Genomic DNA, 57,671 nt, shown 5'->3' with positions numbered 1-57,671 from the left:
GTGATCCAGCTTCTGCGATGCTTGAAGTACTTGATCCATCACAGAACAACAAGTTCAACGATCACTATCTTGATCTTGACCTTGACCTGTCAGAAGTGATGTTCATCTGTACTGCCAATAGCATGAATATTCCAGAGGCCCTGCTGGACCGTATGGAAGTGATCCGTCTGCCTGGTTATACCGAAGAAGAGAAAGTTAACATTGCTGACCGTTACCTTGTTCCTAAAGCAATCAAGAACAATGGTTTACGTACTAAAGAGTTGACTGTGCATGAAGAAGCGATTCGTGACATCGTGCGTCGTTATACGCGTGAAGCCGGTGTTCGTAACCTTGAACGTGAAGTATCTAAAATTGCACGTAAGGTAGTGAAAGAAGCGGTTAGCAAGAAAGCTAAGAATCTTCAGGTTGAAGTGAATGCGGGTAATCTTCCAGATTACTTGGGTCCACATAAATTTGACTACGGTATGGCGGAAGAAGAAGCTCAAATCGGCCGCGTAAACGGCTTGGCTTGGACTTCAGTGGGTGGCGAGTTACTGACTATTGAAGTTGCAGCAGTACCTGGCAAAGGGAAATTCATTACTACCGGTTCACTTGGTGATGTAATGAAAGAATCAATTACCGCTGCCATGACTGTCGTTCGTACCCGTGCGGCTGAATTAGGTATTGAAGCTTCCCGCTTTGAAGAAACTGATGTGCACGTGCATTTACCAGAAGGTGCGACTCCGAAAGATGGCCCATCTGCAGGTTTGGCCCTGACGACTGCTCTAGTATCTGCATTCACCGGTATTGCGATTCGCCCAGATATTGCGATGACAGGTGAAACCAGCTTGAGTGGCCGTGCAATGCGTATCGGTGGTCTGAAAGAGAAGCTGCTTGCTGCGCACCGTGGTGGCATTAAACTGGTATTCATTCCACAGGAAAACGTTCGCGACCTTGCGGAAATTCCTGAGAATGTAAAAGAAGGCCTAGAAATCAAAGCTGTGAAATCGATTGATGAGATTTTACCTCTGGCTTTGATCGATATGCCGAAAGCACTGGTCAAACCACCAATTGTGAAAGCGAGCGAAGAAGCTAAAGCTGCACGTCATTAAGACCTAAAGGCTTTGAAAAACACCCTGCTCTGGCAGGGTGTTTTTGTATCCAAACGAAGATAATTTTAAAGACGAATCACCATATCGACCAAACCATTCACGACCTGAGCCATCTTGGTCAGATCCAGTTTATCTAAGGTATCTTGCTCGGTATTGTAGTAAGGATTACGATAATGCGCTGTGTCTGTAATCAACATAGTTGAATAGTTAAACTTGGCATAATTCAAATAGCCAGAAAAATTCATGTCCTGAGCAAATGCCGGACTAATAAAACGCTGACAGTCCAGACGCTTGAAACGTTGCATGGACGTGCAGTAATCTCCTGTCAAACCGGCTGATGCCAAATGTCCAATCGCAGCAATGAAGTTACCATGCCGTGGATAGATCCATTTCAAACCTGTCGGATAGGTCTGCACCAGATTTTCATCATAATAGCCAATAGAATCCAGAATAATGACACCTTTCACTTTCTTTTTCTGGGCCTTTAATGCTTTGGCATGTAGATAGCTTCCCATATGTTCAGTCTTGAAATAGGGTGGCTCCTCTAGTGTATAAAAAGCGAACTCAATATTATGTTTGAGTTTTGACTTTTGTAAGGCCAGTAGTCGAGCTGTTTCCAGTACCCCTGCTACACCAGAAGCATTGTTATCTGCTCCATACAAGTCACTAAAGACATCATAATGCGCGCCAATAACCAGTTTGGTTTTGGCTTTGGCATTCAGTTGACACACCACATTTCTATAGCTTAGGCTATTTACAATATAGTTTTGAAATTGGCATGGAATACCCAGCAGACGCATCTGTTCTTTGAGCCATGCGGATACTCGATTCAATTCACTGGTATTTTTAAAATTCCGGTATTCATCAACACTAATAATCTGTTTGATAAACAGTCCCAGATGTTCTGGCTGAGCCTGTTTGGAGGAAAAATTTGCAGGCGCAGCAAAGCTCATGCCTGAACTGGTTAAACCGAGAATAATTAGTAGAAAAGTACAATATCTTTTAATAATGAGACTGGTCCGCATTTCTTATTATCCATTCCTTTATTATCAAGCGGATACTTGAATCATGGATATTAAAGCAACATTAAATTCATGATTTCAATTTCAATTTGTTTCCCTAGTTCAACTTCGTGTTGTTTGATCGTTATAATGAAGTATCTAATTATTGATCCAGTTCTATGAAAATCCGTATCTTGACCATTGGTCAGAAAATGCCGGCTTGGGTGCTAACAGGCTTTGAAGACTATTTCAAACGTATTCAGCCTTTTGTACAGACTCAGGTGATTGAATTGCCGATGGCGAAACGGGGAAAAAACGATTCTGAAGCCGATATTCTGAAATACCGGAATGTTGAAGGTGACAGTATTTTAAATGCCTTAAAACAGAATGAAGTCCTGATTGCACTAGAAGTCGGTGGCCGTGAGTTTAGTACAGAAAAATTGGCTGAAACTATGAAAGGCTGGATGTTGGAAGGTCATGATATTGCCTTGGCGATTGGTGGGCCAGATGGCCATTCTGAAGCAGTCCGAAAAGCAGCAGCCTGGCATTGGTCGCTGTCTAAACTCACCTTGCCACATCCGCTAGTCCGTGTAATGCTGATTGAACAACTGTATCGTGCCATGAGCATTAACCATAATCATCCTTATCACCGTGCAGGCTGATTTGTTGATGCGTTCTGATTATGCAACGTTTTGTTGAACAATCACCCCTGCCTTTACTTCCCTTTTTATTGCATGATTAAAACATTGAATTAATGTGGTTTGACTTATGAACTTACAGACTTTGCCCGGCTTATTTATTTCTCATGGTTCTCCCATGCTCGCGCTCAATCCTGAGCAGGTTGGCCCGGCATTGCACCGTTTAAGCCTGAATCTGCCACGTCCAACTGCCATTATTGTTATGTCGGCACATTGGGAAAGTGAAGCTCTGGAAGTCAATACAGGTATTCGTCCTGAAACCTGGCATGACTTCCGTGGCTTTCCACCTGAATTGTATGAGTTACGCTACCCAGCTCCCGGCAATCCAGAGCTTGCTGAGCAAGTCTTGGGCTTATTGGCCAATGCCGGTCTCTCTGCACATGCCAACAGCACCCGTCCGCGTGATCATGGCGTCTGGATGCCGCTCTTACATATGTATCCAGAAGCAGATATCCCAGTAGTTGAAATTTCTTTGCCGATGTCGATGAGTGCAGAAGAGATTTACAAGATTGGCCAGACTTTGTCGCCACTTCGTGAGCAGCAGGTTTTCCTGATCGGGTCAGGGAGCATTACCCATAATTTGCGTGAATTGTCCTGGCAGGGAAATAGCGATGAAGTTCCGGAATGGGCATCTACCTTCCGAAACTATGTGGCCAATAAATTAACCCATAGTGATTTTGATGCCGTTCTGGACTGGCAGTCTATTCCTCAGCTAAAACGTAATCACCCAACACTGGAACACTTTGCTCCACTGTTCTTTGCTATGGGTACCGGCAACCGTTTCAGCATCGTACACAGCAGTTTTACGATGGGCGCTTTGGGGATGGATATCTACCGTTTTGACTAACCGATAGCTCCGCTTATTTAAAATCTGACTTTTTAATTTGGATACATTTTGTTAGCAAAAGCTACGATTTGTATCCATATTTTTTGCTAATCTCTTGATTATAATCACGTTGAAACTTTAGCACATAGAATATAAACAAATGAAATTCAGTATTTTTGCGCTTGCCCTACTCCCTTTGGCTTTAACTGCATGTCAATCTTCTCATCTTCCTGTCACTTCAGGAGATCCGGCTATTTCTACTCTATCTACTACATTAAAAACGCCTACACAAATTTTGCCTGCTTATACTTGGGAACTTGATCGTGGGCTGCAACGCCCGATTGTTCTGAGCTTTGATCAGCAAGGCAGACTGAGTGTCGCTTCTGGCTGTAATGGCCTTGGCACGAGCTGGACTGTTAAAGATAATACCCTGAGTACGGGTGACATGATGGGCACCATGATGGCATGTGATGCACCATTAATGGAACAGGAACGTTTTATCAGCCAGCTTCTGCAAAAGCGTGATATTCCGTTTAGTCTGGATCTAAGTGGTGCCAATCAGCCGAAACTGAGTATTACTGCAGCTGATAGTCAAAAATATGTCTTTACCGGAAAAATGACACCGGAAACCAAATACCAAGGTCAGGCAGAAACCATTTTCCTAGAAGTTTCACCGCAGACTAAAGCCTGTACGGGTGTAGCTCAACAAACCTGCTTGCAAGTAAAAGAAATCAAATATGATGAAAAAGGCTTAAAGACTCAGGTCGATAAAGACTGGGCTTTATTCTATGATCAAATTGAAGGTTTTCAGCATACACCGAATGAGCTTCAGATTATTCGGGTCAAACGTTATGAAATTAAAAATCCGGCAGCTGACCAGTCTAAATATGCCTATGTATTCGACATGACCGTACAGCGTGAAGCAGTCAAAGGCACTCTATAACGATAAAATCGCAATATAAAAAAACCGAGGCATTCACCTCGGTTTTTTTTCAAGCTTAAACTCAGTCAGACTTAGAATACGCCTTGAGAAAGCATTGCATCAGCAACTTTTACGAAGCCAGCGATGTTTGCGCCGTCTACATAGTTCACGGTACCGTCTTCTTTCGTACCGAATTTTACGCAGTTGCGGTGAATTTCTTTCATGATTGCGTGTAAGCGCTCGTCAACTTCTTCGAAAGTCCAGCCTAAACGCAATGCGTTTTGAGACATTTCCAGACCAGAAGTTGCTACACCACCGGCGTTAGATGCTTTACCTGGAGCATAAAGGATTTTCGCTTCAACGAATTTCTCAACTGCTTCAAGTGTAGAAGGCATATTCGCGCCTTCAGCAACACAGATTACGCCGTTTGCAAGAAGAGCTGCTGCATCATTCGCATCAAGTTCGTTTTGAGTCGCACATGGAAGTGCGATATCACATTTGATACCCCAAGGACGTTGACCTTCAAGGTATTCAAAACCGTGTTTAGATGCAAATTCAGAGATACGGCCACGTTTAACGTTTTTCAGTTCCATCACTTCAGCAAGAAGCTCTTCAGTGAAACCGTCTTTAACGTGAACAGTACCCGCAGAGTCAGATAGAGAAACAACTTTAGCACCTAGGAACATTGCTTTTTCAGCTGCGTACTGCGCAACGTTACCAGAACCAGAGATTGTTACCACTTTATCTTTAAAGCTTTCGCCACGAGTTTTCAGCATTTCTTCAGCGAAATACACTGTACCATAACCCGTTGCTTCTGGACGAGCTAGAGAACCACCGAAAGTCAGGCCTTTACCAGTGAATACACATGAAGTGTCATTGCTGAGTTTTTTCATCATACCAGCCATGTAGCCAACTTCACGGCCACCCACACCGATATCACCCGCTGGGATATCTGTATTAGAACCAAGATGACGATAAAGCTCGATGATTAACGCTTGGCAGAAACGCATGATTTCGCCTTCTGATTTGCCTTTAGGGTCAAAATCAGAACCGCCTTTACCACCGCCCATAGGCAATGTAGTCAGGGCATTTTTGAAAGTTTGCTCGAAACCGAGGAATTTCAAAATAGAAAGGTTCACTGACGGGTGGAAACGCATACCACCTTTGAATGGACCAATCGCTGAGTTGTACTGTACGCGGAACGCACGGTTAACCTGTGTTTGACCTTGGTCATCTACCCAAGCAACACGGAACTGGATCGCACGCTCAGGTTCAACTAGACGTTCTAGTAAACCATGTGCTGCGTATTGTGGATTCTTTTCAATGAATGGCCACAAACTGGTCATCACTTCTTCTACAGCTTGAAGAAATTCGGGTTGATGTGCATCACGTGATTTTACGTAATCTAGGAACTCATTAAGTGTGTTGTATTTCAACGCTTAATCCTCAGCAGAAAATGGATCAAAATTGGTCAAATTTACAATCAATGTTAAATTTTGGCGCAAAATATTAAATATCTTTTGTAACTAATCTACAATACTTTTTTGAAAAATAGTTTAAATTTAATTTGATAACAATTATTTATATTGATTATGAATATTTTTTCTGTGTGCTTAAATACCAACTGAATCAATGCTTAATTGTTAATTTATGCCTGATAATAATGCACAAAGTGACCCTTAATCGTGCACAACTTAGTTCCTTAAAAACATGTTAAAATCATTAAATTGACATATTTTGTTTCATTCACTCTAAGGCTCAGCCCGAGCAGCCTAGGTTATTCATGAATTCGCAGATCTCTCTAGTCCAGTCTATTGATGCTTTATTGCCTCAAACCCAGTGCGGTTTATGTGGTCATCGTGATGGCTGCTTGCCCTATGCTCAGTCCATTGTTAAGGGCGAAGATGCCAATAAATGTGTACCGGGTGGACAGCCCGTCGCTGATGCTCTGGCAGCATTGTTAAATCGCTCTAAACTGCCCGCTGAAGAAAGCGTCTGGCCAATTCAGGCGGATGGTCGTCCTCAGCGCATGAAAGCCATCATCCGTGAAGATGAATGCATTGGCTGTACCAAATGCATCAGTGCTTGCCCGGTCGATGCGATCATTGGCTCAGGCAAATTGATGCATACTGTGCTCACTGACTTGTGTACCGGCTGTGAACTCTGCATTCCGCCCTGCCCGGTAGACTGTATTGATCTGGTCGAAGATCTTCAGCCTTTGCCAACTGAAGCTCAGCGTATTGCTGAACAGGATGATTTGCGTAAACGTTACTATGCGCATATTCAACGTGAAGAAAAACGCCGAATTGACCGTAAAGGTCCAGTGGTTCGTGCAGAAATTAATACAGCCCTATTTGCCCAGTTCTCTGCTCAGGTCGATCAGGTTCCTGTCATTGAAATCGTGAAAAAACCAGCAGATGAAGTGGTTACACTTGATGCCAAAACCACGATTGAGCTTGCTAAATTACGCACACAAATCAAAAAGTTAGAAAAACAGCTTTCTGTTCGTGAGGATGCACGCAAACGTCTGCAACTTGAAGAACTGACGCAGCAATTACAGGCTTTACAGGGATAAGACATGACAACAGTAACAGCTAAGCCTGTAAAAAACATGACTAAAAAACAGATTCAGACTTTCTTTGAGCGCCTGCGTGAGCAGCGTCCGAATCCAAAAACTGAATTGAATTATTCAAGTCCATTTGAATTACTGGTTGCAGTGAGCCTTTCTGCCCAGGCTACGGATGTGAGCGTGAATAAAGCCACTGATAAACTGTTTCCGGTCGCCAATACACCGGAAGCAATTTATGCACTTGGTGTAGATGGCCTCAAGGAATATATTAAAACGATTGGCCTGTATAACTCCAAAGCTGTGAACGTCATTAAAGCCTGTGAAATGTTAATCAAGAAGCATAACAGCGTGGTACCGGACAATCGTGCAGATCTAGAAGCTTTACCGGGTGTAGGGCGCAAAACAGCGAATGTTGTGCTGAATACTGCCTTTGGTCAGCCTACCATGGCTGTCGATACGCATATTTTCCGTCTCGGCAACCGAACGGGCTTGGCTGTGGGCAAGAATGTGCTGGAAGTAGAGCATCGACTGGTCAAAGTGATTCCCAAAGAATTCATTGTGGATGCGCATCACTGGCTGATTTTACATGGCCGCTATTGCTGCATCGCACGTAAACCAAAGTGTCATGAATGTGTGGTCACCGATGTCTGTAACTGGCCCGACCGTTTTGAATTTGGTGCAGGTCACGCAATTCCGGTGAAAAATATTGAAGCTGAACTTTAGGTTCAGCTTTTTTAATTTAAGTACTCGAAATTTTTTTATTTTTTATTTCGCTCAGCCTGTTCTTGCTTGCGCTTTTGCTCAAGCTCGGCCTGTAATTTAGGATGCAGCTGACGCTCAGGTACCTTACCGGCATTTTCGGCACGTTCTTCCTGACGTACTTTTTTCAGCATCTTGAAGCTGACATAGAACAGTGCAAACAGTACTGCCAGAAATACAATCATCAATCCCAATACAGCAAATTTCACAGCAGATCCTTTTGAACAACGCAATAAAAAGAGCCCTAATATGACTTAGGGCTCTTTGAAAGTCAAAATGATCGGAAACCGATTATTTTGCTTGATCCAGAATCGCGAAAAGATCTTTTTGAACTTCTTCGATTGGACGTAGACCATTTAACTTGTCATAAGTCGGTGCATTTTCGCCTGAAGCTGCACGGCCTTGGTAGAAGCCAACCAGCTGTTCAGTTTCAGTGTGGTATGAACCTAAACGGCGACGAATAGTTTCTTCCTGGTCATCTGGACGTTGTACCAGATCTTCACCAGTTTCATCATCTTTACCTTCCACTTTTGGTGGGTTGTAAACGATGTGATAAACGCGACCAGACGCCGGGTGTTGACGACGGCCAGATAGACGTTGAACGATTTCTTCATCCGGCACATCAATTTCAATCACATGATCAATTGCAATGCCTTCTTTTTCCAGCGCTTCAGCTTGAGGAATCGTACGTGGGAAACCATCAAAGATGCAGCCATTTGCACAGTCAGGTTGTGCAATACGCTCTTTGACCAGACCAATGATCAATTCATCAGAAACCAAACCGCCATTGTCCATGACGCTTTTAGCTTGTAGACCTAATTCAGTTCCTTCACGAATTGCAGCACGGAGCATATCACCGGTTGAAATTTGTGGGATATTGTAGCGCTTACAGATCAACTGAGCTTGTGTACCTTTACCTGCTCCAGGTGGTCCGAGTAAGATAATGCGCATATATAAACATCCTCATTTTTTAACTATGTATAAGATACCCAGCTTCACACGACCAAAACGTGTGCTGCTCTTTGGCATCTAATTATAAGAAAGCCACAAACAAATGGATTAAACCCGCAACAAAACCGGTAACTCCCCCCAGGACAATCAAGATCCATTCATCTTCCTGAAAGGCAGGACGTAATAGATTCTGAAACTCGTTAGGCGTCAAATCACGTATGCGGTCTCTAAACATTTGGTAGATCTTCTGTGCACGGCTCGCATTAAACGCAGGGTCGCTTACAGGCACCATCGTAATTTCAATCGAGCGATCGATCAAGTCTGTCTTGAGTTTTGCATACTCTTTTGGCCCTAAAGACAGCTGTAAAGAGGTCCGAACCAGCGGTGTTTCCATAATTTCGTTAATATGACGTTTGACAATACGGCGGGTTTTATCTTTTTTACCACCATACATCATTTCTGTCATGATCGATTTTAGCGTAATCAGATCTTCTGTGACCACACTTGCAAATACGTCAGAGACTTCCTCCTGACGTTTCATAAATGCGCCTTGTATGTTATAGGTACCAATTCTTGGAATCACCGGTTTGATCCAAGGGAATCTGTGATCAGCCGTACGCTTAAAGAATTGCGGGTATTTGATATAGTGCGGTTCTACCGGATTAAACACCATCCAGATCGCAATCCAGTTGGTCAGGAAGCCCCAGATAGCCGCCCAGAACGGTACGGTCCAGTGCCATGGCACCACAAACCAGACCACCATCTGGAACAGGCCAAAGAACATCCCGATCAGGGCACTGATATGCCAGATAAAGTTGATTTCTTTCTGCCCGACTTTCAGGAACATGCGCACCATTAAACGGCGATCGCCTTCCATTTGACTGACCACCATGTCGCGCATATCAACCAGTGACTCGACGTTCATGGTCAGTTCAGTCACTAATTCTTTTAATACCTGTGGCAGCTGTTTATGGGCTTGGGCATAAATACGGCGCTTGATTGAATAAGGCAAGTTTTCCCATAGCACCGCATTACGGTCCATCATGACTTCATCAATCAGATGTTCGAGTTCAAAACCGACCTGTTCCCCGATAATACGTGCCATATCATCCGGATCCATTGCCTGCAAGAACTCCTGGATGGAGCCCAATTTAGATAAGGTATTATCCGTGATAATTCCTGAGATTCTTCCAGCTTTACGCGGCACAATACCTTGCCAACCAACAGGAACAGGCCCGACATGAAAACCCCAAAAATTAATTGGATAAAACACCATTTTTAGCGCCATCCACACGTGAGCCCATGTTACGAATGCGGTCACCGGGATAATGCTGAGCACTGCCCAAAAATCTGGGCGATTCAAGAAGGCTTGCCACAATTCATTGACGTACTCAAGCATGCATAAATTCCATATTTAATTTTTTGTTCACAGAATACAGGTATTAATAAAGTTGAATATTTTGTCTATAAACCGATACTTAAAGTATAGGAGAATTGTAGTCTGGGTTCAGTTTCGGCTACAACACGACCATTACTGTCCTGTAGTTTCTCCCCCGCCCCAATACCGATACTAAAACTGCTGATCCGTTCTGAACTAAGCAAAACATACGCCAGATCAATGCCCCCACCTAAACGGCTTTCGTATTTGCCATCAACCTGTTTGCTATCGATATGACCGGCATAAGCCCCTATATAATAACCATTTTTGTCCTTGCCGGTGAGGTGTGCAGGATAACGAAAGCCAACTTGTGCTCCAACTGTACGATCATCGTTGAGAAAAGCACCACCTTTCACATAAGCAATCCCATAAGGATTCACCCATTCAGTGTTTAGATGGATAAGTTTCTGGGTAAAACCGACCCCAACATTAAATTCTTTAGGCTCACGATCCTCAGTTCTGTTTGTCGTATTATTCACTTGATCATGTGCATATCCCCCATTTGCAAAGAATGCAAATGCCAACAAAGGGTAAACTTTGTTCATTCCTTCACCATCTTCCTTAATTATAGTTTTTGGTAGAGTCCTATTTTTATTTAATTTTGACTTTATCAGAATTATTAAAATTCTTGTATACAGCACTTTACAATTTTCATGTCTGCAAAGTCAAAGTTTAAACACAGGAATTGCTACAGCCAGTTTTTCATTATCAAATCCCGTACAGTTGCGCTAGAATACTCCACTTTAATTCCTTTCCCTCTGGTCTTAAGTCGATCGCGTATGAAGCAGCACTTTCCTTTAAAAAATGCACAACAAGAAAAGCGCATCTATAACAGTCGGGTCTGGATCTCTGTCGGTATTGTGGTTTTCTTTATGCTGCTGCTGGTCAGCCGCTATGCCTATTTGCAAATTTTTAATTTTGAAACCTTCTCTACAGCTTCTGACCAGAACCGTATTCGTCTGCAGCCCTTAGCGCCAGCACGCGGTTATATTTATGATCGTAACGGTATTTTACTTGCCGATAATTATCCTGTTTTCACAGCTACCTTAAGCCGCGCCGATGTGCAAGATATTGATGATACGCTGAAACGTCTTACACCGATTCTGGAATTGACTGAAGAAGATATTGAACGTTTTCAGGCACGAGTCAAGACGGCGCGTAAAACTGAGCGGGTATCGATCAAGCTGAATCTGAATGAAAATGATATTGCCCGTTTTAGTGAGGTAAAATATCTATTTCCGGGCGTCAATATTGAAACCCAGATGACTCGTTACTATCCGCATGGTGAACTCTTTGCGCATGTGATTGGTTATGTCGGCCGCATTAATGACAAAGAACTTAAAGAAATTGATAAGGATCTCTATGCCGGGTCTAACCTAATCGGGAAAATTGGGGTAGAAAAATACTATGAAGATCTCTTACATGGTGTGCCAGGGAATGAGTCAGTCGAAGCTGATGCTTTCGGTAATGTCCTGCGTCATTTAGGCCGTAAAGAGCCGGTACGCGGTAATGATCTGTATTTGTCACTAGATTATGGTCTACAAACTATTGCCACAGAGCAACTGGCCGGTCGTCGTGGTGCTATTGTCGCGATTGACCCACGTACAGGTGAAATTCTGGCGCTGGTTTCCAGTCCAAGTTTTAACCCTAATTTATTTGTCACCGGGATTAGTAGCAAAGATTATTCAGGCCTTCGTGACAGTCTGGATCAGCCACTTTATAACCGTGCTGTTCAAGGGGCGTATCCTCCAGGTTCAACGATTAAACCGATGTTTGGTATGGGCGGTCTGCATTATGGACTGGTCGACTGGAGTACAGCGATTTCTGACCCGGGCTACTTTACCTTGCCGGGCGATAGTCACCGCTTCCGTGACCATAAGAAAACTGGTCATGGTGCTGTGAACCTGCATAAGGCGCAAGTGGTGTCCTGCGACACCTATTTCTATGTCATGTCCTACCGCATGGGCATTGAAAAAATGAATAGCTGGATGCGCCAGTTCGGCTTTGGCGAAAAAACCGGTGTAGATTTACCAAGTGAAAGCTCAGGTCTTTACCCAAGTCCTGAATGGAAAATGCGTACCCGTAAATCCAAATGGTCACGTGGTGAAACCATTTCGGTGAGTATTGGCCAAGGCGCATTTACCGCAACACCTTTACAGCTTGCTATGGCAACTGCTATTACAGCGAATCAAGGCTCACATGTTACGCCTCACGTACTGCGTGAAAGTAAGGGTGCCAAACCTTTTACAGTACATAATGCCCCTAATGGTAAAATCGACTTTGACGGTCAACCAGACGACTGGATTAAAATGCGTGATGCCATGATTGATGTGGTTCAGTCAGGTACAGGTCGCGGAATCCGCACACCAATGTATCAAATTGCAGGTAAAACTGGTACGGCACAGGTGAAAAGTATTGCCCAGGGTAAACGCTATAATGAAGCCCTGCTGACTGAACGCCAGCTGGATCATGGTCTGTTTGTTGGTTTTGCTCCTGCTGAAACCCCTGAAATTGCAGTAGTCGTTGTCTGGGAAAATGGTCGACATGGGGGTTCTGCTGCTCAACTGGCTAAACCGTTATTTGACTACTGGTTACTGTCTCGCGATAAAAATCCGATTCATCCTGCAGGCCATCAAATTAGTGGCGGTCTCATGACAGCAGGTATTAAACCGGGTGAATTGCCAAGTGGACCGAATATGTTAAGTGCAGATCCGAATGCGAGCCCAACCCAAGAAGGCAGTCAGGCGACCCATGCACAGTCAAACAATCCGCAACCTGCAACTTCTCGCTCTGCTCCTGCAGCCAATGACGATCAGGAATAATTCATGAAAAATCAACTTAGAATTATTGGTGGTGACTGGAAACGCCGTCAATTGGCTTTTGCCAGTATTGAAGGATTACGTCCTACACCTGACCGTGTGCGTGAAACTTTGTTTAACTGGCTGATGTGGGATGTCCAGAATGCTTGTGTTTTGGATCTGTGTACCGGTTCAGGCGCTTTATCCTTTGAAGCATTATCACGTGGTGCAGCTTCAGTGGTGATGATTGAGCCGGATCGTACTCAGGCACAATTCCTCACCCAAAATCTGGAATTACTCAAAGTCACCAAAGCACGTGCGCAACTTAAAATTGCGACAGCACAACAAGCCTTAACCAGCCTGAAACAGCAGTTTGATCTGGTCTTTCTAGACCCACCTTATAGTCTGGATTTATGGGAAACTCTGGCTACTCAGACTGATCCACTGATTAAAGAAGATGGTTTTATCTATGTAGAAGCCGATCGTGAACTGAGTACATTGAAGCTGCCAAGTTCATGGCATTTAATCAAAAATACCAAAGCCGGCACAGTACGCGCAGGGCTGTATCAGAAAAAAGCAGCTTAAGACTTACTTATATTAAATACTTAAATAAAAAAGGATTCCTTCCTTTAAGGAATCCTTTTTTATAAATAGAAGATAACGGTTAACGATTACGACGCCAGTCCCTATCGCCTCTATCACGTTTCCAGTCACGATGATCTCTATGTTTTTTCCAGTCCTTATCACCACGATCCCGATCATAATGTCCATTACGATCATGATGACCGCGATAACCTTCATCCCAAGGATCAACCACACAGCCTGTTAGCGTTACTGCCAATACGGATGACAGTAATATCATTTTTTTCATGTTCATCACCTCTATACCGCCCTCAGTTAGTATCAAGTGATTTCATGAAGAGTACGCGGAGCCATTGTTGCACTCTTGTATGATTTTGTTCATTTTCCATACTTAATTAAAGGATTTGTCTCGGATTTAATAAAAATCATTTATGCATATTTACACTTAGATTCGCATAAATACAGCTAAGGATCTGCTTGGTTTTTCTGACCATATTTTGAATACTACAAACTTTTCCAATACCCTGATTTTTATGACGACCTGGCTACTCTTTATTCTTGGTGCAATTATCGCAGGATTTGTACAGGGACTTACCGGTTTTGCTTTTGCATTAATTGCCATGTCATTCTGGGTATGGGGATTGAGTCCTCTACTTGCTGCGCCTTTAGTGGTTTTTGCCTCGGTGTGGAGTCACCTCATTTCATTATCTAATGAGCCTAAACTTCCTCATCTGCACCGAGCCTTATATCTACCTTATTTAATTGCAGGTCTGATCGGTGTCCCACTCGGTACCTGGTTACTGAATATCGTTGAAGCGGGCACTTTTCGTATTTTTCTTGGTATATTTCTCGTGATCTGGTGTCCACTAATGCTGCTGAATCCACAGATTAAATTGATTCAACATTCAGGCAAAACTGCGGATGCAGGGATTGGTTTGGTTGGTGGCATTTTAGGAGGTTTAGGGGGATTCTGTGGTTCTGTACCATCTGCCTGGTTAATGCTGAAACAGCTACCGAAAGAACAGCAGCGCTACATATTGCGTCATTTTAATTTTGCCATACAGGTGTTTACCTTAGCCGCCTATTTACTGCAAGGCAGCTTAAATCAGACTCACCTTCCCTATATGGTGGTACTCATTCTAGCTGTAAGTATTCCCGCTATTTTAGGCGCACGTCTGTTTCATCGAATATCAGAATTACGTTTTAAACAGATTGTCTTAGGCTTACTCTTCAGCTCGGGCTGCTTTCTCCTGATTAAGGAAGGTATTGACTCATTTGCGCGATAGAGCAGCTCTAAAACCTTACATCACTTTGCTTTCAGCCCTATTGCTGTTATGTTAGCCCGAATGATTCTCAGGCGGATATAAGCAATGCAAATTCGTGATCAAATTGCCCTTGTCACTGGTGGTGCACGTGGATTGGGTCTAGCCATTACCCAGCTCCTGATACAGGAAGGTGCACGTGTGGTAGTAAATTACCATAGCAGCAAAACCCAAGCTGAAGCTTTACAAAATCAGTATCCTGATCAGGTCTTTGCCTATCAGGCAGATGTAACACAAGCTGACCAGGTAAAAGCTTTATTTGCTGCCAGCAAGGCCCATTTCGGAGAAGCCGTCCATTCCGTTATTAATAATGCGCTGGTGCAGTTTGAGTTTAATGGTGATGAGCGACCTAAAGTTGAAGATCTGACCTGGGAAAGTATGTCCCGTCAGTTTAGTGGAGCAGTTCAGGCCTGTTTAAATACAACACAAGCTGCATTAGAAGATATGAAACAGGCAAATTTTGGTCGTATCGTGAATATTGGGACTAACCTGGTTCAAAACCCTGTCGTTCCTTATCATGATTATACGACTGCGAAAGCGGCGCTATTGGCCTTTACCCGAACTACTGCGCAAGATCTGGGTCAGTATGGGATTAACGTGAACATGCTTTCAGGCGGATTACTGCAAACCACGGATGCAAGTAAAGCAACACCTGACTTTGTCTTTGACCTGATTGCTCAGTCCACTCCTCTACGCCGCGTGATTACACCTGAGGAATTTGCGTCTGCTATTCTGATGTTCCTGTCACCTTATTCACGTGCAGTGACAGGTCAAAACCTGATTGTCGATGGCGGACTGGTTAAAGGTTAAAGATCGCCAAGGAAGAATGAGATTCTAAATTTTATTCTTCTATTTTTTGACCAGTTGTTGAATAAAACTACTTTTGCATAGCGCATTTACTTCTACAATAGTGCGCTCCCCATCAAAGTTCATCTTTTTCTATGAAACTCCTAACGGCATTGCTCAGTAGCATATTACTGGCAGGTTGTATGTCCAATGATCTTAAAAAGTCAGAACAGCTTCTGCAAAACTTCAATTGTGCCAAGATTGATACAGCGCAAATGCCACACAGTAGTATGACGGATTATTATCAACACATGCTGTACAGCAGCAAAACCAAGGTCGAGTCTTATATTGAGCAATATCATCAAGGTGAAGAGCCTTTTGACCTGCCTTTATATGAAGTGGTAGAACAGCAATACAATCTTTATAAAGATGCCTGCCAGAATCTGGGGGGAATTTTATCTGAAGAGAATCAAAATTAAATTCAGTATTTATATATCGTACAGAAAAGCAGAGTCCATCCCTCTGCTTTTATTTTTCCTGAAATTAAAAATAGCGTTGATCAATAGTGAATTTTTCAGGAAATTTAGGTTCAATATCGGCATAGAACGCCATGATCTCAGCCATATCCTGTTCATAATTTCCTGTTGGATAAATGATTTTACCTACGCCCGCTTCTTTTTTTCCATAATCCATATAAGCCAGCGCAATTGGCACCCCCGCATTGATCGCCACATGATAAAAACCGGTTTTCCATTGTTCCTGACGGGCACGTGTGCCTTCCGGTGTAACCAGCATCACTAGTTTAGGATGCTGTTTAAATAGATCTGTCATGACCTGAACCATGCTTGGACGTGGCTCACCCGGTTGTTTGGGACGACGGTCAATACCAATTCCACCCATTGCACGTACAAAAGGCCCAAATGGAAATTTCATATAGCTGTCTTTAATGGTCAGGCGCACATTCACTTTTAATGCCTTTAAGGCCAAACGTGCATATAGTGCATCCCAGTTACTGGTATGTGGCGCTGCAATCATCACACATTGATCAAGGTCTTCGGGCCATTGGTCATCGGTTTTCCAGCCCATTAAATTTAAAGTTTTCTCAGCTAAATTTTCAAACACAGCTACATCACAATCATTGTCAAAATTTCGCCACAGTCTAACAATGCAGCAGAATATAGATAGTGCATACTGATCAATAAATCACCAATTAATATATATTTGTATTTTTAAACTTTAGGAAGAATTTTCAATTTATTGTTATTTGAATCTTCCTTTTTTCACTTCCTATAGCAAGCTCATTCTTTTAAGCAAATAGTGAGTTCAATTTATTTTACTGATTTATATATTTTTCCATCCTAATTTTAGAATATGTTGATTTTAGCTTTCTTTCTATACTTCGCTGACATAATAAATTTTAGGAAGGTTTTCATGAAAAAGACTTTAATTTGTCTTGCCTTAGCGGGGTTACTTACAGCATGTGGCGGTTCAGATAATGATCGTACAGAGGGTTCATCACCTGTTCCACCTACAGCTCCGGTCGGGACCGAAACTGGTGTACTGACAGATGGAATTATCTCAGGGGTAACATATATCACCAGTAGTGGTGCTGAAGGGGTTACTAATGAAAAAGGTGAATTTAAATTTAATGACGGAGAAAAGGTTAAATTCCTGATTGGTGACGTACAACTAGGTCAAGAAATTGAAGCTAAAGAACGTGTTACGCCTTTAGATTTAGCACAAACTGAAATTGTACGTACCAATCTGATGGTGTTTTTACAGTCTTTAGATACAGACAGTAATCATGACAATGGGATTAGCATCAGTACTGAAGCTGCTAATGCCCTTCTTAATCAAAGTTTAGATTTTTCTAAGGTCCCTACAGCATTTGCTACAGATGTGGTATCAACAGGCGTAGTTACCACAGAAAAATTGATTACACCTGAAAAAGCTGCAGAAAACTTCCAGTCAACTTTCTATAAAGATATTGCCGGTACTTGGGAAATTGGCCGTAATGCAAACAGCGCTGTACTGATCCATATTTTAGAAGATGGCCGTTATGCCTTAGGTCAAGCAGAAGCTGCTGACGGTGATGGAGCGCCTGGCATTGAAACTGGAGAGTTAAACTGGAATGCAACTACAAGCGTGATTTCACCGCGCATTATTCAAGACAGTAATGGTGAATGGGGACTCTCACATCCTGTAAAAGGCAAACCTTACACCTTAAACTATGATGGAACGACCTTAATTCTGACAGAACCTGGGATCAATACCGAATACCGGTTAAGCCGCGTCAAACAGTCTGCTAATGGTCTGGTAGGTGCTTGGAGATTTAGTGACACCCATTTATTTGCCTTCTTTGACACAAACTATTATTTCTTCCTGGACACTGAAGGCGGAGATGATTGTGGCTGGCCTGGAATTGAATATGGCAAATTTACTCTTTCAGGTAATACACTCACAACCACTGAAGTTTTATTCGATACCAATGAATGTGACGGATTACAAGACAGTTCCGATGGCAGCAAGACCATTGCAAACATCAATGTATCGGCTGAAACTCTGATCTTGCATCCACAAGGTGAAGGTCCTGTACCATTACAGCGCGTTAGATAATGAGCACAGCCTACCTAAAGAATTATCTTTAGGTAGGTTTAATTAATATGTTCAAAATGAATCGTACATCCCATCAATAAGTGTATCAGTTCAATTTGTGAAGTGCAGTCAGTTTTTTCATAAATATTCTTAAAATAAGTGCGTACTGAACTTAAAGTGATCCCACATTTCGCCGCAATTTCTTCTAATTTATAGCCATTGATTAAAAGCTCACACAAATCAAATTCACGTTTTGACAGTTGATATGCTTGCTGTAAATAAGCTCTGGATAATGAATAATGCCGATTTTTGTCTGTCATAAATACAGCAATCTGATGCTGAGCTTCAGAAAATTGCTGCATCTTTTTTAATCTTTTAAAAGACACAACAGTGAGCATCAATTGTTGCATTTTAGAATCCTGCAGAGCCAAGACCCCGCCTATTTCACTCGGCATACTGGTCTCTTCCAGCAAAGCACTGGATAGCAATCTTTCCAGACGTTCCTGATCACCTACCGGTGTTTTCAGACGGTTATGTATATCCATTTCCAAACACGTTGAAGCTTCAATCATGCTTTGTGCCAGTGGATTCGAATAAGATAACTTGAGATCCTGATCCAGCAAAATAATACCGATTTTTAAACAGTCCAATACGGTATATAAGCTGATATTGTCTTGTTGTACCAAACTGATTTGCCGATGAATCTGTAAAGAGCGACGCAAATGTATGCCGATCCGTTTGAGAAAATTCAGTTCAGTCGCTTCAAAACCTTGAGTATGCGGAGCACGATGTAGTCCCATGACTGCCCAGCGATAATTTCCTCTGTCCAGCAATACTCCCGCCATATACCCTATCCCTGTAGGCTTAAGACATTTTTCATAAAAGATATACTGCTCTGTTCCAGGTTGATCTGCATAATGACGGCAGTCCTGATTAAGCGCCTCCCCCATATCAATTTCATTCCATAAAGGCATATGCAGCTTCATGTCAATGACCCGAATCCGTTCATCCTGATAAGCAGCCAGACTTTCTTCCGGGATATTGTAAGTATAAACAAAGTCATAAGCAGGATTGAATTGATCAAGGCCGGTAAAAATTGCACTATGACTCTGGGTATATTGCACAATATCCTGAATGACCTCCAGCCATAAAGCAGGCAATAAAGCAGCATCATAAATTTTCGCGATGATATTATTTTCCTGTTCTGCTTTCATGACCGCTCTTTTTAATAATTATTTCTATCAAATCATGACCTTAAGGTTTATAAAATAAAACTAAAGAAAACTAATCGCTTATTTTGTATTTTAATTATCTTAGTTTCTCATCTACATATATTTAATCCGTTTCACTTAACGAATCAATTTTTAACAAGATCTCTCTGTATATTGATAGCTCATACTTCTAATGTAAATCCTAGAACAGAAGAACAAGAGGATGATCTTCAATGAAAAAAATACTATGGTCTGCTTTATTGGTAGTAACGGTTACTAGTTTAAGTGCATGTTCTAAACAGAATGACCGCGATATGGCCAGTGCAGATACTCAATCTAATACCACAAATGCTCCTCTTACTACAGAGACTACAAATAGTCAAAGCAATATGAGTACTGAGATGACCAGTAAAGCTACTGTTAACTCCAACTGGGCAGGCGAATATGAAGGTGTTTTCCCGTGTGCTGACTGCGAAGGGATTAAAGTTGAACTAGATCTTAATCCTGACAAAACTTATGAATTGAGTGAGGAATATTTAGGTAAAACTGGAAATAATGAAACTGAAACCAAAGGTAGCTTCACTTTCGATCCTCAACAACCCTCTATTATCGTCCTAGATGGAAAAGCTGAAAACCGGAAGTTTTATGTAGGTGATAATTTCGTTGAAGCTCGTGATATAGAAACAGGTAAGGAAATACAGAGTAATCTGAATTATAAATTAGTTAAAAAATCACCTTAATCATTTTGTAACTTAATAAAAAATCCCCGCAAAAGCGGGGATTTTTTACATCATATGATCGAACGATGAATTACATCATACCGCCCATACCACCCATGCCGCCCATATCAGGCATAGCTGGTTTTTCTTCTGGAATTTCAGTAATCATACATTCTGTTGTTAACATCAAGCCAGCAACAGAAGCTGCATGCTCAAGTGCAGAACGAGTTACTTTAGCAGGGTCAAGAATACCCATTTCCAGCATGTCACCATATTCACCTGTCGCTGCGTTATAACCATAGTTACCTTCACCGTTCTTCACAGCATTGATCACTACAGATGGTTCATCACCAGCATTTGCTACGATTTGACGAAGAGGAGCTTCGATTGCACGACGAAGGATATTAATACCAACGTTTTGGTCATCGTTTGCACCAGTTAAACCATCAAGTGCAGATGCAGCACGTACCAGTGCAACACCACCACCTGCAACAACACCTTCTTCAACTGCAGCACGAGTTGCGTGAAGTGCGTCGTCTACACGGTCTTTCTTCTCTTTCATTTCAACTTCAGTTGCAGCACCAATTTTGATAACTGCTACACCACCTGCCAATTTAGCAACACGTTCTTGAAGTTTTTCTTTGTCGTATTCAGAAGTAGATTCTTCGATTTGTGCACGAATTTGCTGAACACGCTCAGAAATCTGATTTGCATCACCCGCACCATCAACAATCACTGTATTTTCTTTAGATACAGTTACTTTATGTGCAGTACCTAAGTGTTCAAGTGAAGTTTGATCTAACTGCATGCCGATTTCTTCAGAAATCACAGTACCGCCAGTCAGAATCGCGATATCTTGAAGCATAGCTTTACGACGGTCACCGAAGCCAGGTGCTTTAACCGCACATACTTTGATAATGCCGCGCATGTTGTTTACAACAAGAGTTGCTAGTGCTTCGCCTTCAACATCTTCAGCAATGATAAGAAGAGGCTTACCAGTTTTCGCAACAGCTTCCAAAACAGTGATCAATTCACGGATATTGCTAATTTTCTTGTCAACCAATAGGATGTATGGGTTTTCAAGTTCAGCAGTTAAAGTGTCTTGTTTGTTTGCGAAGTATGGAGAGATATAACCGCGGTCAAACTGCATACCTTCTACAACATCAAGCGAATCTTCAAAGCCTGAACCTTCTTCAACAGTGATTACGCCTTCTTTGCCCACTTTTTCCATTGCTTGTGCAATCAGAGAACCAACAGTGGTGTCAGAGTTTGCAGAGATCGAACCAACTTGCTCAATCGCTTTAGAATCAGAAGCTGGTTTTGCAGTTTGTTTAATATTTTCAACAACAGTTTTCACTGCAAGGTCGATACCGCGTTTCAGATCCATTGGGTTCATACCCGCTGTTACTGACTTGATCCCTTCGTTCAGGATTGCTTGAGCCAATACAGTTGCAGTGGTTGTACCGTCACCTGCGATATCATTGGTTTTTGAAGAAACTTCACGAACCAGTTGCGCACCCATGTTTTCGAATTTGTCTTTCAGGGTAATTTCTTTCGCAACAGATACACCATCTTTAGTGATGTGCGGTGCACCGAAAGAACGGTCGATTACAACGTTACGGCCTTTAGGACCTAAAGTCACTTTTACCGCATCTGCAAGGATGTTTACACCAGCGATCATTTTTGAACGAGCTGAATCACCAAATTTTACGTCTTTAGCTGACATATTTGACTCCGAATATTGTTGTATTTTTACAAAATCTGAATTGGAATGAGTAAAACGATCTGACGCAGATTAAGCTTCTAATACTGCTAGGATGTCAGACTCTTTCATGATTAAAAGTTCTTCGCCGTTTACTTTTACAGTTGTACCTGCATAAGTACCGAACAATACTTTGTCGCCAACTTTTACGTCTAACGCGCGTACGCCATTGTCAGTGATTTGACCATTACCAACTGCAATGATTTCACCTTGTGCAGGTTTTTCAGCAGCAGAACCTGGAAGTAAGATGCCCCCAGCTGTTTTTGTTTCTTCTTCAACACGACGAATAACAACGCGGTCATGTAATGGACGAATGTTGCTCATAAATAACTCCATCAGACTAAGTCTTTTTTAGATCACCGATGACGACTTATTTATTCCATTGGTCATCATCAAAATTTTTTGATGTCCTTTTTATGGAGATGGAATAAAATGCTTCAAGGGCAAAAATGAAAAAAAATTGGTTTTTTTTTAATTTTTTGATGGATTGCGTATTTTTTGTCTATTTATTTATGGGATCAGGCTGTGGAACAAAGGTTTTTAACTGTTCATCAAAACAATATTGCGTAATTTTTCCTGTTGCATCAATTGCATTAAAGCTATTCGGCTGATTCTTATGGAGCCGATGTGACGCAGAAGTCCCGGCATGTACATCATAAACCGGATGATCTCCTCCCAATTCGAATATATGGTTCAAATCATAGACTGCGGTATGATGCAAATGCCCATGCAATACAGCAAACAGACCATGTTGCGACCAAGACTCCAATGCAATTTTGGCCATCAGGGGAATATCCTTAAACCCCCGCCTATTCTGAGATTGCACATAAAAAGGTTGATGACTGACAATAATCTTAATTTTGGAAGCAGGTGCCTGCTGTAGTTTTAGGTCAATCCTTTGAATCTGCTCAAGTGATAAATGGCCTTTGGTATGATATCGACGTCTAATTGAATTTACCCCAATCAGATAAAAATGTTCAGTTTCTAAAACAGGCTCCAGTTCACCAAAAAATAATTGATACCGGGTAAATGGAGTAAATAACCGATTCCATAAATGATAAAGCGGAATGTCATGATTCCCCGGGATCACCAGATAAGGCGTATTCAACTGATCCAGAAACCGTTTACAGGCAAAAAATTGTCCCAAACGTGCTCGCTGGGTGAGATCGCCGCTGACTACCACCGCTTCCAACGGATGATCCCAACAAAATTGCTGGATGGCTTCCAAACATTCAGGCCTCTCTGTACCAAAATGCAGATCAGAGAGATGCAGAATCATGCGGCACCATTACACTTAAACTATTTTTTAAAACTGAAATATTTAACGGTGGTGTCATTTCTACCGTCTCCCCATCTATGGCAACCATTAATTTCTTACGTTTAGACTCAATTCGCACCTGATCAGCAGCAAAACTATAAACATCGGAGGCTTGATCAATCTTGCCCCGAATTAACTGATATACCAGCTTGAATAACGTCAGCTTGTCACTTTTGGAAACTACAACCCCAGCCACCTTGCCTTGCTCAGCAGCTTGGGCAATCCGCATTTTCATGTCTGCCAGTTGAAGTGGATTATTGCCAAAGAAAATCAGTGGAGTTTTGACCGGATATTTTTTCTGATCTACCCAGATTTCCAGTTTTAATTCTTTACGGTCACGAATCAAAACATCGAGTGCTGAGGTATAGGCATGCAAAGGGAAACGGCCAAATATGCGATTATAGTCTTCACGTTTTTTAATAAATAAGGGATATAAGCCCAGACTAGCATTGTTCAGGTAGATTTCCTGATTGATGAGTGCCACATGGATACGTTTGGTTTGACCCGTTGCAATGACTTGTGCGGCTTCAACCAAATCTAAGGGAATATCCAGCAATCTTGCCGCATAGTTAAAAGTACCTAAAGGCAATATTCCGACTGGAATATCAGTTTTAAGCAGGTGTTTGGCGACTGAATTGAGCGTTCCATCTCCTCCTGCTGCCACGACCACACCATGATCTGGCGATTGTTGATGCCGTTGCAATACTTCAGCAATCACTGTTTTGAACTGTTCTGGATCATTGATTTCAAAGGCTTTAGTCTCAAAATCATGCGCTGCAAAAATATCTAGTAATTGCTCATATTTTTCTTGCTGGTCAAATAGACGGAAACCAGAATTATGATTATAAATAATAGATAAGGGTTTAGATTGATTAGACATTTTTTACACAGATTGATGCACACCTATTGGCATTTTGTCCAATTCATAAACAATTAACAGTTGCTTTATGTAAAATTCGAATGGCGACCATTTATTTAATCAATAACAAATACAACTGAACAATTTTAATTAAATATTTGATTCAAATATAAATAATTAAAGTAAATACCACACATAAAGATAATAAATACATATTTAAGGTTTTGATTTTATTTATATCTTATTGTTTTATATAAATTTAAACAGAAAATAGCATAATATTCCAAATAAAATCCAGCACTTCTTTAGTCTTATTTTTTTGATGATTTTATGCTTTAATACAGCCACTTTTTTTTCATATTTCATCTGGCCAGTATTTTATTGACCAGATTGTACTTTGTACAAAATTTTGTACACATTTGAGATAGGCCTCACCATGACCCAAGTGAACGCACCAGAATTCGTTCGTCACCCTAAGCTTATTGCATGGGTGGAAGAAATTGCTAAATTAACAAAACCAGCAAAAATTGAATGGTGTGACGGTAGCGCAGAAGAATATCAACGTTATATCGACTTGATGATCGCTAACGGCACAATGCAAGCGCTTAACCAAGAGAAACATCCTGGTTCTTATCTTGCAAATTCTGATCCTTCTGACGTTGCTCGTGTTGAAGACCGTACTTTTATCTGTTCTGCAAATAAAGAAGATGCTGGCGCCACCAACAACTGGGAAGATCCAGCAGTTATGCGCGAAAAATTGAATGGTCTGTTTGATGGTTCAATGAAAGGTCGTACCCTATATGTGGTTCCATTCTCTATGGGTCCTTTGGGTTCACACATTGCGCACATCGGTATCGAATTAACTGACTCTCCTTATGTGGCAGTCAGCATGTCTAAAATGGCTCGTATGGGTAAAGCTGTTTATGACGTTCTAGGTACAGATGGTGAATTTGTTCCTTGCGTACACACTGTGGGTGCACCACTTGAAGAAGGTCAAAAAGATGTTGCTTGGCCTTGCAACAAAGAAAAATACATCGTGCACTACCCAGAAACTCGTGAAATCTGGTCATTTGGTTCTGGTTACGGCGGTAACGCATTGTTAGGTAAAAAATGCCTGGCTTTACGTATTGCATCTTATATGGGTCGTCAACAAGGCTGGTTAGCTGAACATATGCTAATCCTTGGCGTGACTAACCCTAAAGGCGAAAAACACTACATCGCAGCTGCATTCCCATCTGCTTGTGGTAAAACAAACTTCGCGATGCTGATTCCACCAGCAGGTTATGAAGGTTGGAAAATTGAAACTGTAGGTGACGATATTGCCTGGATCAAACCAGGTGAAGATGGTCGTTTATATGCAATCAACCCTGAAGCTGGTTTCTTCGGTGTAGCTCCTGGTACAAATACCAAAACGAATCCGAACTGTATGGCAACTCTTCATAAAGACGTAATCTATACAAACGTTGCTGTGGCTGACAACGGTGAAGTTTGGTGGGAAGATCTGACTAAAGAAGCACCTGCGAATCTGACTAACTGGAAAGGTCAACCACACACTGGCGAAGAAAAAGCGGCTCATCCGAACGCTCGTTTCACAGTTTCTGCTGGTCAATGCCCTTCTATCGATGCGGATTGGGAAAATCCAGCAGGTGTTCCAATTTCTGCGTTCATCTTCGGTGGTCGCCGTGCAGACACAGTGCCTCTAATTTCAGAAGCATTTGACTGGGTTGATGGTGTTTATAAAGCTGCCACCATGGGTTCTGAAACAACTGCTGCTGCTGTTGGTCAACAAGGTATCGTTCGTCGCGACCCATTTGCGATGCTTCCATTTGCTGGCTACAACATGGCTGACTACTTCACTCACTGGTTAGAAATGGGTGAGAAAGTTGGCGAGAAAGCTGCTGCTGCTGGTAACAAGCTTCCTGGTATCTACAACGTGAACTGGTTCCGTCGTGATGCTGAAGGCAACTTCGTATGGCCTGGTTTCGGTCAAAACATGCGTGTTCTTGAGTGGATCATCGATCGCTGTGAAGGTCGTGTTGATGCTGTTGAAACTCCAATCGGCCGTGTACCTACTTACGAACAGCTCAACTGGACTGGTTCTGATTTCACTAAAGAACAGTTTGACCTGGTAACTTCTCAAGACAAAGATCAATGGATCAAAGAACTTGAAAGCCATACTGAATTGTTCAACAAATTAGGTGATCGTCTGCCAGAAGCGTTGAAAAAACGCCAAGCTGAACTTCTTGAAGCGGTTAAATCTGCTTAATTGCTGATTTAATTTTAAAAAGGTCGCGTAAGCGGCCTTTTTTTATTATTTTAAGGCAAGGTTAAAGCAAATCTTTTAATTTGTTTTACATCTAAATAAAAACCACATTCACTGTTTATTAATCTCCTCAAAGAACATCATTTAACCAGTTAATCCAATATAAAAATCAAGCAATTACTCTAAACAAATGGTAAATCTATGTTTTATAAAAATATTTGAAAATTCCATTATTTATTAAGACTAAAGTCCTATAAAAACAGAAAACTTGGAGGCGTATAAGTATATGAAATCTCCTCACTTTCTCTCTCACTAAAACATAACTTTTTAGATTTTATAGCAATGAAAATTTAAAAAAGATGTGTTTTACAGCATTCCTTTGGAGCAATGTTGTGAATCAGCCACTTCCTGAAGCTGCTACACCGCAGCTTGACCGTAAAACACGGGTTAAATCTATTCTCGGTGGTTCTGCAGGTAATCTAGTCGAATGGTACGACTGGTATGTTTATGCAGCTTTTACCTTATATTTCGCTTCACAGTTCTTCCCTGATGGTGACAATACTGTCAAGCTCCTTCAGGCTGCTGCTGTATTCGCACTTGGTTTCTTGATGCGTCCGATTGGCGCATGGATTATGGGGATTTACGCTGACCGCAAAGGTCGTAAAGCCGGTTTAACACTTTCTGTATCTTTGATGTGTGTCGGTTCCCTGATTATCGCCTGTGCACCTACCTATGATTCAGTGGGTATGCTGGCCCCTGCGCTGTTGTTATTTGCACGATTGTTACAAGGTCTGAGTGTAGGTGGTGAATACGGTTCAAGTGCCACCTACTTAACTGAAATGGCAGGTAAAAATCATCGTGGTTTCTATTCAAGCTTCCAGTATGTGACCCTGATCTCAGGTCAACTATTGGCACTGTGTGTACTGATTTTCCTACAACGCGCTTTGACTGAAGCACAACTCACTGAATGGGGCTGGCGTATTCCCTTCCTGATTGGTGCATTCTTAGCGATTGTAGTGTTCTGGATCCGTCGCGGTCTGGTAGAAACACAATCTTCAAAACAGGCTGTTGAACAGGCGAAAAAAGGTGGTCCTAAATCCGGTGCCTTAGCTTTATTCACTAAATACCCTAAACAGGCGTTTACCGTAATCATGCTGACTGCAGGTGGTACTTTAGCTTTCAATACTTTCACTACTTATCTGCAAAAGTACCTAGTCAATACTTCTGGTTTTGAAAAGACTACAGCGACTGAAATCACAACCCTCGCCATCTTCGTATTCATGTTATTGCAACCAGTTGTGGGTGCGCTCTCTGACAAAATTGGCCGCAAGCCAATCATGATTGCCTTTGGCGTATTAGGTGTTCTCTTTACCATTCCTATCTTTAATGGCTTAGGCACAACTACCAACCCAACTACAGCATTCATGTTATGTATGAGTGGTATGGTGATTGTGACTGGTTACACAGCGATTAATGCCGTAGTAAAAGCTGAGCTATTCCCTGCCCACATCCGTGCCTTAGGCGTAGCTTTGCCTTATGCGATTGCCAACACCCTATTTGGGGGTACAGCAGAACTGGTGGCTTTAAGCTTTAAAAATGCCGGCCATGAAAACTACTTCTTCTATTACATTACTTTTATGATTGGCCTGTCACTGCTGACTTATGTCTTTATGAAAGACACTAAAAAGCACAGCATGATTACTGATGACTAAGTAGCTGTATTGCTCTAGGAGCTTTCCGGATGGAAACATTCGGAAAGCTTTTTTATTGGAATTTTATGTTTAGTGCCATTCCGCTATTTCGTTGCTATGGCATACTTGTCTGATAAAAATACGGGAAATCATCATGATGAAAAAAACAGTTTTTTTACTCGGCTTAACTATCGGCACTTTAGGCCTGACAGCATGTCAGACGGCACCTCAACAATTTAACGGTCAGACCGGATATGAAATCCTAGAACGTTCAGAAAATACTGCAACCTTAAGCTATACATTAGCAGGACGACCAAGTCAGGATGAAAACAGATTACAGGCTGCTTGCAGACAAGTTCTTGGAACCTCTAAAAACTATAATATCCAGATTATCAATAGTCAGGAAATAGTTAACCCAACTCCAGAACAGGTTCAGTATGGCCGTCAACTCGGGGATAGTCGTACCCAGATCAGCTTGAGTAATACACCTGATTTATATAACAGTGAAAATCCAGGTGCCCGAGAGGCATTAGATGCCCGCCCTACCACTGTACGTGTGATTCGTTATACCTGCTCATAAAAACAGAGCATAAAAAAAGGGCTTGATGCCCTTTTTTATTTTTTAACTCTTGTGTTTTATTTGGTTCGATAGAAGCTAACATTGCGAAATTCGGGTGATTCATCCAGATCTGGCCAGGTGGTTGCGCTGCGTTCATCCAGTTTGAGATATTGTGGATGATTAAAGTTTTTAACCCGACTGTCTGCAACCCAGACCTCGGGTGCAAATTTCAGGAATTCATCCAGAAAGAAGCGGTTACACTGATCATAAAGCACGTCAGCCGCTAGCAGTATATCCACCTGTTCTGTTTTATAGAGATCATCCAGATATTCCAGCTCAACATCATTTAGCTCAGCATTGGCACGACAGGCATTCAGACTGACCTGATCGATATCGCAACAGATCACCCGCTTGGCTCCTGCCATTTTCGCAGCAATCGCAACTACACCGGAACCCGCACCAAAATCCAGCACTACCTTGTCTTTGACATGATGCGGTTCAGCCAGCAGCCATTGTGCCATGGCCAGTCCAGATGCCCAGCAGAAGATCCAGTACGGCGTATCATTCCAGATCCGGCGAATCACTTCATCATCCAATTTGTCTGTCGGAAAAACTGGTGGAATCAGCCAGAGTGAAATCGGTGTTTCCGGCAGTTGTTGTGCCGTTAGCTCACAATTGGGAATGACTTTATGTAAGGCTTGAAGTAAATACTCAGGGGCTTTAGGAAATTGGAAGGTACAGCTCATGAAGAAAGCCTTGATGCGAAAATATCTTTATTGGAATTTATACATTAATCGGATACATGACCACGTCATTCGCAGCTGTTCGAGGCAGACTGAAATCTAATTCTTCCTGTTTTTGCGACACATCAACCACACAAGAGAAATATGACGAGTTCTGCGAATGACAAATGGTTTTGGTTACTTTTGCCGAAACAAAAGTAACAAATGAACTTCTTACATCTTAATAGTCACAACGATACGACTCCGCCGTAACTAATTAAATTTCAATTAACCCAAAGCCTTCTCAGCAGCTTCTACAGTTTGACGAATTAAAGTTGTAATCGTCATAGGACCTACACCACCCGGAACTGGGGTATAAGCAGAAGCGATTTCTTCGATACCGACTAATTGAATATCGCCTACACCGCCGCCATCACGTGGGTGGAAGCCAGCATCAACAACAACGGCACCCGGTTTGATCCAGTCTTTCTGGATCAGTTCTGCTTTACCTACTGCACCTACAATGATGTCAGCCTGTTTTACAAATTCAGGCAGGTTTTGAGTACGTGAATGACAAATGGTCACAGTAGCATTCGCTTCAAGTAACATTGCTGCCATCGGTTTACCTAAAATCGCAGAACGACCAACCACTACCGCATGTTTACCTGCGATTTCAATATTGTTTTCTTTCAGGATGGTCATGATACCTGCAGGCGTTGCAGAACCGTAAGCTGCTTCACCCATCGCCATACGACCATAACCTAGGCAAGTCACACCATCTACATCTTTTTCAAGCGAGATTGCATCGAAACAAGCACGTTCATCAATTTGTGCAGGTACTGGATGTTGTAAAAGAATGCCGTGAACATCCGGATTTACATTCAATTTTTCAATTTCAGCAAGCAATTCTTCAGTAGTTGTTTCTTTTGGAAGCTCAACTTTTAATGAATCCATACCAACACGGCGGCAAGCATTACCTTTCATACGCACATAAGTTGCAGATGCGCCATCGTCACCCACCAAAATAGTCGCAAGAATTGGAGTACGACCTGATTTTGCTTTTAGCGCTTCTACGCGAGTTAACAAGTCAGCTTCAATTTGCTTCGCCAATGCACGACCGTCTAGAACTAATGCCACGGCACTTCTCCCAAGTGTTGATATGAATCAATTTTGCACATTCTACATGATAATTCTGAATATTTTCCGCCATATGCTGTTTTTATGTGCATACAAATGAATATCCTATTGTTTTTTTTTCAGAGCTTGATAATATACGCATCAACAAGACGCGGCGGGGTGGCAGAGTGGTCATGCAGCGGACTGCAACTCCGTGGACGCCGGTTCGATTCCGACCTCCGCCTCCAATCTTGTTAAAGCCCGAGTGGTGAAATCGGTAGACACAGGGGATTTAAAATCCCCCGCCCACAAAGCGTGCCAGTTCGAGTCTGGCCTCGGGCACCATTCTTCTACTACTGAAGATGGTGTAAATAAAAAACCCAGCGAAAGCTGGTTTTTTTATGCCTGAAATTTGCTAAATCTAATTCTCAATAGAATTTTATTAGCATTCGCCAACCTGCTCTACTTTCAAAATATTATCCAGCAGAGCGTAAATAACCTTCCAGATCCTGTTCCAGTTTTTCCTGAAAATGAATCGGCTCAATGATCTTTACATGCGGTAGCCAGTAACGTACCAGTGGCAGCAACTGCATTTCATGACGAATCTGACAACTAATCAATAATTCTCCACACTCTGATTCCTGTTCGATCTGCTGTTCCGGAAATAAACGGCGCTCTTTAAAAAATACCGTGACTTCAGGTTGCACCTTCATCAAAACCTGCTGTTTCTGCTGGCCAAACCAGATGCTATCTTCATCTGCCAGCATTTTCAGAACTTCAGGATCATGCTCAAAGCTTTCATTTTCAAGAACCAGTTTGACTTCCTGCAACTGACTTAAACGATAGGTTTTGAGCTCAGCTTCAGTGACACCGGCCAGATACCAGATGCCATGATGATGAATCAACCGGTATGGCTGGATGATTCGTGCTTGATCGGAATATTGCAGCTCAATCTGCTGCCGTTTATAAATCGCCCCTGCAAGCAACTTGAAATGCTCGGCAAACTGTTTGGCATCTTCAAAATAATAGCCTTTTGCCGAAAATACCTGATTTGCCCGCTCATCCAACAATTCACGAATAAAAGACATATCCAGTGCCGGATACAGCTCACTGATTCCGGACAACTGTGCAAAATTCTGGATATCCTGTAACTTGAAACGCCCTAAATATGAAGGCTCAAGATAATAGCGTTTGGTATTTTCATCCTGTATGAGCGGCAAATACGCATTCAGACGAACAAAATCACGCTCAATGGTACGAGTGCTGACCTGAAATTCTCGTGCCAGCTCCTGTACACTCAACTGATGCCCTATATTAAGTTTGGTTAAAATATTTGCCAAACGGTCTGCGAGGCGCTCATGCGTTGACGCATTGTCCTTCATAAATACCCTCTTCATGCGTAAGCGTCCGCTGAATCCCATACCTATTTTTTAATTCGATTTAGGTTTCCAGCAGTGCGGCAGCAATTCTTCAATTTGGGTCACTTTGTGTGTCGGTAACCTTTTCAGCACATCACTTAAATAGGCATACGGATCCAAGCCATTCAGCTTTGCTGACTGGATTAAAGTCATGATGTTTGCCGCTCGCTGACCACTGCGCAGCGAACCTGCAAACAGCCAGTTCTTGCGTCCCAACGCCCAGGGACGCATCTGATTCTCTACCCAATTGTTGCATATCGGTAGATTGCCATCATCCAGATAGCGGCTTAAGGCTGGCCAACGCTTCAGAGTGTAATTGATAGCCTTGGCGGTGGGAGAACTCGATGGCACTGTCAGATGATGTTGGTTGAGCCATTCATATAGTTGTTGCATCACTGGTTGACTATGCTGTTGTCGGTATTCGCGGCGGTCTTCCGCTGTACCATCGGTCTTTTTCCTGAGTTCTGCTTCTATCGCATACAGTTTCTGAATCAGCACTAAGGCCTGTTCAGCAACCTGACTTTTCCCAGTTACATGCAGTTCATGGAATTTACGACGTGCATGGGCCATGCACCCCACCTCAATCACCTGGCCTGATTTAAAACGTGCTTTATAACCACTGTAATCATCACAGACTAGATAGCCCTGCCAGCCTTTCAAGAACTCTTCAGCATGCTGGCCTGAACGACTATCCTGAAAGTCATAGATCACCGCCTGAACTGGATTATACTGTGTGGTGGCATAGGCCCAGACATAACCTTTCTTCGGTTTTTTATTATTCTCACCCATCCGCATGATGGTGACCGGTGTTTCATCTGCATGCAGCACCCGCTGTTGCAGCACCACCTCTTTTAAGGCATTGGCCAGAGGTTCCAGTTCTACACCGCAGCGACCTATCCAGTCAGATAAAGTGGATCTGGACAGATCAATGCCAGCCCGCTGATAGATCAGGCGCTGACGGTACAGCGGCAAATGATCGGCATACTTCGATACCAGCACATGGCTGAGCAATTCAGGTGAAGCAATGCCTTTATCAATCACATAGGCGGGCATCGCTTGCTGAGTCAGAGTGTCACACTGATCACAGACCCATTTACCACGCACATGCTGTTCCTTATAGAACTGTGCCGGTCTGAAATGCAGTTTTTCACTGACATCTTCGCCGATACGACGGAGTTGGCAGCCACAAGCACATTGGGTTGATGCAGGTTCATGCTCAATACGGATGGTGTGTAGATGATCTGGCAGTGGTCGACGTTTAGGTTTATTGGTTTTGGCTTTCTGTGTCGCTGCATTGGTTTTATCTGCATTTAGCCGTTCCAGTTCTAGATCAACCGCGGCAATATCTTCTTCAACCGCTTCATCCCACAGATGGATTTGTTTTGCCGTTAAGTGTTCATTCTTTTGGGCGAATTTGTGCTTTTTAAACAGCGCCAGTTCATGCTCGTATTTTTGATTGAGAATAGAAAGATGTTGAACTTTGGCATCCAATTGTTGGTTTGATTGTGCTAGAGACTGATGCTGCAGCGCCAACTGCCTGGTGAATTCCAGCAGTTGTTCATGGGTCAGTTGGCTTAAGTCAGGCAGCGTATTCATGACCGCAGTATGCCTGAGGTCATGAGAAGAATGAAATAGAACGTTTGGAGAATAGCAGAATGGAACAGCCTGGTTTAAAGCATCGTCACCACCTGCTGTCGTCCAATGCGCTGCCAGGGCAAACCTTGGATCAGTGCCTGTAACTGTTCCGGGCTGAGGGCCACGGTTTCACCTTGGTGAACTTGAGCCCAGTGAAATTTGCCCTGTTCCAGCCGCCGGGCACACAGCCAGATGCCCAATCCATCATGTACCAGCACTTTCATGCGATGGCCACGTTTATTACAGAACAGGTAAGCACAATGCGGTTTGATGTAGCCAAAGGCTCTCACCACCTGAGCCATGGTCGTATCCATACCTGCACGCATGTCCATGGGCTGAGTAGACAACCAGATTTCATCAATGCGGATCATGTTGCAAGTGCCTTGAGTAATTCTGCCAAGGCAGGTATTTCTGATGTCTGCCATTTTAGCTGAATATCATTATTCGTATGAGGCACGGTGATACACAACGTGATCCTCTCATCAATAGGTTGGCTGATTGCAGCAGTGTAAGGCAAAGCAATAAATGCTGGATTCACATGAGTAGGATCCTGCACGGCACCCTCATGATGGCTGAAGATCCTGATCCAACGACTGACAAGGTTGGCATTAATACTATGTTGCAGTGCGACCGAAGCGATCGAGGTATTAGGATTTTTGCAGGCATTGACAATACTGAGTTTGAATTCTTTGCTGTATTTTCGGCGTTTTTTAGCAACAGGAGGTGTTGCTGAATATATATCCATGTTCATGGATTAAGTCCCCACTTGTTTTTAGGTGGGAACTAAATTAAGGCTTATAGGATCGCTTGGTAAGGCTGTGTTAGCCGGATGCTTACCTTCATGCCGCTTGTGCAGCACAATGAATCATCTGCTTAGAATTTTTAAATTATGGGAAAATTATACAGCCAAATAAAAAGGAGATTAGAGTTATTCACTTCAACTTAAGGCTAATAGGCAAGGGGTATTTAAGATTTTTTACGACGTTTGTAGTGTGGTTTCGGTGCTGAGTGGCTCAGCCGTTCCATATAGCGTTCCAGATGCAACATGGCTTGATACAGCTTGTGTAAGTCGGAACGAAGTAACTGATTACGGATAATCGCTTTATGCAAACGCTTCAATGCACGAAAGCCATGTTCATGCGTATAAGGGGTCGACACTATCTTCATAATATACTTCCTTTTAATACGTGACCTTTCATCTAATACCAAACAATTTAGTCAGATTATATTTAAGCGCTAATTTACTCCTCGGTTTTGACAGGTTGTGTCGAACAATCGACACTTTTTACCGTTTTTTAAAATTTATATCCCTATTTCAAACAATTAATTTAAATTAGTTATCGTTTTTTATGCAAAATAAAAGCCAACAAAAGTTGGCTTTTAGTATTTCTATCACAAGAATAATTAGATGATTTCCACCACAATCTTACCAATATGTTCACCCGTATCCATCGTTGCATGCGCATCCTGAATCTGGTCAAACTTGAAGGTTTTATAAATCATCGGTAAACATTCGCCTTTTACCCAGAGTGGTGTCACATGCTCTTTCAGGCCTTGGGCAATTTCAGCTTTCTCAGCCGTATTGCGTGCACGCATGGTAGAACCAGTAATGGTCAAACGTTTCATCATGATTTGACCCAATTTTACATCCTTAGCTTTAGCGCCGCCCAGGAATGCAATATACACCAGACGACCATCACGACGCAGCAGATTCAGATTTTTCTCTAGGTACGGCGCACCCACCATATCCAGAATCACATCTACACCGGCATTATCCGTAGCTTCATTGATGACCTGCTCAAAGTCTTGGGTCTTGTAATTGATTCCTGTGGTCAGATGTGAAATCGCCTGAATTTTTTCATCACTGCCTGCTGTCGCGAAGGTTTTGATGCCTAGAGATTTGCACAGCATTAAGGCCGTGGTTCCGATTCCGCTAGTTCCGCCATGAATCAGTACAGTCTCTCCTGCCTTAGCCTTACCCATCTGGAACACATTTGCCCAAACAGTGAAAAAGGTTTCCGGAATCGCCGCAGCCTGTACAAAACTCACACCTTCAGGAATGTTTAAAGTCTGGCTTTCAGGCACGACGCTATATTCTGCATAACCACCGCCATTGGTCAGACCGCAGACTTTGTCACCTACTTTAAACTGGCTTACTTTACTCCCGACTGCAACCACTTCACCGGCAACTTCCAGACCCGGTACCGGAGTCACTCCCTTAGGCATTGGATACAAGCCCTGACGCTGCAAGATATCCGGACGGTTAATCCCGAAAGCATGTACCTTGACTAGCACTTCGTCTGCTTTAGGTTCAGGGATGGCAACGGTTTCATAAGCGAGTTTCTCTACATCACCCGGTTCTGTAATGATGACTTGTTGCATGCTATGTTGCGTCATGGATTCTTTCCCTAATATTCACGTTTCGTATTTTTCGAACTTATTTGAACATAGAAATGCTATGGATTGAAGCAGCATGGACTTATGTATAATCAGCTGCCTATTTAGTAAATTGATATAAGACCACTGATGACAATAATTACAAAAGCGAAAACCGAGGATATCGAAGCTATTCTTGAAATCTGGTTCCAGGCTTCTTTAAAGGCGCATGATTTTATTCCTGCTAGTTATTGGGAAAATCAGCTACTTCCAATGCGAGAGGTATATTTACCCTTAGCAGAAAACTATGTCCTTAAAGAAAATCATACGGTGCTTGGCTTTGTTTCATTATTAAAATCGGAAAATGTTTTAGCTGCACTTTTCATTGATCCTGAGCAGCAAGGTGCTGGCTATGGCCGCCGTTTAGTTGATTTCTTAAAACGGCAATGTGATCAGCTGCATTTAAATGTCTATGCTGCAAATACATCAGCAGTTCATTTTTACCAAAAGCAGGGTTTTAAGATGATCAATCAAAGAATCGATGAGAATACCGGTCAGGCTGAACTCACTATGAGCTGGTTTAAATCTTAATTTTGAAATGATGAGAGCAAATTCATGTCAGCAGTCATCACCTACAATGAAGATAATTACAGTGACTTCGAATGGTTTGAAGGCCTTGCTGTGATCCGGTTTTATGCTGACTGGTGCAAGCCCTGTGTACAGAATTTTCCAGTTTTTGATGCACTGGCAACACAATATGCTAGACATGATCCAGAAATTAAGTTCGGTAAAATCAATGTCGATCAATCACCGATTCTGACCTTACGCTATAACGTCTATGGCCTGCCTTCTACTCTTATCTTTAAAAATGGACAGATTATTCACCGTATTGCTGGTGTGAAAAGCCTAACTGAAATGAAATCTATTTTATTTCAAGTTCTAAATGGATCATCCGATTCCGACTGATTCGAATAAACAATTTCTTATTTAGCAGATTGATCTGGCATCTGCACAAACTGTATCAGGAATTTACGTACCAGCGGCAAGACAAGTAGAATCAGTGGAAATGCCACCAGCCATGACAGTCCCCAAGCATGTAGCCATAGCGAGATAAACGCATTGCTCCAGCCTTTATTCAGCAGCATGTTAAAACAGGAAATCGCGCCACTCATAATGCCGGAAAGAATCAAGGGCATTAACCAGTTCAGATGTTTTGGGTGAAATTTTGGGAGATTATTTTTCATAAATGACCTTTAGAATACTTACTTTCCTTCACTTTGCGCTTTAGCTGTCTGTTTCAGGGATTTCATAAACTGGGCAAATTGCGGCATGAATTCCTTGAAGAGTGGCAAATCTTTATTTTCCAGCATGACTTCACTAAACAGTTTTAAACCAACAGTAAATGCCTTGGTGCTTTCCGAATCCAGCAACTGACTGGCTTGAAGTTTTTCCAGTATTTTAAAGATGTCATCGTGATTACCTATCTGAAACTGTAGCTCCTCAGTATAGGTTGATGGATTACCTTGAGCATCAGCCAGATGTTTAACAGTCACTTCATATTGATGTTGTTTCATGTCCTGCTCCTACAGTTGACGGATATTAATTGCAGCCTGTTCTATCTGAGCAGCAATATCACTGAGCTGCTCTGGACGAAGTTCATTTTGCAGTTTGAATCGTAATGAAGCTTTCAGGTTTTCCATTGAATTATGGATATCGATATAGCGTTCATCTTCTTGAATACGGCGACGGGTTTCAAAACGGCTAAGCACTTTTTGAAGAGTTTCCTGACTATCTTTAAGATGTTCACGGCCTTTGCCTGTAATGTGATACTGCTTACGCTCATCAGCACTCATAACTACTTGGGTATATTGCTGTTCTTCAAGATAGCTAATTGTTGGACAGATCGTGCCTGTACTCGGTTTATAGTCCCCCCCAACCAAAGCAGCAACATCTTTGATAATGTCATAGCTGTACTTAGGCGCTTGAGCAATAAAATGCAGCACGAGCAGTTTCATTTCACCTGCTTCAAAGAGGCGTTTACGAGGTTTTGCGGGACTTTCTCGTTCTTCTGTTAAGACAAAATGAGGTGTTTTAGACATAACAAAGATATATCTTAAATTTAATTAAGATATATCTTATCATAGATAATATTGAATTTATTTCAAGTGACGCAATAAAAGTTAAATTTAAGAAGAAAAATAGGCACGAAATACTTGTGAAAAACATTCTTCCTTATAAAGCCATTTTCTCAGTTGAGATTACAACACTTAACTAGGAACCTTTTGTATAGTTACTGTCTTATGTAAATGTATAAAAATAGATGATTTATAATCTTAGTGCCTCAACTTAAATTTTAACTTTTATATTCTCGCACCATCCGATCACTAACATCTTCCGGATAGCAAAGTGGTGCATAACCACCAGCACGGTTATAAGCACTACGCTTGCCGCAACGACTACCATTACGCGCTGTATTGTATGGACAAGGACAATTTCCCGGATAGCTTTCAATCGATTGTTGAATAATCTTCTGTTTAATTGCTTCTACACCTTGGCTGCTCTGCTTTGCTTCAGCCCCAAAAGCTACACATAGTCCAACTAGTAATAATAATTTTTTCATACACTCCCCCATCTACGGAGCATTGTATAAAGCAGCGAATAAATTGAAAGATCACATTTTTATTATTCGAATGATTTTCAAACAATCAAAATTCAGACAATAAAAAACCCGCCTTACAGCGGGTTTTTCTTAAATCAGTTCAGCCTTATAGACGAACCAATTCCACAATTTTCTCAGCCAGTTCTTCAACTGCATCGGCTGTGTAAGTCACATCTGTACCTTCTGTAAGGTCAGTAATCACTACTACACCAGTTTCACGAACAAGCGCAACCTGTTCAGCAGTCAGACCCGCTTTCGCAATTGCGACCACACCTTGTTGAATCAACAGGCTTTCAAGTGCTTGAGCATTTTCTAGCGCTTTAGCAGTGACAGTGACTGCAGCAGGTTTTTGACCTAAACGTGCAGCACGTGCTTCAGCAGTGACAGGCTCGTTATGTGCAGTCCATTCCACTGCAGCTTCAACCATACCCGCACCAACCGTCACGTTGCTTAGACGGTCGATGAAGATGAATGAACCTGTGTAACGGCTGTCTTGATAACGGTCAAATACCACTGGCGCATCAAATTCGATAGTGACATCAGCAATCGCATTCAGATCAAGCTGCTCTACTTGTAGTTTTTCCAATGTATTGACATTGGTACGGTAGTTAATTTTCGCAACTTTCGCAGGGATAGTTTGAGTACCAAACTTCACGTTATAAAGTTTGCCAACGACAAGCGGCTGATCGTTCATCCACACTACAGACGCGCGAGCAGAACGTGAGATCAGTGGTTGTTCGCCCGCTTTTACCAACACGTTACCACGTGAAATATCAATCTCATCGTTCAGTGTTAAAGTAACAGCTTGACCAGCTACAGCATGATCCAGATTACCGTCAAAAGTGACGATTTCTTTTACTGTTGATTTTTTGCCAGATGGCAGCGCAACAATTTCATCGCCAACTTTCACTTCACCCAGTGCGATGGTACCGCAGAAACCACGGAAGTCGAGGTTAGGACGGTTGACGTATTGAACTGGGAAACGGAATTCGTCTTTGCTGGTATTACGCGTAATTTCTACAGTTTCCAAAGTCTCCATTAAGGTTTGACCTTGGTACCACGGCGTATTTGGTGATTTGTTTACCACGTTATCACCGTTCAACGCAGAAATCGGTGTGAAAATAATATTTTCAGGTTTACGATCGCCCAACTGATCCACGAACTTGTTGTACTCAGCTTGAATTTCATTGAAGCGTGCTTCAGAGAATTCAACTAGGTCCATTTTGTTCACTGCAACCACGATATTACGAATACCTAACAGGCTCGCAATAAATGAGTGACGACGTGTTTGAGTCTGAACACCGTAGCGTGCATCGATCAGGATGATGGCAAGATCCGCAGTAGACGCACCAGTTGCCATGTTACGAGTGTACTGTTCGTGTCCCGGAGTGTCGGCAATGATGAACTTACGTTTTTCAGTTGAGAAATAACGGTAAGCGACATCAATAGTAATACCCTGCTCACGTTCAGCTTGCAGGCCATCAACAAGCAGCGCCAAATCGGGTGCATCGCCAGTGGTACCTACTTTTTTAGAGTCACGGGTAACCGCTTGCAGCTGATCTTCATAAATCAGTTTTGAATCATAAAGCAGACGACCGATCAGGGTTGATTTACCATCATCCACGTTACCGCAAGTCAGGAAACGCAATAAGTCTTTATTTTCGTGCTGTTTCAAATAAGCCAAAATGTCTTGGCTAATAAGTTCTGATTGGTGAGACATCGCTCATAGCTCCACAAATACGTTGAAATCGGTTTCTTTTGATCCCTCTAAATCTCCCTTTGTTAAGGGAGACTTTTTTCTCCCCTCTTTGAAAAAGAGGGGCCGGGGGAGAGTTCTCTTAGAAGTAACCTTCCTGCTTTTTCTTTTCCATCGAACCTGCTTCATCATGGTCGATCATACGGCCTTGACGTTCAGATGTGGTCGCTAAAAGCATTTCCTGGATAATTTCCGGTAAAGTTGTTGCAGTTGATTCAACTGCACCCGTTAATGGATAACAACCTAAAGTACGGAAACGAACCGATTTCATTTGTGGCACTTCGCCTGGATTCAGGCGCATACGCTCATCATCAACCATAATCAGCGTACCATTACGCTCAACGACTGGACGTTCAGCAGCTAAGTACAATGGAACAAGTTTGATATTTTCAAGATAGATATATTGCCAGATGTCCAGCTCAGTCCAGTTAGACAATGGGAATACGCGAATACTTTCGCCTTTGTTCACTTTACCATTGTAAAGGTTCCAAAGTTCTGGGCGCTGGTTTTTCGGATCCCAACGGTGTTTAGAGTCACGGAATGAATAAACACGTTCTTTGGCACGTGATTTTTCTTCGTCACGACGTGCACCACCAAAAGCAGCATCAAACTGATATTTGTCCAAAGCCTGTTTCAAGCCTTGGGTTTTCATAATGTCAGTATATTTAGAGCTACCATAGTCGAATGGGTTTACGCCCGCATCACGACCTTCTTTGTTCTGATGCACGATCAGATCAAAGCCATGAGTTTTTGCCATGTTGTCACGGAAGGCAATCATGTCTTTGAATTTCCAGCCCGTGTCTACATGAAGTAGCGGGAATGGAAGTTTTGCAGGGTAAAACGCTTTTAATGCTAGATGCAGCATTACCGCGGAATCTTTACCAATCGAATAAAGCATGACTGGGTTTTCAAACTCGGCAGCAACTTCGCGAATGATGTGAATACTCTCAGCTTCAAGCTGTTTAAGATGAGTAAGTCTTTCCTCATTTAATGACATGGACAACCTGCGTATTACACGTGTACTTATTACACTTTATAAAATTTATATTCATTATAGTGATTAACTTCTCATAACGATTGCTTGTTTTGTGATATTCATATATTAAAACGTCATATAAAAATTCACTAATATCAACTATCAGTTTTTATGAATCTGATAGCTTAGCTAAATAAAGACAATTGATTGTTTAGTCAAAGCACTCTGGAAGATTACTTTTAGTAATGAAATGATATATTAATCATCTAAACGGACAGTTCACATCGTGGTGAAAAAAAATTAGAGTAGGATTAGTTCTTCCAATTTATAAACTATGTATGCCTTATAACGAATTTGATTTAGGGCGTGTCCTCATTTGAAGAATTGGTTTTAAATACTTAAAATCCTCCTTTAAGTTATTTTTATTTCTATATTTTCAATGGCACGTACTCTTCTTACCGATGATATCTGGCACCAAATTCAAGATACTATGCGATTACATGGTTGCTACCGTTCAAAGAATAGTAGAAATATCATGGAAGCGATCTTATGGAAACTACGTACGGGTGCGACATGGCGTGATATTCCTCAAGAACTTTGCCCTTGGCAAACTGCTTACAATCGCTTTAATCGCTGGGCAAGTAAGGGATTATGGGATAAATTTTTTTTAGATTACGAGGCATTCTGGATCAGGAACGGGTATTCATTGATGGAAGCTACATACGCGTGCATCAACATGCAAGTGGAGCTCGGCATGGTTTCGAAAGAGCAATTGGACAATCACGCGGTGGACGAACAACAAAAATACATCTTGCAACCGACGCGAATGGATTACCGATTGATTTTAAAATCACTGGGGGTGACGTCCACGACAGTCAAGTTGCAAAACAACTGATTGATATTGTAGGCGAGGCAACTTATCTCATTGCTGACAAGGGGTATGATGCTGAGCACATTAGAATATGTGCCAAAAACAAGAATATGATTCCCATTATTCCATTGAGATCAAACAGTAAAAGATCAAATAAGGAATTTGATAAATATATATAAATTAAGACATTTAGTTGAAAATGCTTTTGCGAGATTGAAGCATTTCCGAGCGATTGCAACCCGATTTGATAAGCTTGCACGAAATTACCAGTCTATGATTTACATTGCTTGCATGTTTATTTGGTGTAAAGCCAAATGAGGACACGCCCTAGATACTTTAAAATCCCGTCTGTAACAGGCAAAACTTGCCGGTTTTATTTACCAGCACCAGCAACATATTTTGGTTCTTCAGGAACCCTATACTGAAGATGGCAGTCCATTAAATATTTATATCCAGCATGAACTGACAACGGATCAGATTGGCGTGCAGTTTGGCCTGCGTAAGCTGAATGGTCAATGGGAATACCTGCTCGGTATGACTTATAGCAACCAGCAGGCAGGTTACGAAATAGGTGCCGGCAATCTGAGAGGCGATCAAAAGGCTTTTAACCTGCTTTATACTTTCTATAACTATCCTAAAGCATTCTTCTTGGTGACCTTACCTTTGTCTGCAAATACTCAGGTATTGGAACAGGCTCTCGACGAACAACTATTTAATCAGCCTGAACTTAAATTTCTGGAGACTGCAGTAAAAACCAATCCAATGGGCGAACAGGTGCAATGGATGAAGAGCTATATCCTGCAACAAGCCCTAGAAATGAAAGTCCGTATCCAGACCGCCATCCTTTAGTTTTTTATACATCTATATAGGGATAGAAAAGCAGACGTACATCAATTGCTTTTCTATTCTTTAGATAAATCCTCAGATTCGCTCACTTATATAATAGTCGACATTTATTTGTAGCTAAGAAAAATACATCACATGTTGTTAAATATTAGTTTTATCAAGTTATCCCGATAGGGATTTTTGTTGTTTTTTTACTTACAATTTTATTAATAACTGTTATCTTTAACAGGGTCATAAAATTTCTATAAAACCATAATTAGAGACAGAAACTCATGTGGGAACTGTTCACTCATCCTTCCAACATTGTATTTAGTATCAGTTTAAGTCTGATGCTGATGTTTGCTGCCTTGGAATGTGTCTTGCTGATGCTGGGAGGCGACTCCCAAAATATGTTCGAACAATTTCTGCCTGAAGAACCGCTTCACCCGGAAGTAGGTGTTGATCAGCATACTGGCCTGCTCAATAAAGTATTCGACTGGCTTTATCTGGGTCGTCTGCCTCTCTTTATCTGGCTCATTATTTTCCTGACCAGTTATGGTCTGAGCGGATTATTAATCCAAGGCCTGTTCGAACGATTTACCAGCCAGCTTTTAAATGCATGGATTATTTCCCCTGCCTGTTTATTTTTATGCATGCCGATTGTACGTGGGCTGTCCGTGCTTGCTGCCAAAATTCTGCCTCAGGATGAAACCATCGCGATCTATAGCGATGAACTGATCGGACGAACCGCTACCATTATTCTGGGAGATGCCAAAGCTAACTCCCCTGCTCAGGCCAAAGTTCAGGATCAGCATGGTAAGACCCATTATGTGCTGGTCGAACCTGAATGCAATGAAATATTTAATCAAGGTCAGACAGTTGTTCTGACTCAAAAAACTAAAAATGGCTTTCAGGCTATTGAACTTTAATTAAACCAATTTCCTATAAAAATCAAGCTTGCCCAAAGAGACTTTAGAACAATGCTAAATTTTGATTTATATAATGTTTTGATTATTGCGGGGATTATATTCGTTGGCCTAGTCACCTTCGGATTAATCATTGCACGTTTATACCGTCGTTCCAGTAAAGAGATTTCCTTTGTACGTACCGGTTGGGGTGGTGAAAAAGTAATAAGGTCATATCAATAGTGTTAAGCAAAATGTCATATCGAAATAGTATAAAAAGTGTTAAACCTAAAAAAGTTAATCAATAAAATAAAAAAGAGACTTATTAGATAAATAGTCTGTAATTTCATCAACCATCGCTCTACTTGTTACCAGATACCCCCTTTCAGTATTGCGGATGCCATCCTGCCCAGTCCACATGTTCTACTAATCACAAGTTAAGTTGCTTAACTGATCTTCCATTTTGAACGTCTACAAGATGATCCTGTGCTACTACACCCAGACTTTCTTTATAATCTATAATGCCTGTTAATATGATCAACAGTCTTTAAGAATGACATCGTTTGGATCGTAGAATGGTGTCATTATGGTTCATTAGAAGAATTAAGATACTAAATTGACTATCATGCCAATAACAAACTATGTTCGATTAATTTTTCTAGGTTCAAGGATAATAGAATAGATATTTCGACCTAGAGCTCCATAAAAAGAGTATATTTAATGAAAAATCTTTATTATTCTATACATTGTTAAATCCAAATTATTAAATTACTAAAATTTTTAAAACTTTAAGGGGTAGAGTTATGATCGAAGATTTATGTGATTTAAATGAAATAAATATAGGTCAGCATACTTTCAAATTTTTAGAGTTAAAAGAAGATAATTTTGATGCTTTAAAAAATTTATTAATTTCAGAATTTCCTGAAACTTATTTATCTAAATTATCATTCGAACGGACAATGGTATTGTTAGGTAAAGAAGCAGCATATATAAAATTAAAATCAAAGTTCCCAAAAGGGAAAAAACTTCGCTCAGGTGATGTTGGTGAGGTAATATCACGAACTTATATTGAAAAGCATTTAGATTACATTGTACCTATAAAAAAACTGCAATGGCGTGATCATCGTGAAATGGCAATGAGAGGTGATGATGTTATAGCAATAAAAATTGATGGTGATAATATAAAATTTATTAAATGTGAGGCTAAATCAGTACAAAGTCTTAATACCAATACTCTAGCGGATGCAAGAAAAGAACTAGATCAGTATGATGGTAAACCGTCACCACATTCTCTAGACTTTATAATTGAACGTCTTTATGAAATACAAAATGAGGAATTAGCAACTAAATTAGAAATGCATAAATATAATAATCAAATTAGAAAAAAAGATGTAAAGCACCTATTGTTTGTATTTACAAAGTCAAATCCTAATAATCTTCAAAAAGCAGCTTTTGAGGCTTATGAAGGTGAATATTGTCAGATTTCAGTAGGATTGAAAATAAAAAAACATCAAGATTTTATTACATCAGTATTTAAAGAATTGGATGATATTTATGCATAAGGAGTTAATAGAAGAATTAATTACAAAGTATTTAGATCCAGAGTTTAGAGGAAGATTGATTGATCGAGGATTAGCACGATCAATGATTTGGAAAAATGGAATTCTACCTGATAACGCCGCGGATTTCTCAGATGAACTATCGTATGACATATTATCTTATGGGTATTCATTGCTATCTCTAGCAATTAAAAGTGTAGATAACAATGTCAGTGAAGTTTTAAGAAATCAAGCTTTTGAAAAAGCTGCTACTGCTTTAATGACCATAATTTATAATGGTGAAACTAGCTACAGTAATTATTCATTTCACGCATTGATGTGTGCTAGCTCCTATCATTTAGCGCATTACTCAGCAAAAAGTTATAGTCTTTTAAAAAAAACTGAAGAGTATCTAAGTGATAATATTCTAGAAAAAAGCTTAAGATTACTTTTAATTAGAGATTTTAATGGGCTATTAGCAAATATTCCTCTTTGGAAAATTTCGTTAAAAACTGATTTAGATTTATTAATAAATGATGAAAATAATGAATTAGATGAAGCCTCTACACACTTAAGTTATTTAAATAGTGTTTTAATTGATAGATATTTAGAAGTGATTTATGAATATATAGACCTTCTTGAAATAGGAAATAATAGCCGTTTAGATTCAATTAATAAAAAATTAAATGAAAATATATCGATCAGTTTAAAGTATGATTTTTTAGAGGATTGGTGGATCTATAGAATAACTTTTTATTTATTAAATGATTTGTGGGAACGCACTTATCATAAAGTATTACCAGTAGAGAATGATAATCGCGATTGGATGAGATACAGATATGAATTTATCAGGCAGTTATTGAAAAAAAATAATGCTGAAATTGACTTATGGCCATCGCAAATTGAAGGTGCTAAAAAAGCAGTAAATGACCTTGAAAATTTAGTTATTTCCTTACCGACCAGTGCAGGAAAAACAAGAATTGCTGAATTATGTATTTTAAGAGCATTATCAAAGAAAAAGAAAGTAATTTATATTGCTCCACTTAGAGCTTTATCAATTCAGACTGAAATTACATTAATGAACTCCTTTCGTGATTTAGGTAATACCGTATCATCTTTATACGGTGGACTAAGTCTATATGGTTATCAGAGACAACAATTTTCAGATAGCGATATATTAATAGGTACACCAGAGAAGGTAGATTTTTTACTCAAACATGATCCTGAGCTATTAAATGATGTTGGTCTAATTGTAATTGATGAAGGTCATATGATAGGACCTGGTGAAAGAGAAGTTAAATTTGAAGTTCTAATACAAAGCTTAGTAAATAGACATGATTCAGATTCTAGAAGAATTGTATGCCTCTCCGCTATTCTACCAAGTGGTAAACAACTAGATGATTTTGTGAGTTGGATAAGTCGTGATGAAGAAGGAAAAGCTATCTCAATAAATTGGAGACCAACAGATCTAAGATTTGGAATAGTGTATCCAAATTCCTCTAGTGCGGCTTTTAGACTTGATTATGTGCTAGGTACACAAAACCCTTTTATACCTCAATTTATTAATAAGATTACAATTACAAAAAGATCAAAGTTTCCTAATTCTCAACAAGAGTTATGTTTAGCAATAGCATCTAAATTCATTCATGAGAATCAAAGTATTCTTATTTACTGTCCTTTAAAGGGTTCAGTAAACTCTTTAGCAAAAAAACTAATAGAATTAAATAATAAAGATAAACTAGATTTTAAAGAAATATACTCAGACTCTCAATATTTCAAAAATGCTTTAAGAATTGCGGATGAGTTGTTCGGTTCTAACCACTATATTGTATTATGTTTAAAATTAGGGGTTGTTGTTCATCATGGAAGCCTGCCTAAAGAATATCGAACAGCTTTAGAATTATTACTTAAGAACTATAAAGTAAAACTGATTATATCGTCTCCCACATTAGCACAAGGTCTTAATTTACAGGTCAATGTTGTACTTTTTCAATCTATCCACCGAATGCAAAAGCTGATACCACAGTCCGAATTTAAAAATGTAATAGGCAGAGCAGGAAGATCGTTTGTCGATCTACAAGGAATAGTCCTTTATGCAAATTACGATAACAGTAACTACAAAGCAAAAGCTTGGGAAGATTTAATCCACGGTAAAGAACAACTTTCATTAGTGAGTGGGTTAAAAGAAATTGTAATAAATTTAATAATCACTCTATTAAATAGTCTAAATGAGGAGGAAATTGAAAAATATTATGAATACATAGTAAATACAAATTTTGGGATAGATTTAACTTTAAAAAATTTTGAAGCTAGTATTCAGGAAGAGAATGAGTTAAAACAATGGCGGGATAAACTGAATCTACTAGACTACTCTATAATCAACCTAATTGGCGATAAAGATATTGAGATTTTTGAACTAGCTGAGCAAATTGATCTAGCTTTACAAAAATCCCTTTTTTACAAGCAACTACAAGAATTTAGTGATAAGGAACAATTATTACTAAAAGGATTTGTTAAGAAAAGAGCCGAAAACTTATGGTTAAAAACAACAAAAGAATCACGAAAACAACTTTATCTTTCAGGAGTTAGTTTAGAAACAATCGATAATAGCAATTCAGTCATTGAAGATATTTTCAGAGATTTATTTCTTATTCAGTCAATTTTAAAATATCCTCATCTTAGTGAAGATCCAATTACAAAATATTTAATAGAGTTATCTCTCAGAATATTTTCAATCCAAGAATTTAGACATAATAATGCACTAAATGATGATGACATTCGACTCATCTTGTCTAATTGGTTGACTGGTAAGAAATATTTCATAAATGACAAGATTGATGCGATAGTAAATTTTATAGAAAAGGATGTCTCTTATACTCTAGTTTGGGCTCTAGAATTTATAAAATCTAGGGATGATATGCTAGATAAATTTCTTATTGAAGAGGAAACATTTGATTTTATTAGCCAAGCACTTGAATATGGGATGATAGATAAATGTGCAATCGTCTTAATGCAATTAGGAATGAGTTCTCGATTGCAAGCTCAAAATTTGGCAAATTATTTGAACTTTAGTGATCCTCAGCAAATGGCTCTATGGATTTCAGAAATTGATCTTGATAGTTTACAAGATCAATTGGACAGTGAGTTAATAGCTTCACTAAGAAAAATTGTTAATAGAATAAATCCATTTGATGAAGCGAAGATAATAGCTGTACTTCCTGATGAACCAGTGATGTGGTTAGTCGACGATCCAGAGACTTATCTGTTCTCAAATTTAAAATTAATAAATATAGACTCTGAAACATTCATATTATCCAATAGAGCTGAAACTATTGGGAAACTTAAAAAATATATTGATTTGGAGCTAATAAAAACTCTACATATTCATATTAATGACGATTCTACAGTAGACATAAGATACCAATGCTTGAATAACCACTTATTGTATAGAGATTTGTAGATTAAGAAAAAGACTAGTTAACTACGTAACGACATTTCCTTAGAAAACTTGACTGAAAATGAATATTTATAAGTCTTTCCTTAACTTAAGTTCAGTAAATTGACTGTCCAAGTAAAGAAAGAATAGGTGTCCAATATTAAGAGCTACTTAGTGTTCATTTATGTATGAATATGCAATTATCACAATTAATTAAACAGATTTATTGTTATTGTTGATAATACTATCCATTAGCTTAATGTTAGACTTAAGTTTTCTTATATCTTTTTCCAATACTTCTTTAACTTCAACGAAATATTTTTCTAATGAGTTATCATTAGATAATAAGTCTTTAATAAAATTTATATTTGCTTCCTTTTCTTCCACTTCATCTAGGAATAATATTTTTTTTCTAGAAAAAATATTATCTAGTTTAGCATTCCTATATTTTTTTCTTAACTCTTCTAATCTTGGAGTTTCACTGTACATGAATAATTGTTTACTTGATTGGTCTGTATCAATTTTCAAGTATTGACATCTTACAAGTACTTTCAAACCAGCATACATTTGACGTCTACATTTTCTTTCTTCGCAAAGCTTATTCAATTCCATTACTTGCCAAAAGTTTTTAGCTTGCCAATTAACAATTTTATGCTTATCAAATATTTCCAAAAACTCATTGTATAGAGGTAGATTTACGGCATTTTTCATAATCATATAGGTATTTAAAAAATACGGATTATAATCCGTGGATATATAGTCCTCAATTCTTGATATTTCTATTTTTGAGCAATTAGTTTCAAATGTCAGACTTATCAGTAGCGATTGGACAATTAATCCGCAATAAAAGAATTGAATCAAAAGTCACTCAAGAATCGTTAGCCCTTCAATGTGGTATTGATCGTAGCTATATGGGGCGTATTGAACGTGGTGAAGTCAATTTGACAGTAGAAAAACTTTATTTAATAGCATCTGTGCTAAAGGTTGATATAAAAATATTATTACCTTGAATTTTCTCCCTTGAAAAATATTTTTTGATCACAATATAAAAAAAATTAATAAAAAAAGAGAACACAATGAATACACTTCAACATCCAGAATCGCAAGGTACATCACCGCCAGACAATTCAGAAAAAATTAAAGTTTTAAGTTTAAATGGCGGTGGTGTACGTGGCCTCTTCACTATCAGCTTGCTTGCCCAACTTGAAACGATTATTGAAAAACGAGAGAAAAGAACTGGTGTCAAAATTGGTGATTATTTTGATTTGATCACAGGCACATCTATAGGCGGCATTCTAGCACTAGGATTAGCAAGTGGTAAAAGTGCGCGGGACTTGCAGGAAACATTTGAAAAAAGTGCACCTCATATTTTTCCTGCGAAACGTTTCAGATTCAAAAAGTGGATTACACCATTTTATCCAATCTACAAAAGTGATCCTTTGTATGAAACTGTGAAAAGTATGATTGGTGAAACCATTAAATTTGACGACCTTGAACGTCGAGTAATGATTACATCACTCAACCTATCTACAGGCAGACCAAAGTTCTTCAAGACACCACATAATCCTATGTTTACGCTTGACGGAGAAATTAAGTTGATTGACGCAGCGATGGCCACATCAGCTGCACCAACCTATTTCAAACCACATTTTATTAGCAAGCTAAATCACTATTTTGCTGATGGCGGATTAGTTTCTAATAACCCTAGTTTTATCGGTATTCGCGAAGTCTTGATAGATATGAAAGATGACTTTCCAACCGCAGAGCCTAAGGATGTGAAAATTTTAAATATCGGTACTCTGAGCGAAAATTACTGTATTGGGCCCAAGACGTTATCTGAAAAATGTTCAAAAGGTTACCTAGGTTTATGGGGAATGGGCGAGCGTCTTGTTTTAAGCACTATGACTGCAAACCAACACTTGCAACGTTTTATGTTGTTACGGGAGCTAAAAGTGCTTGGTATCTCCAATAATTACGTTGAAATTGATGAAACCATTCCAAATGAAGCATCTTCTGACATCACTTTGGATAACGCTTCACAGAGCAGTTTAAATGCCCTCAAAGGTATGGGGGAAAAATTGGGTGCTGAGAGATACAGTGAAGTTAAAGAATTGCGTGACTTCTTCCTGAAAACAGCAAAACCGTTTGTTAAATCTAATAATAATGGAGTAGCAGCATGACTTGGAATTTTCACAGTTACTATACTAATCGTGATGTCGGTCTAATTGGTCAGCTCATCCTTGCTGATCATGAGAAAGAGGGTCTAAAAGCGTTACGACAAATCGTCCGTGAACGAACACGAGATGTATTTGACGAGGCCAAACAACTTGTAAAATCATCTAAGCAATTTGATTCAGCACTACTCTTTCGTAATGAGTTCAAAAATACAAATTTCAAATATCTTCCAATTGATGATCAACGAAATTTATCTGAACTCATCATGGAACTTTCTCCTGATCTCAAAGATGAATTTATGAAGATCAATCCTCGCTTTTGGACGCAAGGAAGCTTCACGTACGACACATTGAATCGTCCATATAAACCTACTCAAGAAATGGACATTGATGATGGCACATATCTTCCGATGCAGTTCTTTGAAGATAAACCTGCAATTGGTCATCAACTTCTATTACTTTTGGTGGATGCATCTCTTAAATCTTTAGCTGCTGAACGCTATGGGTGGTCATTTGAACCTAAGGAAACGTGTGGTCGTATTAATATTCCAGCAAAAAGCGTTCATATAGATGTACCAATGTATGCAATTCCTTATGAGAAGTTTTTGGAAAAAGAGGTATTATTAAAAGAGGCTGCCAACAGACGATTTTCGATGGAAATGTACGACAGCATTTCAGTTGCCGACCATGCTCTCTATGATCAAATTGAAACTGACTGTGTAAATTTAGCTGTACGCAAGAATGATGCAAAATGGATTAAAAGCGATCCGAAAGATGTCCATTTATGGTTCCAGGATGCGTGTCAACGAACTGGTCAACATTTACGAAAAGTTTGTCGCATTCTTAAAGCATGGCGTGATGCTGGTGATTGGCAAGAAGGTAATGGTCCATCCTCAATTTCTTTAATGGCAGCAGTGGTAGACATCTTGGACTGTACTACTGTAGATCCGAAAGATTTTGGATTATTGATGCTGACAGTTGCAAGAAAACTTCCAGATGCTTTCCATAATGGTGTTGAGAGCCCTGATGAAAATGATGATCGCCCTTTGTTCCCTCCATACTATGAGCATGAACCTAGGCACAAAGAAGTTATGCAGAAGCTAGAGCAATTGGTTAAATCACTCGAATCCGCGTACACTGCATATACCAAGCAAGATGCTTTAGATATTCTTAATGGCGAGTACGGTGATCGAGTTCAAGATCTAAGTCTTATCGTGTCTCAAGCAGCAGCTCCTGCTTATGAAAGCGCTCCATCTAAAGCAAAAGAAGCTGCTATTATCAGCACTTCAATGAAAAGTGGTTGATTGAGTGTCAGAATTACATGCTGTGATGCTTGATTGCGGATATAAACACCTAGCAATCAAGCAACGAAATAGATATAAGGCTTTATGTGACATTGATGATAAATACCCTATTTACTTTAAAGAGTATTCAACATCTGAGGGTACTTTCACAATTGCTCTAGAAATTGGCTATGACGCATATACAATTTTGCCGTGGGCACACATCATCAGCAAACCTACAAAGTTTGATGATCTCCTGCTTCCACACGTTAATAATGGTGGATATCTTTGCTATGTTGAGCAAATGGAAGCCGATTGGAACCCGAATGATATTAGCAATCTATATAGGACTATAGATTGCCAGATCCAGCTTACTTTAGATAACTCAATTCAATCTTTAGCTAACGGTCAAATAGACCAAATTGAATTAGAGGGTGAGTTTGTTGCTTATTGGAAAGCTGAGAGAGCAACTTATGCTCTGACTGATTTGAACTCGCTGAATGGCGATGTTGCATATCTAACTCGAAATATTTCTACTGATGGATCTGATTACCTTGAATCTATTTTGTTTGGACAAAAAGATAAAGATATTCAGGCTAAATGGCTAAACCAAAGATCACTTAAGGAATTTGACTCACATAAACTTAATGTATTTCTTCTCAAAGTTAGACCAACAAAACTTTCCGGTATTCCTTGGCCTCCTAAAGATGCCAAAGCATTAATCCAATGGTTAGCTTTCGTAGATCATAATGCTAAAGCACATTTGATTAAATATTTTGTTGATCATCCTTATAAACACCATTTGATTGTTTTAGAGATAGATAAACAAGATACATTCGGGGTAATACTTGAACTGAATCAAACAGCAGTACAGTTTACAACATATGCTAATCCTAGAAAAAAAGGTAAAGGTGGACGTAAACTTAATTTGGTACGAGCAAGTCATGCTCTTACGGGCAAGTATGCCTTTAATAAATTCCAAAGAATTTCTTTTGTGAAGTCAGATAGAGATACAATCCTTTCCCGCAATCGATCTAGACCTGAAATTGGCGATTTACGAACGAAGAAAATTGCTTTAATTGGTTGTGGAACAATTGGTGGATACTTGGCTGAACTTTTAATTCGTGCCGGTGCTGGTATGGGAACCAAAAGTTTAGATTTATTTGATCATGATAAATATGGTCCGCACAATTTCAGTCGGCATACATTGACTAGCAGTAATTTTGGAAGATACAAATCAGAGGCTCTTAAAGATAGCCTTCAAAACTCAACGCACCTTATAGTCAAGATCAAAGCTTATAAGTGTGGATTTCCTATTATTAAAACCTACTTATCATATTACGACATCGTTATTGATGCCACTGGCCGAGCACCTGTATCAAAACGCTTAACAAAAGTTAGTCGAGAGATTGAAGTTAAGGATAGACCTATCATTGTTCATGGATTTAATGACGGCAATGGTATCGCATCAAAAGTATTCATTGATAGCTCAGATGGATGTTATAACTGTCTATGTGGCGATCCGGCTTTCTATAAAAATGGTACTGATATACGTTTTGAGAAGCTATTAAAAGTAAACAAAAAGAAAGTGTCATGTGGTAACACATACACACCATATGATGCAGCAGTTAGTGTTATGACAGCAGCATTGATGCAAGAAGCGGTTTTATCCACTTTAGAAGACAAAAGAGACTGGAATTATAAAGAACATATCTTCATGGGTAGCCGTACTAAAAAGCCGACTTGGATTAAAAAACAAGACTTTTGTGAAATCTGTAATGGTCGATAAAGAACTCGTTTTTAAATCTCTGGATGAGTCCTTAGTCGTAATCTCGACTGAAGTAGCAAATATATTGCTCTCATATCGGCAAATGAATGATTCTAGCCCAGAAAGTGCTGGAGTATTGATAGGTGAACGTAGAGATATCCATATAGTCATAACAGACTTATCTGAGCCAAGCCAATGGGACATCAGAAGCAGATTTATGGTGGATCGAATAAGTAAGCATCATCAAAAGGTTATTGATGATGCTTTTAAGAAAAGTAAAGGTAAATGGCACTACTTAGGCGAGTGGCATACACATCCAGAAGATGCCCCAAAACCTTCTATGACAGACTACACAAGTTGGCATAAAAACCTCAAATCAAAATTACCGCTGATTTTAATTATTGTTGGACGAACACATTTTTGGGTAGGTAAGAAAACCCAAGACAAGATTGAAATCCTTAAACAGATTTAGAATTATACAACTTACATAGCGTTTACTAGAGGCTGTAGTTATTTCTTTATAAACATCAAATAAATATATGCATTTACCTTAAGTTACCTCCTAGGTAAATTGAGAAAAACGTACATCATGATTGAAAATAAGTCTTTCATTAACATTTTTATTAACAATATTGTTTTGACATTACCATAAAAACACCTAGGATATGAACTTGGCCTATAAGTTAAATAAGGTTAATTACATGAAAACTAGGTCTGTTTCCCTCAATATATTCTTACAAAATTGTCAGTATGAGACTAGAGGGACTAATGATATTAAAATTATTTCCAAGCAATTACCTGAACATGAGGCATATACAAATTTTCCTCAGCTTATTCACTTAGATAACATTGAAACAAGCATAGAGTTTAACTTGTTCTTAATTGAAAAGTTTAGATTTAATGATTTCTCTGTTAACCATTCTAAAAGAGGGGATGAAATCAGTATATTGAGAATTAAAAGTATTCAAACAGCACTAATCATCTTCTTAACTTGGCTGACTGAGAATAATATTAACTGGAAAGATGAAGCTTATGAAGATAATGAAGATCCTATTAGTTTATTTAGGAACTATCTAATAGATCGCATTAAATCTACGGAGTTTCCTATTGAGTATGAAACAGCTAGAACCTATCTAAATGATGTGAAGATACTATATGAATGGGCCGTTCATAACAGTTTAATAAGTCGTCTTCCCTTTACTTATTCTAATGCTTACTATATAAACGAACATTCAAACATAACTAATTCTAAAAAAGCCCCTATTGTTAAAATTATAAAAAAAAGTATAAATATTCCTAAAAAATACAAAGGAGTTAAAAGTAAAACTTTAAGTGCTTACACCCATGAAGAATATAATTATCTCATTAGTGCCAAATATACTCAAACCCAAAATAGACAGATTTGGATAAAGTTAGCAAAAGAATATGGTTTAAGAAGATCAGAAATTATAAATATCAATGAGGATATTATAGATGAAAGCAATAATGGATTGTATACAGTTACAGGCAAGTTTGGTAAGAAAAGAGAAATATATTTTCAAAAATCAATTCTAAATGAAATAATAAAATACTGTAATAGTGATGATCGAAGGTTAGCTGTACAAAAGTATTTTAAAAAAAATGGATACACATTATCCCCTCCCTTATTTCTGAACAATAAGGGAGAGAGGATAACTTTTAAAACAATCACAAATATTATCTATCCAGTAAAAGACGAGTTAAAAGAGCAAGGAATTATATTCAATAAGACTTTTCACGATTTAAGAGCAACCTATGCCTTAAATCGCGTTATGGAATTATGGAACAAAGGAATTGATATGGAGCACATACGTTTTGTTGTTAGTGATGAATTAGGGCATGTTTTATTTGAAACCACGAAGAAATACCTGACGACGAAAAATACTAGAGAAAATTGGATTGCTCAAAGCGGTATAGGAGAAGTTTTAGAAAAAAATAATATCTACCGTGATGAACAAAATAGGGAGAATTTAAATGACTTTCTATGAGTATATGCAGAGTTTTCTAGAAGACTATGATTTTGTTACCAATTCTGAAAAAACGATAGTTCGTTACTGCTTTGAGATCAAAAGACTAATTGAGGAATATCCTATTTATTTTAGGAATGAACTTGATCGAGATATAGATCTGCTAGTTAACGATAACGAATATCGTTTAGAATTGGAATTAAAACTATACTGTGAATTTAATCAAATTTACAAAAATGGCTACTCACGTATACTAAAACTATTATCACGCTATAGTGGTAATGAAATTAAAAGAGCGTCCTCATTAACAATAGCTGAGAACGAATTTAGATTAATAGATTTATATCTTTTAAATAAAAGTCTTACTCTTAAACTCAGAAATCTTCTAACTGAATTTTTACCTTCTTTATCCCCTTTATCGCAGAAAAATATATTTAAAGATTTTCGTAAATTAATAATTGATAGCAATCAATTTTCTAAATCAACCTCATTAGGAAATTTGGCAGATAATATTGAAAATAACGTAGAAATAGGAGTTAAGAAAAAATATCTTATAAAAAAATTACGTGGAAAGAAAGTCACTATCTTGATTGGGAATACTGTGCATGACATTACACGATATTATAAACTAAACCCAATTGTGTTATCACAATATGAAAAGATCAAAGAAAATTTAACCAACGAAACTGAAATAAAACGTTTTTTTGAATTTAAAAAAATATTAAATAATCATTTAAAAAAATATCCTAATGATGAATCAAAGATAAAAGAACATGGTCTTCTTGCAATTTCTAAAAATAAATACGAAATGCTTATAAAGTTAAGATCATATATATCAACTAAATGTTTTAATTATGTAGTTTTCATAGTTGAAATCTTAACAAATGAAAAGTTTGATTATGAAAAGTATGATCACAAACATTTATATATTAACCACAGGCATCATAATGTATCAGTTATACGTCTAGAAAATCTATATAAAAAATCAGAAAAATTTGCATCCGAATTTTACCAGTTTTTTCATAAATATCTTTCTAAGATTAAATATAATGAATTAAATGAAGTATCTATTAAATATAACATCTCAACCTTGAGACAGATATTCATTAATTATACTGATTCAAATGACCTAGAAAAATATGGGTTAAAAATATTATCAGCCGATAATTATTCATATTTTAGAGATATTAAATCAAAGATAAATGAAAAAGTTATTTTTGAGAAGCTAAAACCAAGCACTAAAAACCATTACTTTATTATTTTAAAATGGCTATGTGATTTAACTAAACAAAAATACATCAGAGACTATGACGACAAAAATTATAATCAAGAATTAGTTAAAAATGATGTACTTACTAATAGTTATTCACAAAAAGAGTTAATGAGTATACTTTATAAATTAATTGAAGTCATTAAAATTAATGAAAATGATTGTAGTAAATCATTAGTTGCTTACTTTGCATTAATTCAAATAACTACTGGCATGAATGTATCTACTTTATGCAGGG

General features: G+C 39.6%; 57 protein-coding genes, 2 tRNA genes and 2 pseudogenes (2 of these 61 cut by a window edge). 33 read left to right on the top strand and 28 right to left on the bottom strand.

Annotation, left to right across the window (positions count from 1 at the left end; genetic code table 11):
* On the top strand, window positions 1-1,091 hold the end of the coding sequence (gene lon / locus FOC32_RS09445; RefSeq protein WP_005234742.1) for an endopeptidase La. 1,336 nt of this gene lie to the left of the window's left edge; only the last 1,091 of its 2,427 coding nucleotides appear in the window; its start codon lies off the left edge, out of view; the stop codon is at window positions 1,089-1,091.
* Between the two features lie 65 nt (window positions 1,092-1,156).
* Here the strand turns inward: lon and FOC32_RS09440 are convergent, their stop codons facing one another.
* Window positions 1,157-2,116 carry a M28 family peptidase gene (locus FOC32_RS09440; protein WP_175967175.1) on the bottom strand — a complete coding sequence of 320 codons (960 nt, stop codon included), beginning with the start codon at window positions 2,114-2,116 and terminating at the stop codon, window positions 1,157-1,159.
* Window positions 2,117-2,271: 155 nt separating this feature from the next.
* Here FOC32_RS09440 and rlmH point away from each other — a divergent pair, with 155 nt between their 5' ends.
* The 3 genes from rlmH to FOC32_RS09425 all read left to right on the top strand — a co-directional run bounded on the left by rlmH (window position 2,272) and on the right by FOC32_RS09425 (window position 4,559).
* A complete protein-coding gene (gene rlmH, locus FOC32_RS09435; RefSeq protein ID WP_175967173.1) occupies window positions 2,272-2,754 on the top strand; it encodes a 23S rRNA (pseudouridine(1915)-N(3))-methyltransferase RlmH in 483 nt (160 codons plus the stop codon).
* Between the two features lie 106 nt (window positions 2,755-2,860).
* Entirely contained in the window at window positions 2,861-3,637 is a 777-nt protein-coding gene (locus tag FOC32_RS09430; RefSeq protein ID WP_005234731.1) for a DODA-type extradiol aromatic ring-opening family dioxygenase, read from the top strand.
* Between the two features lie 139 nt (window positions 3,638-3,776).
* Window positions 3,777-4,559, top strand: coding sequence for an META and DUF4377 domain-containing protein (locus FOC32_RS09425; RefSeq protein ID WP_175967171.1), 783 nt, complete (start codon window positions 3,777-3,779; stop codon window positions 4,557-4,559).
* Between the two features lie 71 nt (window positions 4,560-4,630).
* Here the strand turns inward: FOC32_RS09425 and gdhA are convergent, their stop codons facing one another.
* On the bottom strand, window positions 4,631-5,974 hold the full coding sequence (gene gdhA, locus FOC32_RS09420; protein ID WP_175967170.1) for an NADP-specific glutamate dehydrogenase: 1,344 nt from the start codon (window positions 5,972-5,974) through the stop codon (window positions 4,631-4,633).
* A 347-nt stretch (window positions 5,975-6,321) separates the two neighbouring features.
* Here gdhA and FOC32_RS09415 point away from each other — a divergent pair, with 347 nt between their 5' ends.
* The gene (locus tag FOC32_RS09415; protein ID WP_034170488.1) at window positions 6,322-7,113 is read left to right on the top strand and encodes an RnfABCDGE type electron transport complex subunit B; all 792 of its coding nucleotides are present in this window, start codon (window positions 6,322-6,324) and stop codon (window positions 7,111-7,113) included.
* A gap of 3 nt (window positions 7,114-7,116) precedes the next feature.
* Window positions 7,117-7,830 (top strand): endonuclease III, encoded by a 714-nt coding sequence (gene nth / locus FOC32_RS09410; protein WP_175967168.1) that lies wholly within the window; start codon window positions 7,117-7,119, stop codon window positions 7,828-7,830.
* Between the two features lie 35 nt (window positions 7,831-7,865).
* Here the strand turns inward: nth and FOC32_RS09405 are convergent, their stop codons facing one another.
* The 4 genes from FOC32_RS09405 to FOC32_RS09390 form a co-directional block, all read right to left on the bottom strand.
* Window positions 7,866-8,075, bottom strand: a complete 210-nt coding sequence (locus FOC32_RS09405; protein ID WP_005234710.1) for a hypothetical protein — start codon at window positions 8,073-8,075, stop codon at window positions 7,866-7,868.
* 82 nt (window positions 8,076-8,157) lie between these two features.
* Window positions 8,158-8,817 carry an adenylate kinase gene (gene adk / locus FOC32_RS09400; protein ID WP_004782907.1) on the bottom strand — a complete coding sequence of 220 codons (660 nt, stop codon included), beginning with the start codon at window positions 8,815-8,817 and terminating at the stop codon, window positions 8,158-8,160.
* Window positions 8,818-8,899: 82 nt separating this feature from the next.
* On the bottom strand, window positions 8,900-10,216 hold the full coding sequence (locus FOC32_RS09395; RefSeq protein WP_034170491.1) for a membrane protein: 1,317 nt from the start codon (window positions 10,214-10,216) through the stop codon (window positions 8,900-8,902).
* Between the two features lie 65 nt (window positions 10,217-10,281).
* On the bottom strand, window positions 10,282-10,800 hold the full coding sequence (locus FOC32_RS09390) for a hypothetical protein (RefSeq protein ID WP_175967166.1): 519 nt from the start codon (window positions 10,798-10,800) through the stop codon (window positions 10,282-10,284).
* A gap of 234 nt (window positions 10,801-11,034) precedes the next feature.
* Between FOC32_RS09390 and mrdA the strand changes: the two genes are divergently transcribed.
* Together mrdA and rsmD are read left to right on the top strand one after the other, a co-directional pair.
* Entirely contained in the window at window positions 11,035-13,077 is a 2,043-nt protein-coding gene (mrdA, locus tag FOC32_RS09385; protein WP_175967164.1) for a penicillin-binding protein 2, read from the top strand.
* A 3-nt stretch (window positions 13,078-13,080) separates the two neighbouring features.
* Window positions 13,081-13,638: a 16S rRNA (guanine(966)-N(2))-methyltransferase RsmD gene (gene rsmD / locus FOC32_RS09380; RefSeq protein WP_104426417.1), complete on the top strand. Its 558-nt coding sequence runs from the start codon at window positions 13,081-13,083 to the stop codon at window positions 13,636-13,638.
* Between the two features lie 79 nt (window positions 13,639-13,717).
* Here the strand turns inward: rsmD and FOC32_RS09375 are convergent, their stop codons facing one another.
* Window positions 13,718-13,924, bottom strand: a complete 207-nt coding sequence (locus FOC32_RS09375; RefSeq protein ID WP_175967163.1) for a hypothetical protein — start codon at window positions 13,922-13,924, stop codon at window positions 13,718-13,720.
* Between the two features lie 244 nt (window positions 13,925-14,168).
* Here FOC32_RS09375 and FOC32_RS09370 point away from each other — a divergent pair, with 244 nt between their 5' ends.
* From FOC32_RS09370 to FOC32_RS09360, 3 genes are all read left to right on the top strand, one after another.
* Window positions 14,169-14,921, top strand: a complete 753-nt coding sequence (locus tag FOC32_RS09370) for a sulfite exporter TauE/SafE family protein (RefSeq protein ID WP_175968191.1) — start codon at window positions 14,169-14,171, stop codon at window positions 14,919-14,921.
* An 84-nt stretch (window positions 14,922-15,005) separates the two neighbouring features.
* On the top strand, window positions 15,006-15,767 hold the full coding sequence (locus tag FOC32_RS09365) for a 3-oxoacyl-ACP reductase (protein ID WP_175967161.1): 762 nt from the start codon (window positions 15,006-15,008) through the stop codon (window positions 15,765-15,767).
* A 131-nt stretch (window positions 15,768-15,898) separates the two neighbouring features.
* A complete protein-coding gene (locus FOC32_RS09360; protein WP_005234692.1) occupies window positions 15,899-16,222 on the top strand; it encodes a hypothetical protein in 324 nt (107 codons plus the stop codon).
* Window positions 16,223-16,286: 64 nt separating this feature from the next.
* Here FOC32_RS09360 and FOC32_RS09355 read toward each other — a convergent pair whose 3' ends face one another.
* Window positions 16,287-16,865, bottom strand: coding sequence for a 1-acyl-sn-glycerol-3-phosphate acyltransferase (locus FOC32_RS09355; protein WP_175967139.1), 579 nt, complete (start codon window positions 16,863-16,865; stop codon window positions 16,287-16,289).
* 309 nt (window positions 16,866-17,174) lie between these two features.
* On the opposite strand from FOC32_RS09355, the gene FOC32_RS09350 reads away from it, so the two are divergent.
* Complete coding sequence (locus FOC32_RS09350; protein WP_175967137.1) at window positions 17,175-18,359, top strand: hypothetical protein; 1,185 nt, start codon at window positions 17,175-17,177, stop codon at window positions 18,357-18,359.
* Between the two features lie 38 nt (window positions 18,360-18,397).
* Here the strand turns inward: FOC32_RS09350 and FOC32_RS09345 are convergent, their stop codons facing one another.
* The gene (locus FOC32_RS09345) at window positions 18,398-19,552 is read right to left on the bottom strand and encodes a helix-turn-helix transcriptional regulator (RefSeq protein WP_175967135.1); all 1,155 of its coding nucleotides are present in this window, start codon (window positions 19,550-19,552) and stop codon (window positions 18,398-18,400) included.
* 230 nt (window positions 19,553-19,782) lie between these two features.
* On the opposite strand from FOC32_RS09345, the gene FOC32_RS09340 reads away from it, so the two are divergent.
* Entirely contained in the window at window positions 19,783-20,289 is a 507-nt protein-coding gene (locus FOC32_RS09340; protein ID WP_175967133.1) for a copper resistance protein NlpE, read from the top strand.
* 70 nt (window positions 20,290-20,359) lie between these two features.
* Here the strand turns inward: FOC32_RS09340 and groL are convergent, their stop codons facing one another.
* The 4 genes from groL to FOC32_RS09320 form a co-directional block, all read right to left on the bottom strand.
* Window positions 20,360-21,994, bottom strand: a complete 1,635-nt coding sequence (gene groL, locus FOC32_RS09335) for a chaperonin GroEL (protein ID WP_005234685.1) — start codon at window positions 21,992-21,994, stop codon at window positions 20,360-20,362.
* 69 nt (window positions 21,995-22,063) lie between these two features.
* Window positions 22,064-22,354 carry a co-chaperone GroES gene (locus FOC32_RS09330; protein ID WP_004646315.1) on the bottom strand — a complete coding sequence of 97 codons (291 nt, stop codon included), beginning with the start codon at window positions 22,352-22,354 and terminating at the stop codon, window positions 22,064-22,066.
* A 178-nt stretch (window positions 22,355-22,532) separates the two neighbouring features.
* A complete protein-coding gene (locus FOC32_RS09325) occupies window positions 22,533-23,309 on the bottom strand; it encodes a metallophosphoesterase family protein (RefSeq protein WP_175967131.1) in 777 nt (258 codons plus the stop codon).
* Window positions 23,290-24,228: a diacylglycerol/lipid kinase family protein gene (locus FOC32_RS09320; protein ID WP_175967129.1), complete on the bottom strand. Its 939-nt coding sequence runs from the start codon at window positions 24,226-24,228 to the stop codon at window positions 23,290-23,292. The genes FOC32_RS09325 and FOC32_RS09320 overlap by 20 nt, the downstream gene beginning before the upstream one ends.
* Before the next feature lie 415 nt (window positions 24,229-24,643).
* Here FOC32_RS09320 and FOC32_RS09315 point away from each other — a divergent pair, with 415 nt between their 5' ends.
* The 3 genes from FOC32_RS09315 (at window position 24,644) to FOC32_RS09305 (ending at window position 28,741) form a co-directional block, all read left to right on the top strand.
* Window positions 24,644-26,473 carry a phosphoenolpyruvate carboxykinase (GTP) gene (locus FOC32_RS09315; protein WP_175967127.1) on the top strand — a complete coding sequence of 610 codons (1,830 nt, stop codon included), beginning with the start codon at window positions 24,644-24,646 and terminating at the stop codon, window positions 26,471-26,473.
* A 356-nt stretch (window positions 26,474-26,829) separates the two neighbouring features.
* A complete protein-coding gene (locus FOC32_RS09310; RefSeq protein WP_375725714.1) occupies window positions 26,830-28,182 on the top strand; it encodes an MFS transporter in 1,353 nt (450 codons plus the stop codon).
* Between the two features lie 133 nt (window positions 28,183-28,315).
* Window positions 28,316-28,741 carry a hypothetical protein gene (locus tag FOC32_RS09305; protein ID WP_104426426.1) on the top strand — a complete coding sequence of 142 codons (426 nt, stop codon included), beginning with the start codon at window positions 28,316-28,318 and terminating at the stop codon, window positions 28,739-28,741.
* A 56-nt stretch (window positions 28,742-28,797) separates the two neighbouring features.
* On the opposite strand, the gene FOC32_RS09300 is transcribed toward FOC32_RS09305, so the two are convergent.
* Window positions 28,798-29,466 carry a class I SAM-dependent methyltransferase gene (locus tag FOC32_RS09300; RefSeq protein WP_175967125.1) on the bottom strand — a complete coding sequence of 223 codons (669 nt, stop codon included), beginning with the start codon at window positions 29,464-29,466 and terminating at the stop codon, window positions 28,798-28,800.
* A 264-nt stretch (window positions 29,467-29,730) separates the two neighbouring features.
* A complete protein-coding gene (folD, locus tag FOC32_RS09295) occupies window positions 29,731-30,579 on the bottom strand; it encodes a bifunctional methylenetetrahydrofolate dehydrogenase/methenyltetrahydrofolate cyclohydrolase FolD (protein WP_175967123.1) in 849 nt (282 codons plus the stop codon).
* A gap of 153 nt (window positions 30,580-30,732) precedes the next feature.
* On the opposite strand from folD, the gene FOC32_RS09290 reads away from it, so the two are divergent.
* Together FOC32_RS09290 and FOC32_RS09285 are read left to right on the top strand one after the other, a co-directional pair.
* Window positions 30,733-30,806, top strand: a tRNA-Cys gene (locus tag FOC32_RS09290).
* Window positions 30,807-30,817: 11 nt separating this feature from the next.
* A tRNA-Leu gene (locus tag FOC32_RS09285) sits at window positions 30,818-30,903 on the top strand.
* A 131-nt stretch (window positions 30,904-31,034) separates the two neighbouring features.
* On the opposite strand, the gene FOC32_RS09280 is transcribed toward FOC32_RS09285, so the two are convergent.
* From FOC32_RS09280 to FOC32_RS09255, 6 genes are all read right to left on the bottom strand, one after another.
* Window positions 31,035-31,940 carry a helix-turn-helix transcriptional regulator gene (locus FOC32_RS09280; RefSeq protein ID WP_175967121.1) on the bottom strand — a complete coding sequence of 302 codons (906 nt, stop codon included), beginning with the start codon at window positions 31,938-31,940 and terminating at the stop codon, window positions 31,035-31,037.
* Window positions 31,941-31,988: 48 nt separating this feature from the next.
* Entirely contained in the window at window positions 31,989-33,572 is a 1,584-nt protein-coding gene (locus FOC32_RS09275; RefSeq protein ID WP_005080957.1) for an IS66-like element ISAba25 family transposase, read from the bottom strand.
* Window positions 33,573-33,646: 74 nt separating this feature from the next.
* Window positions 33,647-33,982 (bottom strand): IS66 family insertion sequence element accessory protein TnpB, encoded by a 336-nt coding sequence (tnpB, locus tag FOC32_RS09270; protein ID WP_000618091.1) that lies wholly within the window; start codon window positions 33,980-33,982, stop codon window positions 33,647-33,649.
* Window positions 33,979-34,362: a transposase gene (locus tag FOC32_RS09265; RefSeq protein WP_001055585.1), complete on the bottom strand. Its 384-nt coding sequence runs from the start codon at window positions 34,360-34,362 to the stop codon at window positions 33,979-33,981. Before FOC32_RS09265 ends, tnpB begins: the two co-directional genes overlap by 4 nt.
* Window positions 34,363-34,577: 215 nt before the next feature.
* A complete protein-coding gene (locus FOC32_RS09260; RefSeq protein ID WP_004782944.1) occupies window positions 34,578-34,778 on the bottom strand; it encodes a hypothetical protein in 201 nt (66 codons plus the stop codon).
* Between the two features lie 237 nt (window positions 34,779-35,015).
* On the bottom strand, window positions 35,016-36,008 hold the full coding sequence (locus FOC32_RS09255) for an NAD(P)H-quinone oxidoreductase (protein ID WP_175967120.1): 993 nt from the start codon (window positions 36,006-36,008) through the stop codon (window positions 35,016-35,018).
* 129 nt (window positions 36,009-36,137) lie between these two features.
* Here FOC32_RS09255 and FOC32_RS09250 point away from each other — a divergent pair, with 129 nt between their 5' ends.
* The gene (locus FOC32_RS09250) at window positions 36,138-36,578 is read left to right on the top strand and encodes an N-acetyltransferase (RefSeq protein ID WP_175967119.1); all 441 of its coding nucleotides are present in this window, start codon (window positions 36,138-36,140) and stop codon (window positions 36,576-36,578) included.
* Between the two features lie 24 nt (window positions 36,579-36,602).
* Entirely contained in the window at window positions 36,603-36,953 is a 351-nt protein-coding gene (locus FOC32_RS09245) for a thioredoxin family protein (RefSeq protein WP_175967118.1), read from the top strand.
* Window positions 36,954-36,970: 17 nt separating this feature from the next.
* On the opposite strand, the gene FOC32_RS09240 is transcribed toward FOC32_RS09245, so the two are convergent.
* From FOC32_RS09240 to cysD, 6 genes are all read right to left on the bottom strand, one after another.
* A complete protein-coding gene (locus tag FOC32_RS09240; protein ID WP_175967117.1) occupies window positions 36,971-37,231 on the bottom strand; it encodes a DUF2798 domain-containing protein in 261 nt (86 codons plus the stop codon).
* An 18-nt stretch (window positions 37,232-37,249) separates the two neighbouring features.
* Entirely contained in the window at window positions 37,250-37,561 is a 312-nt protein-coding gene (locus tag FOC32_RS09235) for a DUF3861 domain-containing protein (RefSeq protein WP_175967116.1), read from the bottom strand.
* A gap of 9 nt (window positions 37,562-37,570) precedes the next feature.
* On the bottom strand, window positions 37,571-38,086 hold the full coding sequence (locus FOC32_RS09230) for a PadR family transcriptional regulator (RefSeq protein ID WP_175967115.1): 516 nt from the start codon (window positions 38,084-38,086) through the stop codon (window positions 37,571-37,573).
* A 254-nt stretch (window positions 38,087-38,340) separates the two neighbouring features.
* Window positions 38,341-38,607, bottom strand: coding sequence for a hypothetical protein (locus FOC32_RS09225; protein ID WP_034580874.1), 267 nt, complete (start codon window positions 38,605-38,607; stop codon window positions 38,341-38,343).
* 145 nt (window positions 38,608-38,752) lie between these two features.
* The gene (gene cysN / locus FOC32_RS09220) at window positions 38,753-40,366 is read right to left on the bottom strand and encodes a sulfate adenylyltransferase subunit CysN (protein WP_104426435.1); all 1,614 of its coding nucleotides are present in this window, start codon (window positions 40,364-40,366) and stop codon (window positions 38,753-38,755) included.
* 118 nt (window positions 40,367-40,484) lie between these two features.
* Window positions 40,485-41,399: a sulfate adenylyltransferase subunit CysD gene (gene cysD / locus FOC32_RS09215; protein ID WP_175967114.1), complete on the bottom strand. Its 915-nt coding sequence runs from the start codon at window positions 41,397-41,399 to the stop codon at window positions 40,485-40,487.
* A gap of 418 nt (window positions 41,400-41,817) precedes the next feature.
* Here cysD and FOC32_RS09210 point away from each other — a divergent pair.
* The 6 genes and pseudogenes from FOC32_RS09210 to FOC32_RS09190 all read left to right on the top strand — a co-directional run bounded on the left by FOC32_RS09210 (window position 41,818) and on the right by FOC32_RS09190 (window position 48,977).
* Window positions 41,818-42,567, top strand: a pseudogene (locus FOC32_RS09210) (IS5 family transposase).
* A gap of 57 nt (window positions 42,568-42,624) precedes the next feature.
* Complete coding sequence (locus FOC32_RS09205) at window positions 42,625-43,098, top strand: hypothetical protein (RefSeq protein ID WP_228761302.1); 474 nt, start codon at window positions 42,625-42,627, stop codon at window positions 43,096-43,098.
* Between the two features lie 269 nt (window positions 43,099-43,367).
* Window positions 43,368-44,003 (top strand): YqiJ family protein, encoded by a 636-nt coding sequence (locus tag FOC32_RS09200; protein ID WP_175967113.1) that lies wholly within the window; start codon window positions 43,368-43,370, stop codon window positions 44,001-44,003.
* A 51-nt stretch (window positions 44,004-44,054) separates the two neighbouring features.
* Window positions 44,055-44,207 (top strand): annotated as a pseudogene (locus FOC32_RS17260) (band 7 protein); the annotation flags it as partial.
* A gap of 575 nt (window positions 44,208-44,782) precedes the next feature.
* Entirely contained in the window at window positions 44,783-45,541 is a 759-nt protein-coding gene (locus tag FOC32_RS09195) for a Hachiman antiphage defense system protein HamA (RefSeq protein ID WP_175967112.1), read from the top strand.
* The gene (locus FOC32_RS09190; protein WP_175967110.1) at window positions 45,534-48,977 is read left to right on the top strand and encodes a DEAD/DEAH box helicase; all 3,444 of its coding nucleotides are present in this window, start codon (window positions 45,534-45,536) and stop codon (window positions 48,975-48,977) included. The genes FOC32_RS09195 and FOC32_RS09190 overlap by 8 nt, the downstream gene beginning before the upstream one ends.
* Window positions 48,978-49,166: 189 nt before the next feature.
* Here the strand turns inward: FOC32_RS09190 and FOC32_RS09185 are convergent, their stop codons facing one another.
* On the bottom strand, window positions 49,167-49,664 hold the full coding sequence (locus FOC32_RS09185; RefSeq protein ID WP_175967108.1) for a hypothetical protein: 498 nt from the start codon (window positions 49,662-49,664) through the stop codon (window positions 49,167-49,169).
* A 92-nt stretch (window positions 49,665-49,756) separates the two neighbouring features.
* On the opposite strand from FOC32_RS09185, the gene FOC32_RS09180 reads away from it, so the two are divergent.
* The 7 genes from FOC32_RS09180 to FOC32_RS09150 all read left to right on the top strand — a co-directional run.
* Entirely contained in the window at window positions 49,757-49,963 is a 207-nt protein-coding gene (locus FOC32_RS09180) for a helix-turn-helix domain-containing protein (RefSeq protein ID WP_175967106.1), read from the top strand.
* A 66-nt stretch (window positions 49,964-50,029) separates the two neighbouring features.
* Window positions 50,030-51,133, top strand: coding sequence for a CBASS cGAMP-activated phospholipase (locus FOC32_RS09175; RefSeq protein WP_175967104.1), 1,104 nt, complete (start codon window positions 50,030-50,032; stop codon window positions 51,131-51,133).
* Window positions 51,130-52,431 carry a CBASS cGAMP synthase gene (locus FOC32_RS09170; protein ID WP_175967102.1) on the top strand — a complete coding sequence of 434 codons (1,302 nt, stop codon included), beginning with the start codon at window positions 51,130-51,132 and terminating at the stop codon, window positions 52,429-52,431. The genes FOC32_RS09175 and FOC32_RS09170 overlap by 4 nt, the downstream gene beginning before the upstream one ends.
* A 4-nt stretch (window positions 52,432-52,435) precedes the next feature.
* A complete protein-coding gene (locus FOC32_RS09165; protein WP_228761253.1) occupies window positions 52,436-54,199 on the top strand; it encodes an E2/UBC family protein in 1,764 nt (587 codons plus the stop codon).
* The gene (locus FOC32_RS09160) at window positions 54,189-54,650 is read left to right on the top strand and encodes a Mov34/MPN/PAD-1 family protein (RefSeq protein WP_175967100.1); all 462 of its coding nucleotides are present in this window, start codon (window positions 54,189-54,191) and stop codon (window positions 54,648-54,650) included. Before FOC32_RS09165 ends, FOC32_RS09160 begins: the two co-directional genes overlap by 11 nt.
* A 199-nt stretch (window positions 54,651-54,849) precedes the next feature.
* Window positions 54,850-56,184 carry a tyrosine-type recombinase/integrase gene (locus FOC32_RS09155; protein ID WP_228761252.1) on the top strand — a complete coding sequence of 445 codons (1,335 nt, stop codon included), beginning with the start codon at window positions 54,850-54,852 and terminating at the stop codon, window positions 56,182-56,184.
* On the top strand, window positions 56,171-57,671 hold the 5' portion of the coding sequence (locus FOC32_RS09150) for a hypothetical protein (RefSeq protein WP_175967096.1). Its footprint extends 71 nt past the window's final position; 1,501 of the gene's 1,572 nt are visible here — the first part of the coding sequence; the start codon lies at window positions 56,171-56,173; the stop codon falls past the right edge of the window. Before FOC32_RS09155 ends, FOC32_RS09150 begins: the two co-directional genes overlap by 14 nt.

Source organism: Acinetobacter sp. FDAARGOS_724 (genome assembly GCF_013364475.1).
In the GTDB taxonomy this organism is placed as follows: Bacteria; Pseudomonadota; Gammaproteobacteria; order Pseudomonadales; family Moraxellaceae; genus Acinetobacter; species Acinetobacter variabilis.
Note: the sequence above shows the minus strand (reverse complement) of the source record. Positions and strands in the feature narration are given on the sequence as shown.

Coding starts and splice junctions, on each gene's coding strand:
- FOC32_RS09440 (WP_175967175.1), bottom strand. CDS start 2,116: ATGCGGACCAGTCTCATTATTAAAAGATATTGTACTTTTCTACTAATT.
- rlmH (WP_175967173.1), top strand. CDS start 2,272: ATGAAAATCCGTATCTTGACCATTGGTCAGAAAATGCCGGCTTGGGTG.
- FOC32_RS09430 (WP_005234731.1), top strand. CDS start 2,861: ATGAACTTACAGACTTTGCCCGGCTTATTTATTTCTCATGGTTCTCCC.
- FOC32_RS09425 (WP_175967171.1), top strand. CDS start 3,777: ATGAAATTCAGTATTTTTGCGCTTGCCCTACTCCCTTTGGCTTTAACT.
- FOC32_RS09415 (WP_034170488.1), top strand. CDS start 6,322: ATGAATTCGCAGATCTCTCTAGTCCAGTCTATTGATGCTTTATTGCCT.
- nth (WP_175967168.1), top strand. CDS start 7,117: ATGACAACAGTAACAGCTAAGCCTGTAAAAAACATGACTAAAAAACAG.
- adk (WP_004782907.1), bottom strand. CDS start 8,817: ATGCGCATTATCTTACTCGGACCACCTGGAGCAGGTAAAGGTACACAA.
- FOC32_RS09395 (WP_034170491.1), bottom strand. CDS start 10,216: ATGCTTGAGTACGTCAATGAATTGTGGCAAGCCTTCTTGAATCGCCCA.
- FOC32_RS09390 (WP_175967166.1), bottom strand. CDS start 10,800: ATGAACAAAGTTTACCCTTTGTTGGCATTTGCATTCTTTGCAAATGGG.
- mrdA (WP_175967164.1), top strand. CDS start 11,035: ATGAAGCAGCACTTTCCTTTAAAAAATGCACAACAAGAAAAGCGCATC.
- rsmD (WP_104426417.1), top strand. CDS start 13,081: ATGAAAAATCAACTTAGAATTATTGGTGGTGACTGGAAACGCCGTCAA.
- FOC32_RS09375 (WP_175967163.1), bottom strand. CDS start 13,924: ATGAAAAAAATGATATTACTGTCATCCGTATTGGCAGTAACGCTAACA.
- FOC32_RS09370 (WP_175968191.1), top strand. CDS start 14,169: ATGACGACCTGGCTACTCTTTATTCTTGGTGCAATTATCGCAGGATTT.
- FOC32_RS09365 (WP_175967161.1), top strand. CDS start 15,006: ATGCAAATTCGTGATCAAATTGCCCTTGTCACTGGTGGTGCACGTGGA.
- FOC32_RS09360 (WP_005234692.1), top strand. CDS start 15,899: ATGAAACTCCTAACGGCATTGCTCAGTAGCATATTACTGGCAGGTTGT.
- FOC32_RS09350 (WP_175967137.1), top strand. CDS start 17,175: ATGAAAAAGACTTTAATTTGTCTTGCCTTAGCGGGGTTACTTACAGCA.
- FOC32_RS09345 (WP_175967135.1), bottom strand. CDS start 19,552: ATGAAAGCAGAACAGGAAAATAATATCATCGCGAAAATTTATGATGCT.
- FOC32_RS09340 (WP_175967133.1), top strand. CDS start 19,783: ATGAAAAAAATACTATGGTCTGCTTTATTGGTAGTAACGGTTACTAGT.
- groL (WP_005234685.1), bottom strand. CDS start 21,994: ATGTCAGCTAAAGACGTAAAATTTGGTGATTCAGCTCGTTCAAAAATG.
- FOC32_RS09330 (WP_004646315.1), bottom strand. CDS start 22,354: ATGAGCAACATTCGTCCATTACATGACCGCGTTGTTATTCGTCGTGTT.
- FOC32_RS09325 (WP_175967131.1), bottom strand. CDS start 23,309: ATGATTCTGCATCTCTCTGATCTGCATTTTGGTACAGAGAGGCCTGAA.
- FOC32_RS09320 (WP_175967129.1), bottom strand. CDS start 24,228: ATGTCTAATCAATCTAAACCCTTATCTATTATTTATAATCATAATTCT.
- FOC32_RS09315 (WP_175967127.1), top strand. CDS start 24,644: ATGACCCAAGTGAACGCACCAGAATTCGTTCGTCACCCTAAGCTTATT.
- FOC32_RS09310 (WP_375725714.1), top strand. CDS start 26,830: ATGTGTTTTACAGCATTCCTTTGGAGCAATGTTGTGAATCAGCCACTT.
- FOC32_RS09305 (WP_104426426.1), top strand. CDS start 28,316: ATGATGAAAAAAACAGTTTTTTTACTCGGCTTAACTATCGGCACTTTA.
- FOC32_RS09300 (WP_175967125.1), bottom strand. CDS start 29,466: ATGAGCTGTACCTTCCAATTTCCTAAAGCCCCTGAGTATTTACTTCAA.
- FOC32_RS09280 (WP_175967121.1), bottom strand. CDS start 31,940: ATGAAGGACAATGCGTCAACGCATGAGCGCCTCGCAGACCGTTTGGCA.
- FOC32_RS09275 (WP_005080957.1), bottom strand. CDS start 33,572: ATGAATACGCTGCCTGACTTAAGCCAACTGACCCATGAACAACTGCTG.
- tnpB (WP_000618091.1), bottom strand. CDS start 33,982: ATGATCCGCATTGATGAAATCTGGTTGTCTACTCAGCCCATGGACATG.
- FOC32_RS09265 (WP_001055585.1), bottom strand. CDS start 34,362: ATGAACATGGATATATATTCAGCAACACCTCCTGTTGCTAAAAAACGC.
- FOC32_RS09260 (WP_004782944.1), bottom strand. CDS start 34,778: ATGAAGATAGTGTCGACCCCTTATACGCATGAACATGGCTTTCGTGCA.
- FOC32_RS09255 (WP_175967120.1), bottom strand. CDS start 36,008: ATGACGCAACATAGCATGCAACAAGTCATCATTACAGAACCGGGTGAT.
- FOC32_RS09250 (WP_175967119.1), top strand. CDS start 36,138: ATGACAATAATTACAAAAGCGAAAACCGAGGATATCGAAGCTATTCTT.
- FOC32_RS09245 (WP_175967118.1), top strand. CDS start 36,603: ATGTCAGCAGTCATCACCTACAATGAAGATAATTACAGTGACTTCGAA.
- FOC32_RS09240 (WP_175967117.1), bottom strand. CDS start 37,231: ATGAAAAATAATCTCCCAAAATTTCACCCAAAACATCTGAACTGGTTA.
- FOC32_RS09235 (WP_175967116.1), bottom strand. CDS start 37,561: ATGAAACAACATCAATATGAAGTGACTGTTAAACATCTGGCTGATGCT.
- FOC32_RS09230 (WP_175967115.1), bottom strand. CDS start 38,086: ATGTCTAAAACACCTCATTTTGTCTTAACAGAAGAACGAGAAAGTCCC.
- FOC32_RS09225 (WP_034580874.1), bottom strand. CDS start 38,607: ATGAAAAAATTATTATTACTAGTTGGACTATGTGTAGCTTTTGGGGCT.
- cysN (WP_104426435.1), bottom strand. CDS start 40,366: ATGTCTCACCAATCAGAACTTATTAGCCAAGACATTTTGGCTTATTTG.
- cysD (WP_175967114.1), bottom strand. CDS start 41,399: ATGTCATTAAATGAGGAAAGACTTACTCATCTTAAACAGCTTGAAGCT.
- FOC32_RS09200 (WP_175967113.1), top strand. CDS start 43,368: ATGTGGGAACTGTTCACTCATCCTTCCAACATTGTATTTAGTATCAGT.
- FOC32_RS09195 (WP_175967112.1), top strand. CDS start 44,783: ATGATCGAAGATTTATGTGATTTAAATGAAATAAATATAGGTCAGCAT.
- FOC32_RS09190 (WP_175967110.1), top strand. CDS start 45,534: ATGCATAAGGAGTTAATAGAAGAATTAATTACAAAGTATTTAGATCCA.
- FOC32_RS09185 (WP_175967108.1), bottom strand. CDS start 49,664: ATGAAAAATGCCGTAAATCTACCTCTATACAATGAGTTTTTGGAAATA.
- FOC32_RS09180 (WP_175967106.1), top strand. CDS start 49,757: ATGTCAGACTTATCAGTAGCGATTGGACAATTAATCCGCAATAAAAGA.
- FOC32_RS09175 (WP_175967104.1), top strand. CDS start 50,030: ATGAATACACTTCAACATCCAGAATCGCAAGGTACATCACCGCCAGAC.
- FOC32_RS09170 (WP_175967102.1), top strand. CDS start 51,130: ATGACTTGGAATTTTCACAGTTACTATACTAATCGTGATGTCGGTCTA.
- FOC32_RS09160 (WP_175967100.1), top strand. CDS start 54,189: ATGGTCGATAAAGAACTCGTTTTTAAATCTCTGGATGAGTCCTTAGTC.